Below are 57,671 nucleotides of genomic sequence, written 5' to 3' on the forward strand. Positions count from 1 at the left end.
GCAACGAAGGGCTGGTGCGCCGTCATCTGTTGCGCGGCGCAGCGGCTTCGGCGCGTTTCCTCGGTTTGTACCGGGCAGCGCCGACCCTGGAAGAAGCCGCTGCGCAGACCGACCACGTCCTGGCCGAGCTGGCGCTGCCGATCGACGTGCTGGTGCTGGGCATGGGCGACGATGGCCACTGTGCCTCGTTGTTCCCGCGCAGCCCGAACCTGGCCGACGCGCTGCATCCCGAATGCGAGCGGCGCTGCCTGCCGATGCAGGCGCCGAGCGTTCCGCGCCAGCGCCTGACCATGACCTACCCGCTGCTCGCCTCGGCTCGCCTGCCACTGCTGGCGATCCAGGGCGAGGCCAAATTGAACACCCTGCGAGCGGCGGTGGCCGGCGACGATGCCCTGGGCATGCCGATCCGCGCATTCCTGCGACCCCCACTCGAGATTTACTGGTGCCCGTGAGGCCCGAAGGACAGCCGATATGACCATGGCCGACAAGATCACCCTGATCGACGACCTCTGCGCCCGCGCGCGCATCCTCCCGGTGATCACAATCGCCCGTGAGGAAGACATCCTGCCCCTGGCCGATGCGCTGGCCGCCGGCGGCCTGCGCACCCTGGAAGTGACCCTGCGTTCCGCCCATGGCCTGACCGCGATCCGCCAACTGCGTCGGGAGCGCCCGGACCTGTGCGTCGGCGCCGGTACCGTGCTGGACCTGGATATGTTCGCCGCGGCGGTGGAAGCCGGCGCCCAATTCATCGTCACGCCGGGTTCGACCAAGGAATTGCTCGAAGCGGCGCTGGATAGCCCGGTACCGCTGCTGCCCGGCATTTGCACGCCCTCCGAACTGATGACCGGCTATGCCTTGGGCTATCGCCGGTTCAAGCTGTTTCCGGCGGAAGTCGCCGGTGGCGTCGCCGCGCTCAAGGCATTGTCCGGCCCCTTCGGCGGCGTGCGCTTCTGCCCGACCGGCGGCGTCAGCCTGGATAACCTGAAGAGCTACGTGGCCCAGCCCAACGTGATGTGCGTCGGCGGCACCTGGATGCTCGACAGCGGCTGGATCAAGAACGGCGACTGGGAGCGGGTCACCCGTACCAGTGCCGAGGCGCTGGCGCTGCTGGATTCCTGAGAACCTGTTCGTGATCTGCAGCGCGTCGGCCCTGCTGTGTTGAAAACAGGTCGGGCCGCGCAGGTCGGGCCGCGCAGGCTGGATCGCCAGCCCGGTCGGACTGCTCAGCTCGTAAAGTCGAATGCAAGCCCAGCGCGTCCTCGCCTACGCGGTCCGGTCTGTTTTCGTGGGACCGCCGAGGCCTTGGATGGCTCTAGCTCGCGAGATCGCGAACAGGTTCTGATACCTCGAAACCTGACACAGGTGCTTGTCCCGGTGCGGTTGAGTCACGGCTCCGCATCGGGATTTTTTTGTCTGTCGTTTGCCGCGGTCTCGGCTAGGCTGAAAGCCTGTGCGCTGGCGCGTTGATACGCGTATGATGCGCGCCCTTTCAATCGGAACAGTCACACCGGGAGGTGCCCAGATGACCGAGCACGAAGATACCCCTCATGTCGCCCACGGCGAAAAACTGCAGAAAGTCCTGGCACGCATGGGCCTGGGCTCGCGGCGCGACATCGAAAGCTGGATCGGCGAAGGCCGGGTCAAGGTCAATGGCGCGGTCGCCAGCCTTGGCCAGCGCGTCGATTCTCATGACGCCATCAGCGTCGACGGCCGCCTGCTCAAGCGCGAAGAAGCCACCGAGACGGTGCGCCGCGTCCTCATCTACAACAAGCCGGAAGGCGAAGTCTGCACTCGCGACGATCCGGAAGGCCGGCCGACCGTCTTCGACCGCCTGCCGCGCCTGAAAGCGGGGCGCTGGATCAACATCGGTCGCCTCGACATCAACACCACTGGCCTGCTGCTGTTCACCACCGACGGCGAACTGGCCAACCGCCTGATGCACCCGTCCTACGAGATGGACCGCGAGTACGCTGTGCGTGTGCGTGGCGAAGTCACCGAGGAAATGATCGAGCGCCTGAAGACCGGGGTGATGCTGGAAGACGGTCCCGCTCGCTTCACCGACATCCAGGAAGCGCCCGGTGGCGAAGGCTTCAACCACTGGTTCCACTGCGTGGTGATGGAAGGTCGTAACCGTGAAGTACGTCGCCTCTGGGAATCCCAGGGGTTGGTGGTAAGCCGCCTGAAGCGAGTACGTTTCGGTCCGGTATTCCTCACATCCGAGCTGAGCATGGGCCGCTGGCGCGAGATGGGGCAGGGCGAGATCGACATCCTCAGCGCCGAAGTCGGCCTGAAGCCGGTTCCGCTGCCGGAAATGAAGGGTAAGTTCCGCGAAAAGCTGGAGCGTCTGCAGCGCAAGTCGGCCAAGCCGGTGGTGCCGCGCGGGCGTGCGCCCCGGCGTGAAGACGGCGACAGACCGGCACGCGTGCTACGCGATCCGGAAACCGGCAAGCCGATGCGCACACCACGCCCTGAGGGTAACGAGCGCCCGGCTCCTGCCCCTCGTTCTGAGGGCGGCGAGCGTCCGGCTCGCGCGCCGCGTTCCGAGGGCAGTGATCGCCCGGCCCGTCCACCGCGTCCGCAGGGCGAGCGCCAGACACCTGCGCGGGAGCGCAAGTCGGGCGGAACCCCATTGGCCGAGCGTCCGCGTGACGTGAATAAAAAGCGTCCGGTCAAGCAGGAGCGTCCGACGCCAGAGCTGACCGAGCGCCCGTCCCGCAAACCCAAGTCAGCACCCGCCCCAGCCAAGCGCCGCGGCCCGCCGCCGAGCGAAGGGCAGCGCCCGGGGTTTGGACGCAAGCGTTGATCGGTCCGAAATGAAAAGAGGGGCTCATGCGAGCCCCTCTTTTTGTCCTGCTTTTGAATGAAGTCAGCCAGCCATCGTCAGCCGATTGCGACCGCTGCGCTTGGCGGCATAGAGCGCGTTGTCGGCGCGGCGCAGCAGGCTGTCGACCGATTCGCCGGGCAGCAGGCTGGCGCAACCGAGGCTGATCGACAGTTCGATCGGGTGCCCCTGGACGAGGAACTGCAACTGGAATACAGCCTTGCGCAGACGCTCCCCGATCATTTCCGCCGCCTCGCGGCTGGTGTTCGACAGCAGTACGAGGAATTCCTCGCCACCGAAGCGGAACACCATGTCGACGTTGCGCAGTTGTTCTTTCAGGGTGGTGGCCACGGCTTTCAGCACTTCGTCGCCAGTGCTGTGGCCGTAGGTGTCGTTGATGCGCTTGAAGTGGTCCAGGTCGAGCATCAGTAGCGACAGCGGCTGCAGATGCCGGCGGGCCATGTCCACTTCCCGTTGTAGAACCTGATCCATGGCGATGCGGTTGCCGGTGTCGGTCAGCGGGTCGCGCAGGGCGTTCTGGATCGCCCGGCGATAAAGCAGCGCATTGCGCAGCGGGAACATCAGGCTGGCGAGCAGGGACTCCAGTTGAGCCAGGTCGTGATCGCTGAAGCGCTGGTTGCGACGGAGCGTCAGTTCGCCGAGGTATTCGCTGTCATGGCTGAGGCGGTAACCGGCCGAGTGGCTGGCGCGCTTGCCGAACTCGAGGCGAAGGTCGCTGCCCTGATGCAGATAGGTGAGGGCATCCAGCGGAATCAGCCGCTGTACTTCGCGAAAGAAGAGATCGAGGATGCGCTCGGCTTCCAGGCTGGTCTGCAACTGCAGGCTGAGTTGGCGCTGGAGTTCGGCGAGACTGATCGGCTGGCGAGCGTTCTGGCGCGTATTGGCGAAGCCCATGCGCTGCAGTTTGGCTGCATCGAAATCGATCGTGTTGTTTTGCGGGAGCTGGCCCATGCTGCGGCACCTTGAATGCGCGTGGAGCGACGACGAAGGTTCTAGAGCGAATTCCATGCCATCTCCTCGATACCTTGATTATTTCTTTCTAAATCAATGGGTTGAATAACGATGAGCGACACGGTCGGCCATTTCTTGCCGGTAACCTGACAGAAAGATGGCAATTTGATGCCGTTCGCTATGTCGACGACGCCGGTTTACCGGCGGGGGGGAGGCGGCGACCGCATTGGCCGCCGTGGCAGCCTGTGCGGGAGCCGCACAGGCTGGGGGAGGTTATTGCGCGTCGAAGGTCTGGCCGTTCACGCCGGTACTGTCCGGGCCCATCAGGTACAGATAGACCGGCATAATCTGCTCCGGTTCCGGGTTCTTGATCGGATTCTCGCCAGGGTAGGCTTGGGCGCGCATATCCGTGCGGGTCGCGCCCGGGTTGACGCTATTGGCGCGAACGGCACAAGTGCCTTCCACCTCGTCGGCCAGTACCTGCATCAGCCCCTCGGTGGCGAATTTGGAGACGGCGTAGGCGCCCCAATAGGCGCGTCCCTTGCGGCCGACGCTGCTGGATGTGAAGACCACCGACGCATCGCTGGAAAGCTTCAGCAGCGGCAGCATCACGCTGGTGAGCATGAACATGGCATTCACGTTGACCTGCATGACACGCATGAAGTTGTCGCCCGACAGCTGCTCGAGCGGTGTGCGCGGGCCGATGATGGCAGCATTGTGCAGCAGCCCATCCAGGCGGCCGAATTCACGCTCCACCGTCGCCGCCAGTTCGTCGTACTGGTGCGGCATGGCGGTTTCGAGGTTGAACGGGATGATTGCCGGCTGCGGGTGGCCGGCGGCTTCGATCTCGTCGTAGATGCGCGTCAGATGCTCTTCCGTCTTGCCCAGCAGCAGCACGGTGGCGCCATGGGCGGCGAAGGTCTTCGCCGCGGCGGCGCCAATGCCCCGGCCGGCGCCGGTGACCAGGATCACCCGGTCCTTGAGCAGATCGGGGCGGGCGGAATATTGGAACATCGTTGTCTCCTTCGGAGAGCGGCGAGCGTCACGTCGCCATTATCAAGAAGCAAAAGAATGAGCTTTGCCGTGGCATGCTGTCGGCCCCAGGCTAGCTTGCGGCTGCCGCTTAGCAGCTACACATCGCCTGATCGAGCAGTCGGCGCAGTTCCAGGGGGTGCTCGATCACGGCATCGGCGCCCCAGCTGCGTGGGTTGTCCTCGGGGTGGATATAACCGTAGGTCACTGCCACCGTACGGGTGCCGGCGGCGCGTCCGGATTCGATGTCGCGCAGGTCGTCGCCGACGAACAGCACGCTGGCCGGGTCCAGGCCAAGCTGGCTGCAGGCAAGGAGCAGCGGTTCCGGGTCGGGTTTGCTGTTCTTCACGTGATCGGGGCAGACCAGCACCGCCGAGCGTTCGGCCAGGCCGAGCTGCTGCATTATGGGTCCGGCATAGCGCACCGGTTTATTGGTCACCACGCCCCAGATCAGTTTGGCCCGCTCGATATCTTCCAGCAGTTCGGCCATGCCCTCGAAGAAGCGCGTACGCACGGCGCAGTGATTCTGGTAACGCTCGAGGAACTCCAGGCGCAACACCTCGAACTCGGGCGAGAAGGGATCCACATCGAAGGCGTTGATGACCATGGCCCGGGCGCCGCCGGAGACCACGTCGCGCACCTGGGTTTCGTCCACCGGGGGCAGGGCGCGGGCTTCGCGCATCGCCTGGACCACCGCGACGAAGTCCGGTGCCGTGTCGAGCAGGGTGCCGTCCATGTCGAAAAGAACCGCTCTCAGGCGCATAAGACTGCTCACTCCTCGCGCAGGGTTTGAATCATGTAATTGACGTCGACGTCCGCTTCCAGCTTGTAGTGCTTGGTCAGCGGGTTGTAGGTGAGGCCGATGATGTCCTCCACCTGCAGGCCGGCGGCGCGGCACCAGGCACCCAGTTCGGACGGCCGGATGAACTTGCGGAAGTCATGGGTGCCGCGTGGTAGCAGGCGCAGCACGTATTCGGCGCCGATCACGGCGAACAGGTAGGCCTTGGGGTTGCGGTTGATGGTGGAGAAGAACACTTGTCCGCCGGGCTTGACCAGGCGATGGCAGGCGCGGATCACCGAGGCCGGGTCGGGGACGTGCTCGAGCATTTCCAGGCAGGTGACCACCTCGAACGTGCCGGGCATCTCCTCGGCCAGTGCTTCGGCGGTGATCTGCCGGTATTCCACTTCCACGCCGGACTCGAGCTGGTGCAGCTGTGCGACCGCCAGGGGCGCCTCGCCCATGTCGATACCGGTGACGGTGGCGCCGCGCTTGGCCATGGCTTCGCTGAGGATGCCGCCGCCGCAGCCGACGTCGAGCACCTTCTTGCCGGCGAGCTGGACGCGCTCGTCAATCCAGTTCACACGCAACGGGTTGATGTCGTGCAGCGGCTTGAACTCGCTCTCGCGATCCCACCAGCGATGGGCCAGGGCTTCGAATTTAGCGATTTCGGCGTGGTCGACGTTGCTCATAGTGATTCCTGAAGCTGGGCGTGAGGGCCGGTTCCGAAACGTGCATCTTGCCAGTTTCGTGCCGGCCCGTGAGCGCCACGGGGCGGCTCGGGGTTGAGGCAGTTTGTCGCAGTGCCCCCAGGGGGCGGTTCAATTGTGCCGGGGCGCGGCGATCTTCGCGCCCCAGTCGCGGGCCTTGGCGCCCAGTCGTTCTTCGTCCAGGCGGGTCAGGCGGCCCTGGTCGAGCAACTGCTTGCCGCCGACCCAGACGTGCTTCACGCAGTCGCGACCGCTGGCATAGATCAGTTGCGACACCGGGTCGTAGATCGGCTGCTGGGCCAGCCCGGACAGATCGAAGGCGGCGAGGTCGGCGAACTTGCCGATTTCCAGCGAGCCGGTACAGTCGTCGATGCCCAGGGCGCGAGCACCGTTCAGGGTGGCCATGCGCAGCGCGCGATGGGCATCCAGGGCGGTGGCCGAAGCGGCCACGGCTTTCGCCAGCAGCGCGGCTGTGCGGGTCTCGCCGAGCAGGTCCAGGTCGTTATTGCTCGCCGCGCCGTCGGTGCCGACGGCAACGTTGACGCCGGCCTGCCAGAGCCGCTCGACCGGGCAGAAACCGCTGGCCAGCTTGAGGTTCGATTCGGGGCAGTGGATGACACTGCTGTTGCTTTCCACCAGCAGGGCCAGGTCGTCGTCGTTCACCTGGGTCATGTGCACGGCCTGGAAGCGCGGGCCGAGCAGGCCGAGGCGGGCCAGGCGTGCCAGCGGACGCTCGCCGTTCTGGCCGAGGGCCTGCTGCACCTCGAAGGCGGTCTCCTGCACGTGCATATGGATGTTGGCATCCAACTGGTCGGCCAGCATGCGCACGTTTTCCAGCTTGTCGTCGCTGACCGAGTAGGGCGCGTGCGGGCCGAAGGCCACCTTGATACGGGAGTGGTGCTTGAGGTCGTCGAACAGCGCCACGCCCTTGCGCAGCGCTTCGGCGGCATCGCGAGCGCCGGGCGTCGGAAAATCGAGGACGGGAATGCAGATCTGTGCCCGAATGCCGTTCTTGTGGACCAGCTCGCTGGCGACTTCCGGATAGAAGTACATATCGGAGAAACAGGTGATGCCACCCTTGAGCTGTTCGGCAATGGCCAGCTCGGTGCCGTCGCGGACGAACGCCTCGTCCACCCAGCGGGCTTCGGCCGGCCAGATGTGCTGTTCCAGCCAGGTCATCAATGGCAGGTCGTCGGCCAAGCCGCGGAACAGCGTCATCGCGGCGTGCCCGTGAGCGTTGATCAGGCCGGGAGCGAGCAGCATTCCGGGCAATTCGCGTACATCATTGCAAGCATGCCGGAGCGCCTCGGCGCGGGGGGCAATCAGGGCAATGCGGCCGTCGCGGATGCCCAGTGCATGCTCCTGGAGGACGACGCCGGCGGGTTCGACCGGCACCAGCCAGGTCGGCAGGAGCAGGAGGTCGAGCGGGGCGGCGGGGTCATGCATGGCAGGCGTCCTTGGGCGGTCGTCGAAGATGCCGCAGTATACCCGAGCACCCCGGCGGGCGGCTCGCTATAATCCCCGCTTTTTCGTTTCAGGATACGAGGTGTAGCCATGCGCGAGCGATTGCTGGCAGCGGAGAAGGTCAAGGCCATTGAGTGGCGGGATGGCAGGCTGCATCTGCTGGATCAGCGTCTGTTGCCGTCCGAGGAGCGCTGGCTGGCCTACGACTCCGCCGAGGCCGTGGCCGGGGCGATTCGCAGCATGGCGGTCCGCGGGGCTCCGGCCATTGGCATCAGTGCCGCCTACGGCGTGGTGCTGGGTCTGCGTGCCCGGCTCGCGGAGGGGGGCGATTGGCGTGCTGCGCTGGAGAGCGATTTCGACGTCTTGGCGGCTTCCCGGCCCACGGCGGTCAACCTGTTCTGGGCGCTGAACCGCATGCGCGAACGACTGGAGCGACTCAAGGAAGGCGAAACCCCGTTGGCGGCGCTGGAAGCCGAGGCCGAGGCTATTCACCTGAGCGACCGTGAAGCCAACCTGACCATGGCCCAGCTCGGCGTCGAGCTGATTCGCCGGGTCGGTTCGCGGCCGCAGGCGCTGCTGACCCATTGCAATACCGGTGCCCTGGCGACGGGGGGCTTCGGTACCGCCCTTGGCGTGATCCGGGCGGCGAACCTGGAGGGGCTGGTCGAGCGCGTCTACGCGGACGAAACCCGTCCCTGGTTGCAAGGCTCGCGCCTGACCGCCTGGGAGCTGGCCAACGAAGGCATCCCGGTAAGCCTGAACGTCGATTCGGCCGCGGCTCATATCATGAAGACCAAGGGCATCACCTGGGTCATCGTCGGTGCCGACCGCATCACGGCGAACGGCGACGTGGCCAACAAGATCGGCACCTATCAACTGGCGGTCAACGCCATGCACCACGGCGTGCGCTTCATGGTGGTGGCGCCTAGTTCGACCATCGACATGGCCTTGGAAACCGGCGACGACATCCCGATAGAGGAGCGTGACGGCAGCGAGTTGCTGGAGCTGGGCGGCAAGCGCGTGGCGGCGGATGTCGAGGCGTTCAATCCGGTCTTCGATGTGACGCCGGCCGATCTGATCGATGCCATCGTGACCGAGAAGGGCATAGTGGAGCGCCCGGACGCGGCGAAAATGGCGCAGCTCATGTGTCGCAAGCGCCTCCACTGAGCCGGGCGGCGCGTCCGGCGGGGTAGGTGCGGGACGGCGACTGTGATAAGCTCCGGCAGTTTTCCGGGCGGCCTCGCATGGGCCGTCCGACTGCCCGAATCGTCGGCTTAACTCGTTGATTTGTCGTGAGTCGTTGTGGCCAGGTGCCACAGCGGCGCGCCTCGTGACATTCCAGGATGGATGCTCGGGGTTCATCAGAAAAAGGAACCAGGCTTCTCATGGGCGAACTGGCCAAAGAAATTCTCCCGGTCAATATCGAAGACGAGCTGAAACAGTCCTATCTCGATTACGCGATGAGCGTGATCGTAGGGCGTGCTCTGCCGGATGCGCGCGATGGCTTGAAGCCCGTGCACCGCCGCGTGCTCTACGCGATGAGCGAGCTCGGCAACGACTGGAACAAGCCCTACAAGAAATCCGCCCGTGTGGTCGGTGACGTGATCGGTAAATACCACCCGCATGGCGATACCGCGGTCTACGACACCATCGTGCGTATGGCCCAGCCGTTCTCCCTGCGCTACATGCTGGTGGACGGCCAGGGCAACTTCGGTTCGGTGGACGGCGACAACGCCGCAGCCATGCGATACACCGAAGTGCGCATGGCCAAGTTGGCCCACGAACTGCTGGCCGACCTGGACAAGGAAACCGTCGACTGGGTGCCGAACTACGACGGCACCGAGCAGATTCCGGCGGTCATGCCGACCAAGATTCCCAACCTGCTGGTCAATGGCTCCTCCGGTATCGCCGTGGGCATGGCCACCAACATCCCGCCGCACAACCTGGGCGAAGTGATCGATGGCTGCCTGGCGCTGATCGACAACCCGGAGCTGACGGTCGACGATCTGATGCGCTACATCCCGGGCCCGGACTTCCCCACCGCCGGCATCATCAATGGCCGCGCCGGGATCATCGAGGCCTATCGCACCGGCCGTGGCCGCATCTATATGCGTGCCCGCGCCGAGGTCGAGGACATCGACAAGACCGGCAATCGCCAGCAGATCGTCATCACCGAGCTGCCGTACCAACTGAACAAGGCGCGGCTGATCGAGAAGATCGCCGAGCTGGTGAAAGAGAAGAAGCTGGAAGGCATCACCGAGCTGCGCGACGAGTCCGACAAGGACGGCATGCGCGTGGTCATCGAGCTGCGCCGTGGCGAAGTGGCGGAGGTGGTGCTCAACAACCTCTACGCCCAGACCCAACTGCAGAGCGTGTTCGGTATCAACGTGGTGGCCTTGGTCGACGGTCAGCCGCGCACGCTGAACCTCAAGGACATGCTCGAAGTGTTCGTCCGCCACCGCCGCGAAGTGGTGACCCGGCGGACCGTCTACGAACTGCGTAAAGCGCGCGAACGCGGCCATATCCTCGAAGGCCAGGCCGTCGCCCTGTCGAACATCGATCCGGTGATCGAGCTGATCAAGACCTCTCCGACACCGGCCGAGGCCAAGGAGCGCCTGATCGCCACCGCCTGGGAATCCAGCGCCGTGGAAGCGATGGTGGAGCGTGCCGGCGCCGATGCCTGCCGACCGGAAGACCTCGATCCGCAGTATGGTCTGCGTGACGGCAAGTACTACCTGTCGCCGGAACAGGCCCAGGCGATCCTCGAACTGCGCCTGCATCGCCTGACTGGCCTGGAGCATGAAAAGCTGCTGGCCGAGTACCAGGAAATCCTGGTCCAGATCGGCGAGCTGATCCGCATCCTGACCAACCCCGTGCGCCTGATGGAAGTCATCCGCGAGGAGCTGGAGAAGGTCAAGGCAGAGTTCGGCGATGCACGCCGCACCGAGATCGTCGCCTCCCAGGTCGACTTGACCATCGCCGACCTGATCACTGAAGAAGATCGCGTCGTGACCATTTCGCACGGCGGCTACGCCAAGTCCCAGCCGCTGGCCGCCTACCAGGCGCAGCGCCGCGGCGGCAAGGGCAAGTCGGCCACCGGCGTGAAGGACGAGGACTACATCGAACACCTGCTGGTGGCCAACAGCCATGCGACTCTGCTGCTGTTCTCCAGCAAGGGTAAGGTCTACTGGCTGCGTACCTTCGAGATTCCGGAGGCGTCGCGCACCGCGCGCGGCCGTCCGCTGGTCAATCTGCTGCCGTTGGATGAGGGCGAACGCATCACTGCCATGCTGCAGATCGACCTGGAGGCGCTGCAGCAAAGCTCTGGTGCCGATGAGGACCTGGACGAAGCCGAAGGCGTGGTGATCGAGGGCGAAGCCGTCGAGGTGGTCGAGGCCGAAGAAATCGAAGAAGTCGAGGGCGAAACGCCTGAGCTGGTCGCCGAGCCGACGGGAGCTTACATCTTCATGGCAACCGCCTTCGGTACCGTGAAGAAAACCCCGCTGGTGCAGTTCAGCCGTCCGCGTAGCGCCGGTCTGATCGCGCTGAAGCTGGAAGAGGGTGACACCCTGATCGCTGCCGCCATCACCGACGGTGCCAAGGAAGTCATGCTGTTCTCTGACGCCGGCAAGGTGCTGCGTTTCGCCGAGAGCAAGGTACGCACCATGGGTCGTACCGCTCGTGGCGTGCGTGGCATGCGCCTGGGCAAGGGTCAGCAACTGATCTCTATGCTGATTCCCGAGTCCGGCGCGCAGATTCTCACCGCGTCCGAGCGTGGGTTCGGCAAGCGCACGGGCCTGGGCAAGTTCCCGCGTCGCGGTCGTGGTGGTCAGGGCGTCATCGCCATGGTCACCAGTGAGCGTAACGGCAAGTTGGTCGGCGCAATCCAAGTGCAGGATGGCGAGGAAATCATGCTGATTTCCGACCAGGGCACTCTGGTGCGTACCCGTGTCGACGAGGTGTCCAGCTCCGGTCGCAATACCCAGGGCGTGACCCTGATCAAACTCGCCAGCGACGAAAAACTGGTGGGCCTGGAGCGTGTGCAGGAGCCGTCGGTGGAAGAAGAGGCCGAGGAGATCGAGGCCGCGCTTTCCGATGACGTGCTTGAGAAGGAAATGCCGGTAGCCAGCTCGGAACCCAGCGAGGACGAGCTGTTGGGCGGTGGCGGCGATGTTCCCGCCGACGTCGTCCCGACCGACGACGAAGACTGAAGGGTAGGGGCGCGCCGATCCCGGCGTGCCTCTGTCAGGGGATGCCGATTGATCGGCGGATCGCTCGCCCTGCAAGGTGGGCAGGCAATGAATCGAGAGATAGAGCAGTGAGCAAACGCGCCTATAACTTCTGCGCTGGCCCGGCCGCGCTTCCCGAAGCCGTCCTGCAGCGTGCCCAGGCGGAACTCCTCGACTGGCAGGGCAAGGGCCTGTCGGTCATGGAGATGAGCCACCGTAGCGACGAGTACGTGGCCATCGCCGAGAAGGCCGAGCAAGACCTGCGCGATCTGCTGACCATCCCGTCGAACTACAAGGTGCTCTTTCTCCAGGGTGGCGCCAGCCAGCAGTTCGCCGAGATTCCCCTGAACCTGCTGCCGGAAGACGGCGTAGCCGACTATATCGACACCGGTATCTGGTCGCGCAAGAGCATCGAAGAGGCGCGCCGTTTCGGCAATATCAACGTCGCAGCGAGTGCCAAACCTTACGATTACTTCGCCATCCCTGGCCAGAACGAGTGGCAGCTCAGCAAGGATTCCGCCTACCTGCACTACGCCTCCAACGAAACCATCGGTGGCTTGCAGTTCGACTGGATTCCCGAGGTCGGCGACGTTCCGCTGGTGGTGGATATGTCCTCCGACATCCTGTCCCGTCCGCTGGACGTTTCCCGTTTCGGCCTGATCTACGCCGGTGCGCAGAAGAACATCGGCCCGTCCGGCCTGGTGGTCGTCATCGTTCGCGAAGACCTGCTCGGCCGTGCCCGGTCGATCTGCCCGACCATGCTCAACTACAAGATCGCCGCCGACAACGGTTCGATGTACAACACGCCGGCGACCTTCTCCTGGTATCTCTCCGGCCTTGTCTTCGAGTGGCTGAAGGAGCAGGGCGGCGTCGAGGCGATGGAACAACGCAACCGCGCGAAGAAGGAGTTGCTGTACGGCTTCATCGACCGCAGCGAGCTGTACACCAACCCCATCGCCGCCAATGCCCGCTCCTGGATGAACGTACCGTTCCGTTTGGCCGACGAGCGCCTGGACAAGCCCTTCCTCGCCGGCGCGGACGCCCGTGGCCTGCTGAACCTGAAAGGCCACCGTTCGGTAGGCGGCATGCGTGCCTCCATCTACAACGCCGTGGGCCTCGATGCGGTGGAGGCCCTGGTGGCGTACATGGCGGAGTTCGAGAAGGAGCACGGCTGATGAGCGAGAAAGACCAGCTCAATGCACTGCGTCTGCGCATTGACAGCCTGGACGAGAAAATCCTCGAGCTGATCAGCGAGCGTGCACGCTGCGCCCAGGACGTGGCGCGGGTGAAGATGCAATCGCTGCCCGAAGGCGAGAAGCCGGTGTTCTATCGTCCCGAACGCGAGGCCTGGGTGCTCAAGCACATCATGGAGCGCAACCAGGGGCCGCTGGACAACGAGGAAATGGCGCGGCTGTTCCGCGAAATCATGTCCTCCTGCCTGGCGCTTGAGCAGCCGCTCAAAGTCGCCTACCTCGGCCCGGAAGGCACTTTCTCCCAGGCTGCGGCGCTGAAGCACTTCGGACATGCGGTCATCAGCGTGCCGATGGCGGCGATCGACGAGGTGTTCCGCGAGGTCGCGGCCGGTGCGGTGAACTTCGGCGTGGTGCCGGTGGAGAACTCCACCGAAGGCGCCATCAACCACACCCTGGACAGCTTCCTCGAGCACGACATGGTGATCTGCGGCGAAGTCGAACTGCGGATTCACCACCACCTGCTGGTGGGCGAGACGACCAAGACCGACCGCATTACCCGCATCTACTCCCATGCCCAGTCCCTGGCTCAGTGCCGCAAATGGCTGGACGCGCATTACCCCAATGTCGAGCGGGTGGCGGTGTCGAGCAATGCCGATGCGGCCAAACGGGTGAAGAGCGAGTGGAACTCAGCCGCCATCGCAGGCGACATGGCCGCGAGCCTGTACGGGTTGACCAAGTTGGCCGAGAAGATCGAGGACCGTCCCGACAACTCCACGCGCTTCCTCATTATCGGTAGCCAGGAAGTGCCGCCGACCGGCGACGACAAGACCTCCATCATCGTCTCCATGCGCAACAAGCCGGGGGCGCTGCATGAGTTGCTGGTGCCGTTCCACAACAACGGCATCGATCTGACCCGCATCGAGACCCGCCCCTCCCGCAGCGGCAAGTGGACCTACGTCTTCTTCATCGATTTCGTCGGCCACCACAAGGATCCGCTGATCAAGGACGTGCTGGAAAAGATCAACCAGGAAGCCGTGGCGCTGAAAGTGCTGGGCTCCTATCCCAAAGCGGTACTTTAAAGGCAGCCGCAAGCTACAAGCTTCAAGCCACAAGCGGACCTGTCCCCGGCTTTTTCTTGCAGCTTGCCGCTTGAAGCTCGAGGCTTTGCTATGAGTTGCGACTTTCTGACCCTGGCCCAGCCAGGGGTGCAAAAGCTGTCCCCCTACGTACCGGGCAAGCCGGTGGACGAGTTGGCCCGGGAACTGGATCTGGACCCGGCGAAGATCGTCAAGCTCGCCAGCAACGAGAACCCCTTGGGGCCGAGCCCGAAGGCACTGGAGGCCATCCGTGCCGAACTCGCCGAGCTGACCCGCTACCCCGATGGCAACGGTTTCGAGCTCAAGCGTAAGCTCGCCGGGCGCTGCGGCGTCGCGCCGGCCCAAGTGACGCTGGGCAACGGCTCCAACGATATTCTCGAACTGGTGGCGCGTGCCTATCTGGCGCCCGGCCTCAATGCCGTGTTCAGCGAGCACGCGTTCGCCGTCTACCCGATCGCCACCCAGGCCGTCGGTGCCCAGGGCAAGGTCGTACCGGCCAAGGACTGGGGGCATGATCTCGACGCCATGCTGGCTGCCATCGACGACGATACCCGTGTCGTCTTCGTTGCGAATCCGAACAACCCGACGGGCACCTGGTTCGGCCCGCAGACGCTGGCCGACTTCCTGGCGCGAGTGCCCGAGCGTGTCCTGGTGGTGTTGGACGAGGCCTACATCGAATATGCCGAGGGCGATGAGCTGCCGGACGGGCTGGAGTATCTCTCCCGGCACGCCAACCTGCTGGTCTCCCGGACCTTCTCCAAGGCCTATGGCCTGGCTGCGCTCCGCGTCGGCTATGGCATCTCTTCGGCCGAGATCGCCGACGTGCTGAATCGCGTACGCCAGCCGTTCAATGTCAACAGCCTGGCGTTGGCTGCCGCGTGCGCGGCACTGGATGATGTTGCCTATCTCGCTGAGAGCCGCCGCCTCAACGATGCCGGCATGGCTCAACTGGAGGAAGGCTTTCGTAAGCTGGGGCTGGACTGGATTCCGTCCAAGGGCAACTTCATCGCCGTGAACATGGGGCGGGATGCTGCGCCGTTGTACCAGACGCTGCTCCGCGAAGGGGTGATCGTCCGGCCGGTCGGTGGCTACGGCATGCCCACCTACCTCCGTGTGTCCATTGGCCTGCCCGAAGAGAACCGGCGTTTCCTCGACGCGCTGAGCAAGGTGCTCGACCGTGCCTGATGTCATGCCGCTGCAACAGGCGGCCCCTATTCTCGGCCGCCTGGTGGTGGTGGGGTTGGGCCTGATCGGCGGCTCCTTCGCCAAGGGATTGCGGGAAAAAGGGCTGTTCCACGAAGTGATTGGTGTGGATCTCGATCCGGAATCCAGGCGCCTGGCGGTGGAGCTGGGCGTAGTGGATCGCTGCGAAACGGAGCTGGCTGCCGCCTGTCAGGGCGCGGATGTGATTCAGCTGGCGGTGCCTATTCTGGCCATGGAGAAGCTGCTGGCCCAGTTGGCCGGGCTGGAGCTGGGGAATGCCGTGCTGACGGATGTCGGCAGCGCCAAGGGCAATGTGGTGCGAGCGGCGCAGCAATCCTTCGGCGGCATGCCGGCTCGCTTCGTGCCCGGGCACCCCATTGCGGGCTCCGAACAGAGCGGCGTGGAGGCTGCCAAGAGCGGTCTGTTCCAGCGCCATAAGGTGATTCTCACACCGCTGGCCTCGACCGATACCGATGCGCTGGCCCTGGTGGATCGGCTCTGGCGCGAACTGGGCGCCGATGTCGAGCACATGGAGGTAGGCCATCACGATGCGGTCCTCGCTGCGACCAGTCACTTGCCGCACCTGTTGGCTTTCACGCTGGTGGATTCGCTGGCCAAGCGCAACGAAAACCTGGAGATATTCCGCTATGCGGCGGGCGGTTTCCGGGACTTCACCCGGATTGCCGGTAGCGACCCGGTGATGTGGCACGACATCTTCCTCGCCAACCGCGAGGCGGTGTTGCGGACATTGGACGATTTTCGCGGCGACCTCGATGCCTTGCGTGCGGCGGTCGACGCTGGGGACGGGCATCAATTGCTGGGCGTGTTCACCCGCGCCCGCGTTGCCCGCGAGCATTTCAGTAAAATTTTGGCCCGCAGGGCCTACGTGGATGCCATGAACTCGAATAACGATCTGATCTTCCTCGCCAATCCTGGTGGTCGGCTGTCCGGCCGCATTCGCGTGCCGGGCGACAAGTCCATTTCCCACCGCTCCATCATGCTCGGCTCCCTGGCCGAAGGCACCACCGAGGTGGAAGGTTTCCTCGAGGGCGAGGATGCCCTGGCGACTCTGCAGGCATTCCGCGACATGGGTGTGGTGATCGAAGGCCCGCATCACGGTCGCGTGACCATTCACGGTGTCGGCCTGCACGGCCTGAAGCCGCCGCCCGGCCCGCTGTACCTGGGCAACTCGGGCACTTCCATGCGTTTGCTGTCCGGCCTGTTGGCAGCCCAGCCGTTCGATACCGTGCTGACCGGCGACGCGTCGCTGTCCAAGCGTCCGATGAACCGTGTCGCCAAGCCGCTGCGTGCCATGGGTGCGGTGATCGAGACCGGTCCGGAAGGGCGACCGCCGCTGACCATTCGCGGTGGCCAGCGTCTGACCGGTATGCATTACGACATGCCGATGGCCAGCGCCCAGGTGAAGTCCTGCCTGCTGCTCGCCGGCCTGTATGCCGCGGGCGAGACCTCGGTGACCGAGCCGGCGCCGACCCGCGACCACACCGAACGCATGCTGCGGGGCTTCGGCTACCCGGTGACCGTCGATGGCGCCACCGCACGCGTCGAGTCCGGTCATAAGCTGAGCGCGACTCACATCGAAGTGCCGGCGGACATTTCCTCGGCAGCGTTCTTCCTTGTCGCCGCCAGCATCGCCGAGGGCTCCGAACTGGTGCTCGAGCACGTCGGTATCAACCCGACCCGTATCGGCGTCATCGAGATTCTTCGTCTCATGGGCGGCGATATCACCCTGGAGAATCAGCGTGAGGTCGGTGGCGAGCCTGTCGCCGATATTCGTGTGCGTGCGGCCAGGCTCAAAGGTATCGATATCCCGGAAAGCCTGGTCCCGCTGGCCATCGACGAATTCCCGGTGCTTTTCATCGCGGCCGCCTATGCCGAGGGCCGTACCGTGCTGCGTGGCGCGGAGGAGTTGCGGGTCAAGGAATCCGACCGTATCCAGGTCATGGCCGACGGCTTGCAGACGCTTGGCGTCAAGGCCGAACCAACACCGGACGGCATCGTCATCGAAGGCGGGCCGATTGGCGGGGGCGAAGTACACAGCCACGGCGACCACCGTATCGCCATGTCCTTCAGCGTGGCGTCTCTGCGCGCCAGCGCGCCGATCCGCATCCATGACTGCGCCAACGTCGCCACATCCTTCCCGAACTTCCTTGGCCTGGCGGCCCAGGCAGGCATTCGCGTAAGCGAGGAGGGCAAGTCATGACCGCACGGGTGCCGGTAATCGCCATCGATGGTCCCAGTGGTTCGGGCAAAGGTACGATCGCCGGCCTGCTCGCCAGGAAGCTGGGCTGGAGCCTGCTGGACTCCGGCGCGCTCTATCGTCTGTTGGCCTTCGCCGCGCGTAACCATGGCGTTGACCTCACCAACGAGGAGGCCTTGAAAGTCCTGGCTGCGCATCTCGACGTGCAATTCATTGCGGCGTCGGGCGGTCACGGCCAGCGCATCATCCTCGAAGGCGAAGAAGTGACCGACGTCATTCGCAATGAGCAGGTCGGCGCCGGAGCCTCGCAGGTGGCGTCCCTGCCGGCGGTGCGCGAGGCCCTGCTGCAGCGCCAGCGCGCTTTTCTCGAGGCCCCGGGTCTGGTAGCCGATGGCCGGGACATGGGTACCGTGGTGTTTCCCGATGCACCCTTGAAGATTTTCCTGACCGCCAGTGCAGAAGAACGGGCCCGCCGACGCTATCTGCAGTTGAAGGAAAAGGGGGATGATGTTAGTCTGAGTAGTCTGCTGGAAGAGATTCGGGCGCGCGACGAGCGCGATACTCAGCGAGCGGTCGCCCCGCTCAAACCGGCGTCTGACGCCATACAGCTGGATTCCACGGAGCTCTCCATCGAGCAGGTACTGGAGCGTATCCTGAGCGAAGTCGCCAACCGCGACCTTGCCGGGTGAACCAGGGGCCAAGTGGCCAACAAGGAGGCGTGCGGGAGACCAGTCCAAGTCCCGCAGGCCTCTTTTTACATGAACGAACCCACATTGTCTGGAATGTGGCTTTGGGCGAGATCCTTCGCCCTTGATCACACAGGAACCAACATGAGCGAAAGCTTTGCAGAACTTTTTGAAGAAAGCCTGAAATCCCTCGACATGCAGCCGGGTGCCATCATCACCGGCATCGTGGTCGACATCGACGGTGACTGGGTCACCGTGCATGCCGGCCTCAAGTCCGAGGGCGTCATCCCGGTCGAGCAGTTCTACAACGAACAGGGCGAGCTGACCATCAAGGTGGGTGACGAGGTCCACGTCGCTCTGGACGCGGTTGAAGACGGCTTCGGTGAAACCAAGCTGTCCCGCGAAAAAGCCAAGCGCGCGGAATCCTGGATTGTTCTGGAAGCGGCTTTCTCCGCCGAAGAAGTGGTCAAGGGTGTTATCAACGGCAAGGTCAAGGGCGGCTTCACCGTCGATATCAACGGTATCCGTGCGTTCCTGCCGGGTTCCCTGGTCGACGTCCGTCCGGTGCGCGACACTGCTCACCTGGAAGGCAAAGAGCTCGAGTTCAAGGTCATCAAGCTCGACCAGAAGCGCAACAACGTCGTCGTTTCCCGCCGCAGCGTGTTGGAAGCCGAGAACAGCGCCGAGCGCGAAGCCCTGCTGGAATCCCTGCAGGAAGGCCAGCAGGTCAAGGGTATCGTCAAGAACCTCACCGACTACGGTGCGTTCGTTGATCTGGGCGGCGTAGACGGCCTGCTGCACATCACCGACATGGCCTGGAAGCGCATCAAGCATCCGTCCGAAATCGTCAATGTTGGCGACGAGATCGACGTCAAGGTCCTGAAGTTCGACCGCGAGCGCAACCGCGTCTCCCTGGGTCTGAAGCAGCTGGGCGAAGATCCGTGGGTCGCCATCAAGGCTCGTTATCCGGAAGGCACCCGCGTCATGGCCCGCGTCACCAACCTCACCGACTACGGCTGCTTCGCCGAGTTGGAAGAGGGTGTGGAAGGCCTGGTGCACGTCTCCGAAATGGACTGGACCAACAAGAATATCCATCCGTCCAAGGTCGTACAGGTCGGCGACGAAGTGGAAGTCATGGTTCTGGACATCGACGAAGAGCGTCGTCGTATTTCCCTGGGCATCAAGCAGTGCAAGTCCAACCCGTGGGAAGACTTCTCCAGCCAGTTCAACAAGGGCGACCGTATCTCCGGCACCATCAAGTCGATCACCGATTTCGGTATCTTCATCGGTCTGGACGGCGGCATCGACGGTCTGGTTCACCTGTCCGACATTTCCTGGAACGAGCCGGGTGAAGAAGCCGTACGTCGCTTCAAGAAGGGCGACGAACTGGAAACCGTCATCCTGTCGGTCGATCCGGAGCGTGAGCGCATTTCCCTGGGCATCAAGCAGCTGGAAGACGATCCGTTCTCCAACTACGCCTCGCTCAACGAGAAAGGCAGCATCGTTCGCGGTACCGTCAAGGAAGTCGACGCCAAGGGCGCTGTGATCGATCTGGGCAACGATATCGAAGGCATCCTGAAAGCTTCCGAAATCAGCCGCGACCGCGTGGAAGACGCGCGTAACGTGCTGAAGGAAGGCGACGAAGTCGAAGCCAAGATCATCAGCATCGACCGTAAGAGCCGCGTGATCAGCCTGTCCGTCAAGTCGAAGGACGTGGATGACGAGAAGGATGCGATCAAGGAACTGCGCAAGCAGGAAACCGAGAGCACCGGTCCGACCACCATCGGTGATCTGATCCGTGCGCAAATGGAGAATCAGGGCTAATCCCCTCGATGCTTCGGAAAAAGGGCGACTTCGGTCGCCCTTTTTCATACCCACCGAAAAAGGCTGAGTCTGCTGTAGCGCAGAACTGCCGTGGCCTTACGCTCCATCCTTCCGACCGCTCGGTTCCCTCCGTTTGCCGCCTCTTGACAATGAGACTGTTCAAACTCTGGCGAGCATGCTAAAACCACCCTACTAGTGATCTAGCCGCTTGAAAAAGAAGGGAAAACCATGACCAAGTCGGAGTTGATCGAACGCATCGTTTCCCATCAGGGGCTGCTGTCATCGAAGGATGTCGAGCTGGCCATCAAGACCATGCTGGAGCAAATGTCCCAGGCATTGGCGACAGGCGATCGCATCGAGATTCGCGGCTTCGGCAGCTTTTCACTGCACTACCGTGCGCCACGGGTGGGTCGCAATCCCAAGACTGGCCAATCGGTGCGGCTCGATGGCAAGTACGTCCCGCATTTCAAGCCGGGCAAGGAATTGCGTGACCGGGTGAACGAGGAGTGAGGTCCGGCAGGGCTTCCTCCTCCGCTGGAAAAAGGATTACACGGTGAAAACCCTCAAGCGTTTCTTGGTTCTGGCTGGCTGCGTCATTCTGGCGGTTGCCGTTCTGGTATTCGTGCTGGAGAACCAGACGCCTGTTGACCTGGTCATTTTTGGATGGCCGATGCCAGCATTGCCGGTTGCCGGCTACATGGCCGCTGCGTTCCTGGTTGGGATGCTGATTGGTCCGCTCATTAGCTGGTTCTTCTATGGCCGTCTTCGGCTGAAAGTCGCATCGCAGCAGCGCGAGTTGGATGCCTGCCGCCGGCGCTTGGCCGATCTCGATAGCGCACAGGCTCCGGCCCGGCTTTGATCGATAGTCTCTTCTGGCTGATCCTTTTCTTCCTCGCACTGGCGCTCGGCTGGGGGTTGGGGCGGTCGGGTTTTTCCTGGCCTTCCCGATCCCGTGGTTCCGTTAGGCCCATCCCTTCCTACCCCTACGTTCCGCTGTTGGACGAACAGTCGGACGAAGCGCTCCAGCGATTCATTCGCGCCCTTGAAATCAATGACAGTACGCTCGATGCGCATTTGGCCGTGGGACGGCTGTTGCGCAAGCGTGGCGAGGTCGACAAAGCCATTCAATTGCATGAGGGGATGCTTGCGAACCGGCAGCTCACTGATGTGCAGGCCGTCCAGGTGCGTCTGGAGCTGGGCCAGGATTTCTTGGCGGCTGGCGTGCTTTCGCGCGCCGAGACGTTATTTCTTGAGTTGGCGGAGGAGAAGGCTGTCAGTCTCTCCGCCCTCAAGGGGCTGTTGCGAATATACGAGCAAGAGCGCGAATGGCCAAAGGGGGTAGAGGTCTGTGAGCGCCTGATTACGGAAGACGATTACTACCGTTCGGTCCTGGCTCATTATTACTGCGAGCTGGCCGAGCAGGACATGCGTCGTGGTCGCCCGAAGGATGCGCTCGGCTATCTGGATCAGGCGCTACAGGCCGATTCGAGCTGTCTGCGCGCTTTTCTATTGCAGGCCAGGTTGTTTTCAAGGGCGGAGCGTCATGCCGACGCTTTTTCGGCGCTGATCCAGGCCTGCAAGCTCCAGCCGGCTGTCGTGGGAAGTGTGGGGAGTGATGTCCTCGAGGCGGCGGAGAGGAATGGTGCAAACCTTGAGGGCGCTCTCCGGGCGGTCATCGGGGAGGGTCGTGGGCTACCCGTAACCGCAGCCGTCCTGGTGCTCGCACGGCAGATCGCCCAGCGCTCTACCTCCGAGGCGCTTCGTTTCGTCCAAGAGCATCTTCGTGCGCATCCTTCCTTGCTCGCGCTAAAAGGCTGGGTGGAGCTCTGCCAGATCTGCGGCGACTCGGAGAAAGCCGCTATGGCGGACATCGAGGGGGCGCTCGATAAGCTTTTGCTCGCAGATGTTCGCTACCGCTGCGAGCGTTGTGGGTTCGCGGGAAAGCTGCTGCATTGGCAGTGCCCCGCCTGCCATGGCTGGGGGGTAGTCAAGCCGTTGTACTGAAGGGAGGGGCTATTCTGGAAGGAGCCTTGAACGAACCGGCGGGCGAGGAGTCATAGCACTTCTTGTAATGGTGAGCTGGACTCGCTGGTGTTCCTGAGTTGATCCCCTGAGAAGGTGACCTGAAAAGAATGTCTGACCGACAGCAGTACTCCCCGCATGAAGATGAAATCGATCTGGCTGAACTGATACGGTCTCTGTGGCAGCAGAAATTGCTCATTGCTGGCGTAGCCTTGGGCGTTACGTTGTTGGCGGCGGCATATGCCTTTCTTGCGACACCTTATTACAAGGTTCAGAGCGTAGTGAGGCCGGTGGACCAGGGCGCACTGGATGCGCTGAACGGTACCGAAATCTATGAACTCACCCCATCCGATGCCTTAGCGAGGGTAGCGGCAGCGCTTTCCTCCTATGAAAATCGACTTAAATACTTTCGCGAGAACCAGGCGCTGTTTGCTCCGTTGGCCGAATCGGGACGCTCGCTGGAGCAGGTTTTCGAAGAATTCAATGCGCAAGCGTTCACCATGCTGCAACCCGATCCGAAGAAGGCGGGCGGTCTGAAAGAATATGTCGGTTTATCGCTCGTCTACCCCAAGGGAGTCGATGGTGTAGCGGTAGTCAATGGGATGGTGATGGCTGCGATACGGGCCGAGCAGCAAGCGGTTGCCGAAGACCTGAAAGCCTTGATTGCCAACCGTCTGGCCAATCTGGAGCAGAAGATCGAGGCCGCCAGGGCCAATTACAACGCCTCCAAAGAGGCTCAGATCGCTACGCTGCTCGAAGAGGACGCGTTGCAGCGCGCCAAATTGCAGGATGAGCTGGAGGCCTTGCGAGGCGAGCTCAAGACGCGTCGCGAGAGTCGTATCAGCGAGCTGGAAGAGGCGATTCGTATTGCTGAGTCGCTCGGCATAGCCAAGCCCACTACACCATCGGCCATGTCCGATGCTCAATCCCGGGGGCAAGTCGTGCGGACCGAGGTCACTAGTCGTGAAATCCCTCTGTACTTCATGGGGACTGAAGCGCTCCAGGCTGAGCGGAAGGCCCTGAGTGAGCGAAGTTCGGATGATTTCGTCGAGCCTCGGATCGCCGAAATCAAGAAAGAGCTGGAGTTGCTGAAGCACAACCGGCAGGTCGAGTTGCTCAAGCAGCGGCAGGATGAAGACCTTTACCTGAAGGACTTGGCTCTCTGGCGAGAGGAGGCTGCCCGATTGAAAGGCATCAAGTTCGACGCATCCGGCTTGCAGCTTGTCAGGGTCGACCAGATGGCCTTGGAGCCTCTTTCCAGGGTTAAGCCGAAGCGGGCTCTGGTCATGGCCTTGGGGATGGTTATCGGCGGCATGCTGGGGCTTTTCGTGGCCCTGTTGCGCAATCTCTTGCGTAGAGGCGAGCCTGGCGTAGCGGTGCCGGCTTAGTGGCTGGTCGGCATGGATTGAATGCTTGGTGCTGAGTTTCCAATCTGCAGCAAGCGCCAACTACCAGTGTAAAAGTGTGATGGAGGAACTGGAATTTTTTTCGAAATGAATGGATGGGCAGACTGTCAAGTCTTGTATTGTCATTCCTGGCTGGCAAAATGCCCCCGTTTCGAGAGGGTATGGCTTCAGCTCTCTCCGTCTGATTGGCTGACGACAGCAGGATTCACCTAGGATCGTCGTCTACCCTGTCAGGGTTGTTGTTGACGCTATCCAAAGATGGACCTTCCTGTGAATACGATTTCTGCCCACCTTCCCGTCCAGCCTGTGCTGAACGACGAAATCGACCTGGCCGAGCTGTTTCGCTCGCTGTGGGCTCAGAAACTGCTGATCGCTGCAATTACCGTGGCCAGCGCTCTGTTGGCAGCAAGCTATGCCTTCTTCATCGCCACCCCTGAATATCAGGTACAGAGCCTGCTGCGCCCGGCCGCCATCAAGGACCTCGATGCGCTGAACGGAACGGAAGTCTATCCGCTCACTCCGGATGAAGCGTTGCGCCGTGTCGGAACCGCTCTGGACTCATACGAAACTCGCCTGGAGTTCTCCCGCGCCCATCCCGAGCTATTCGAGGCGTTGCAAACGCCCCTGCGTTCCCCCGAGCAAGCCTTCGAGAAGTTCAATGACGAAGCCTTCCAGATGCTGCTGCCGGACCCGAAAACGAAGAGTCTGACCCCCTATGTCGGTATCCGGCTTACTTACCCTGAAGATGTTCAGGGCGTGTCGATCGTCAACGGTCTTGTGGAATTCGCCTTGCAGCGGGAGCGCGAGCTGATTGCTGCCGACCTGCAGGCGGTGATCAAGAATCGCCTCGATAAGCTGGAGCGAAAGATAGAGGCGGCCCGCGCCAGCTATGAAACCAGCAAGCAAGCCAAGATCGCGACGTTGCTGGAGGCGGACGAGCTCAAGCGGGCGAAACTCCAGGACGAGCTCAGGGCGCTCCGGCAGCAGCTGAAGACGCGCCGCGATGACCGCATCATGCAGTTGAACGAAGCGATTCGAATCGCCAAGTCCCTGGGCATTGCCAAGCCCACCACACCTTCTGCGCTGGGCGATGAAGGACGATCCGCACAGGGCAATGTGATTCGTACCGAAGTGAACAACCAGCAGATACCGCTTTATTTCATGGGTAGCGAGGCACTGGAAGCCGAGCGGGATGCCCTGCAGCAACGGCGTTCGGACGATTTCACCGAGCCGCGTATCGCCCAGATCGCCAAGGAACTGCGGTTGCTGGAAAACAACCGCGAAGTGGAAATCCTCAAGCAGCGCGAGAACGACGATCTCTTTCTCAAGGACCTGGCCCTCTGGCGCGAGGAGGCGGCGCGTTTGCGTGCTTTGGACGTGGACGTTTCCAAGCTGAAGCTGGTCCATATCGACCAGGCGGCCGTGGAGCCGTCTAAACCGATAAAACCGAAGAAATTACTGATTCTGGCGTTTGGGATCGTATTGGGCGCCATGTTGGGCGTTTTCATTGCGCTCATCAGAAATATCGTGCGTCGCAAGCCCGATACCTTCGCCATCTTGCGATGATTTTCTGATCCATTCCAACGATACCTCTGGACAAGGCTGGCACCCTGGGGCCGCTTTGCCCAGCGGGGTTCATGGGGAACCCTGCCATGTTAAGGGACTGACCCATCATGCAATTTCCTCTCATCGACCACCACGGCGCCACCCAGGGCGTAACCGGCTCCTGCCATCAGTTGCGAATGGACGCGAGCCATAGCCTGTTGATCGACTGCGGCCTGTTCCAAGGCGCGGAAACCTCACCGGAAGGCCGCACGGCAGCCGGCAACCTGGCCATCGATTTTCCGCTGGATACCGTCAAGGCGCTGGTCGCCACCCATGTCCACATCGACCATGTCGGACGGATTCCTTATCTGCTGGCGGCAGGCTTCAAAGGACCGATTCTCTGCAGCGAGCCATCGGCGCGCTTGCTGCCTCTCGTGCTGGAAGATGCCTTCAAGCTCAGCGTCAGCCGCGACCAGGCGAAGGTCGAGCGTTATCTGCAACTGATCGAACAGCGCATCATCGCCTTGCCCTACAAGACATGGTTCACCCTGGTCGATACGGCGGAGCTGCGTTGCCGCGTCAGGCTGCAGAGGGCAGGGCATATCCTTGGTTCGGCTTATGTCGAGATAGACCTGACGTACCCTGGCCAGGGTAGCAAGCGCATCCTCTTCTCCGGAGACCTGGGCGCGCCGCATGCTCCTCTTTTGCCGGCGCCGAAACCACCGTACCGGGCTGACATCCTGATATTGGAAAGTACCTATGGCGATCGTCTGCATGAGGATCGCCGAACCCGGCGCCAGCGCTTGCAGGCGGTGATCGAGCAGGCGCTGGCGGATCGCGGCACGGTGCTTATCCCCGCATTCAGCATCGGTCGTACCCAGGAACTGCTTTACGAGCTGGAGGACATCATCCACCGCCGGGCTCGTCAGCGCGTCGCCACCGCACCCCGCTCTGGAGCCCAGGGAGAATTGGGCGTCGATTGGCCCGAGCTGCCGATCATTCTGGATTCGCCCTTGGCCAGCCGGTTCACGACGGTTTATCGCCAGTTGCAGTCTTTCTGGGACCAAGAAGCGCTACAGCGTGTAAAATGCGGCCGCCGTCCACTTGGGTTTGAGCAGTTGGTCACGGTGGATGAGCATGCCGATCACCTCCAGATGGTGCGGCACCTGGCCGATACGGCGCGACCGGCCATTGTGATCGCCGGCAGCGGTATGTGTTCCAGCGGCCGCATCGTCAATTACCTCAAGGCGATGCTGGGCGATAAGCGCCACAACGTGCTCTTCGTCGGTTACCAGGCCAAAGGCACGCCAGGGCATGCTCTCCAGACCCATGGGCCGAAAGGCGGATATGTGGACTTGGATGGCGAGCGGCATACTATTCGGGCCGGTATCGCCACCATCGGTGGCTATTCGGCTCACGCCGACCGGCACGGATTGCTGAACTTCGTGACCCGCATGCGGGAGTGGCCAGGCGAGATACGCCTGGTCCATGGCGAAGCATCGGCCAAGCGGGCGCTAGCAGAGCTTTTGCGTAGCCGCTACGAACAACGGAACCGCCCGGTGACCATCGTCACCCCGGATTAAGTGGAGTGCCAAGGGCGATCTCAGCGATCGCGGGTGTAGCTTCAGTGGATTGATTGGAAAGTCCCTACCATGGCCCGGTTCATTGGCCAGGGGCAAGGTGATACGGATATGAAGAATGGCACTGCGGACCGCGCGACCAGTCAGTACCGGGACAAGTCCTGGTACCTCGTGCAGTGCAAGCCTCGGCAGGACGAACGTGCCGAGGAACATCTGACCCGTCAGGGGTACGCCTGCTACCGCCCGCATTGTCGGCGGGAGCGGCTGGTGCGCGGCCATCGGCAGGAGGCGACCGAATCGCTGTTCCCCGGCTACCTCTTCATCCACTTGGCTTCGAACGACAACTGGTCTCCCTTGCGCTCGACCCGTGGCGTCAATCGCGTGGTTTCCTTTGGCGGGCGGCCGATCGCCATTGATGACGCTTTGATAGCGCAATTGCAGCATCGCGCGGAACCCGACGTCGAAAAAATGCTCCAACCCGGCGAAGCGGTACGCATCCTGGAGGGCAGTTTCGCCGAACTCGACGCCATTTTCCTGTCCATGGATGGCGATGATCGCGTCGTACTACTCATGAACTTGCTCCATCGCCAGCAGCAGATCAGCCTGCCGCTGGCGAGTATTCGTGTGCATTGAATAAACGACCGTTGCCGGAGTGCGTGGGCGCTCTGGGTGGTTTGTCATTTTCAGGAATCGTTCTCAGGAAGGCGACGCTAAATCCTGGGGCGGTAGCGTGCCCAGGTACGGGCTCGAATCTAAACATAAGAGCGAGCTTTGCTCGCGATTGATAACGGTAGGCAAAGGCTATCCCCGATCAGCGATGAACAAAACCGGAAACGTACTCAAGAGCCCATGCCAGCCCACACCCTGACACGCCTGTTCAACCTCGCACTGCGCGGTGTGACGTTGGCCAGCAAGTTCCTACTGATCTTCTTCCTGGCGCGCTTCCTCGAGCCGGCAGAGCTGGGGCTGTATGGCCTGCTGGCGGCGACCATCGGTTATGCCCTGTATTTGCTGGGGCTGGACTTCTACACCTACACCACCCGGGAATTGCTCAAGCGAGACCGTGGAGAATGGGGCGGACTCCTTAAAGACCAAGGTGCGCTGACGTTAGTTCTCTATGTGCTGTTCGTGCCGTTGCTGTCGCTGGTCTTCGCAACGGGGACGTTGCCTTGGCCGGTGGCGGGCTGGTTCTTCGGTCTGATCGTCCTCGAACACCTGAACCAGGAATTGATGCGGCTGCTGATCGCGATATCCCGTCCCGTGCTGGCGAACGTGGTGTTGTTCCTCCGCCAGGGGGCCTGGGCGGTGGTCGCCACGGCGCTGATGTTCTTCGATCCGGAGACCCGCAACCTGGAGACCGTGTTGCTGGCCTGGACGCTGGGCGGCCTTGCCGCGCTTCTTTTGGCCGCCGGCCGGCTGTGCCAGTTACGCATCGGTGGTTGGCGTAAGCGGGTCGATTGGTCCTGGATTCGCCAGGGCATCAAGGTGGCGGTGCCGATGCTGGTGGCGACGCTGGCGATACGCGGTGTGTTCACCCTGGACCGTTACTGGCTGGAGGCCCTGTCAGGCTTGGAGGTATTGGGCGCCTATGTGCTGTTCATGGGCATCGGCAACGCCATGATGTCTTTCCTCGACGCTGGGGTTTTTGCCTTCCTTTACCCCGGCCTGATCAGCGCGTTCCAGAAGGGAGACGCCGACGCCTTCCGCCAGGGCGTGAAGCGCTTCTTCATCCAGACGACAGTCTTTTCACTGTGTTTCGCCCTGGTAGCGCTGGCCCTGATCGATCCCCTGCTGAACTGGCTGGGCAAGCCGCTCTATCGCGAGCAGCAGGGCATGTTCCCCTGGATCCTGCTGGCTATCTTTCTTTATGCTCTGGGCATGATTCCGCACTATGCGTTGTACGCACAGGGAAGGGATCGGCCGCTGATTCACAGCCATATCGCCAGCTTGGTTGCCTTCATTCCGGCGACCTGGCTCTTTTCAACCCACTGGCCCCACCTTGCCGTTCCGCTCGGCCTGAGTGTCGCCTTTCTTCTGATACTCGTCTGGAAGACAACGGCCTATTTCCGGCTGACTCCAGTGCAGTATCGTCACTGCTGCCCTGAAACACAGGCTTCAACCTGAGGAACCGCTGCATGTTCAACGACAAGTCCATTCTCATCACCGGTGGCACCGGCTCGTTCGGCCACACCTTCGTGCCGATGATCCTGGCTCGCTACAACCCGCGGCGCGTGATCATCTATTCCCGTGACGAGATGAAGCAGTGGGAAATGGCCAAGAAATTCCAGGGCGATACCCGTGTGCGCTTCTTCATCGGTGACGTGCGCGACCGTGAGCGTCTCTACCGTGCCCTGGATGGGGTGGACTACGTGGTCCATGCCGCCGCCACCAAGATCGTACCGACCGCCGAATACAACCCGTTCGAGTGCGTGAAGACCAACGTCATGGGCGCGATGAACCTGATCGATGCCTGCATCGACAAGGGTGTGAAGCGTGTAGTCGCCCTGTCCACCGACAAGGCGAGCAGCCCGGTCAACCTCTACGGTGCCACCAAGCTGGCCTCCGACAAGCTCTTCGTGGCCGGCAACTCCTACGCCGGCGGCCATGACACCCGCTTCGCCGTGGTGCGCTACGGCAACGTCATGGGCTCCCGTGGCTCGGTCATCCCGTTCTTCATGTCCATCAAGGACAAGGGTGTGCTGCCCATTACCGACGAGCGCATGACCCGCTTCATGATCTCCCTGGAAGAGGGCGTCGAGCTGGTCTGGCATGCCTTCGAAGACATGGAAGGCGGCGAAATCTATGTGAAGAAGATTCCCTCCATGAAGGTGACCGATCTGGCCCGAGTCGTCGCACCGGAAGCCCGCCAAGAGATCGTCGGCATTCGCCCCGGCGAAAAACTGCATGAGCAGATGATCAGCGCGGAAGACTCCTACTACACCTACGAATACCCTGAGCACTTCAAGATTCTGCCGGTGATCAACAACTGGTCGTCCTGCGAGAAGCGCATCAAGGACGGCAAGAAAGTGCCGGAAGGCTTCGTCTACGCCAGCGACAACAACACCGAGTGGATGAGCGACGAAGAACTGCAAGCCTGGATCGACAAGAACCGCGAAAAGATCGGGAGCATCTGAGCCATGATTCCCTACGGTCGCCAGGACATCACCCAGGCCGACATCGATGCCGTCGTGGGTGTGCTGCAATCCGACTTCCTGACCCAGGGCCCGATGGTGCCGCGCTTCGAACAAGGCGTGGCCCGGCATGTGGGAGCCGAGCATGCGCTGGCGGTGAACAGCGCCACCTCGGCCCTGCACATCGCCTGCCTGGCGCTGGGGCTCGGGCCGGGCGATCGGCTCTGGACCAGTCCGGTCACCTTCGTCGCCTCCGCCAACTGCGGCCTGTACTGCGGTGCCAAGGTGGACTTCGTGGACATCGACCCGCGTACTTACAACCTGTGCCCGAAGGCGCTGGAGGCGAAACTCCAGCAGGCCGAGCGCGACGGCACGCTGCCCAAGGTGGTGGTACCGGTGCACCTGTGCGGCCAGCCTTGCGACATGCAGGCCATCCATGCCCTGGCGAAGCGCTATGGTTTCCGCATCATCGAAGACGCCTCCCATGCCATCGGGGGTAAATACCAGGGCGAGTTCATCGGTAACTGCCGTTATAGCGACATCACCGTTTTCAGCTTCCACCCGGTGAAGATCATCACCACCGCCGAAGGCGGCATGGTACTGACCAACGATGCTGCGCTGGCCGAACGCATGGCACTGCTGCGTAGCCACGGGATCACCCGTGAACCGTCGAAGATGACCCACGAATCGGACGGCCCCTGGTACTACCAGCAGATCGACCTCGGCTTCAACTACCGGATGACCGAACTGCAGGCCGCGTTGGGCGTGACCCAACTGGAGCGTCTCGACCGCTACGTCGCCCGTCGTCACGAACTGGCCCGGCGCTACGACCAGTTGCTGGCAGGGCTGCCGGTCACCACGCCCTGGCAACACCCGGACAGCTACTCCGGCCTGCACCTCTACGTGATCCGTCTGCAACTGGAGACGCTGCGCAGCAGCCACCGCCAAGTGTTCGAATCGCTGCGCGAGCAGGGCATCGGCGTCAACCTCCACTACATTCCGGTCCATACCCAGCCGTACTACCAGCGCATGGGCTTTCAGGCCGGTGACTTCCCCGAGGCCGAACGTTACTACCGCGAAGCCATCAGCCTGCCCATGTTCCAGACCATGACGGAACAGCAGCAGGATAAAGTGGTAGGGATATTGCGCGAGGTGCTATGTTGAAAAGCGTAGCTGTCCTTCAAGCGCGGACCTCTTCGTCGCGCCTTCCGGGGAAAGTGCTGTTACCTATCAATGGGGTGCCGGTTGCGATATTGGCAGCTAAGCGAGCAGCAAATACCGGCCGTGACGTGATTATCGCCACCTCCGACGAGTGGAGCGACGACGAGCTTGCCAAGGTTGCTCAGGCTCATGGTGTGAGATGTTTCAGAGGAAGTCTGAACAATACGCTCAGCCGTGTCGTTGGGGCTCTTGCTGAATACGATGATGGCACCGTTGTTTTTCGCTTGACGGGAGATAACGTCTTTCCAGATGGAGTGTTATTGGACGAAATAGAAAGGGATTTCCTGTCCAAGGGCATAGACTACATGTTCTGCAATGGGGCTTCTTCGGGGCTTCCTTATGGAATGAGTGCAGAGGTGACCTACTTGCGGTGTTTGCGAGAGGCCCTTGCAAACACCGACGATCCTTTCGATACGGAACATGTAACCCCATATATTGCAAGAACCTATGGTCGTGTAGCCTTTGATAAGTATGTTGCGATGGCGAAGGGGCATTACCGTTGCACAATCGACTGTTTGGATGACTACCTAGTCGTTCAGGGCGTTTTTGCTGGCGTTGAAGATGCTTTTTCTATATCGGCGTTTGATTTGATGCTGCGCTTGGATGGGCAGCCTTATCAGCCGATTGTAAAAAAGCCAGCGGCCAAATTGGTACTAGGCACTGCTCAACTGGGGTTGAATTATGGTGTTGCTAACACCATAGGGCGCCCTAGCCAGGAGGTGAGTCGCGAAATCGTTAAGACAGCTATCTCTAATGGTGTCTCTTTCATAGATACCGCGCGTGCATATGGAGAGGCTGAGAAAGTTGTTGGCCAGTCTTTACAGGCCGGCTGGCAGGGTCGGGCAGGGATCATTACGAAACTCTCCCCTCTGTCGGATTGCCCAGCAAATGCATCGGCCAATGTTGTAAACGCCTTTGTGGATGCAAGTGTTCATATGTCACGCGCAAGCCTGTGCTTGCAGAAGCTCGATGTGTTAATGCTTCATCGCGCCAGTCACTTTGATGAGTGGGGTGGTGCGGCTTGGCGTAGGTTGCTTGAGCTTAAAGAGCTTGGTTTTATAGCTGAGTTAGGCGTATCCGTACAATCACCGGCTGAGCTAATTATGGCTCTTGAGCATGAAGATGTTTCCTATATTCAATTACCACTGAATATTCTCGACTGGCGTTGGAAGGATTCAGTTCCCCGGATTTTGAAAGCTAAATTATCGAGGCAGTTAAGTATTCATGTAAGGAGTGCTTATCTTCAAGGCGTTATTCTCAGCCAAGAGGCTGAGGTGTGGCGAGTTGCAAACATTGAAAATGCTTCTGCTTATATTGAATGGTTGGCAGATACGGCGAGGAAGTTTGATCGCCGCAGTATTCAGGATTTGTGTATTGGATATCTTGCCTCTCTTGATTGGATTGATGGAATTGTTGTTGGCGTCGAGTCGGTCGATCAAGTGCGGTCAAATGTCGAACTGTTCAGTTTCGATAGTTTGACTGTTGATCAGGTTCGAATCGTTGACGAGACTCGGCCATTATTATCAGAGCGTAGTTTGAATCCGGCTCTATGGAGAAAATAATGAATCAAGGTGCGGATATTTTTTCCCTTAAAGGAAAGGTCGCCTTGATAACCGGGGCTACAGGGTACCTTGGTTCGGCTATGGCCTTCGTCTTGGCTGAGGCAGGGGCAACGGTGTTGGTGAATTCTCGCTCTACTATTCGTAGCAACGAGTTAGTAGAAGAGATTCGCCGCTCCGGCTTCAAGGCCGATCCAGCGGTATTTGATGTGTCTGATGAAACTGCCGTCAAAGGCTTCTTTGAGAAAAATCCAGACCTCAGCCTGGATGTTTTGATTAATAACGCCTATGTAGGCGGAGCCGGTAGCATCGAACTTTCTGATTCATCCTCTTACATCAAAAGCTACGAAGTTACGCTGGTTGCGGCGCATAACATGCTGCGCTACTCCCTTCCGTGTTTACGGAGGGCGGTCAAAAATTCCGGTGATGTAAGCGTAATTAACATAGCATCAATGTATGCATTGGTGAGTCCGGATCAGGGTATCTATGATTCTGCTCAATCCGTGAACCCGCCATTTTATGGTGCAGCCAAGGCAGGTTTGGTCCAATGGTCGCGCTATGCCGCATGCGAATTTGGCCATGAAGGCATCCGTGTAAATAGCATTTCTCCCGGGCCGTTCCCGTCCGAAAAGGTGCAAGTAGAAAACCCGCCTTTCATCGAGTCGTTGTCCAAAAAGGTACCGCTTGGTCGTGTAGGACGCTCGGATGAAATCAAAGGGCCTGTCTTGTTTTTGGCCTCATCAGCGTCTTCATTCGTTAACGGATCAAATCTCACCGTTGATGGCGGCTGGACATCTTGGTGAATAGGGCGATGCACATGGCGATACGTGCGGACGCTTCGTTGCAGATGGGCAGCGGCCACGTCATGCGATGCCTGACCCTGGCCGACGCCTTGAAGCAGAAAGGCGTGGAATGCCACTTCCTTTGCCGGGAGCATCCTGGCCACCTCATCGAACTGGTCCGCGGCAAGGGCTATGTCGTTCATGTCCTGCCTTGCGAACCGGAGAGCCCGATAGACCGCGACGGTCCGGCTCACGCTGCCTGGCTGGGTGCCACCCAGGAGCAGGATGCGCTGGCCTGCCGGCCCATCCTGCAGGCGCTCCAGCCAGACTGGCTGATCGTCGATCACTATGCCCTGGACATTCGTTGGGAAGAGCGCCTGCGCCCCTTCTACCGACGGTTGATGGTCATCGATGATCTGGCTGATCGGGCCCACCAATGCGACTTGTTGCTCGATCAGAACCTGGGGCGAAAGCCAGTGGATTACGCCGGGCGGGTTCCAGAGGCGTGCACTGTGCTCGTGGGGCCGCAGTACGCCTTGTTGCGACCGGAGTTCGCGGCGTTGCGAGAGTACAGTCTTGAACGTCGTAAGCATCCCAAACTACAGAAACTGCTCATCACCATGGGCGGCGTGGACCAGCCCAACGCCACAGGCAAAGTCTTGGACGCTTTGAAACACAGCGTCTTGCCGGACGATCTTCGGATCGATGTCGTAATGGGAGCCAAGGCTCCCTGGTTGGAGGAAGTCAGGCAGATTGCCAGGGATATGCCCTGGCCGACCGATGTGCTGGTCAATGTCGTCGATATGGCCCAACGCATGGCGGACTGCGATCTGGCTATTGGTGCGGCGGGAGGAACCTCATGGGAGCGATGCTGCCTGGGCGTGCCGACAATCATCGTGGTCCTTGCCAATAACCAGCGCTCAGGAGCCCAGGCGCTACAGGATGCGCATGCTGCGTGCCTGCTTGGAGACACCCCGGAAATTTCCCGACTTTCTGCCACACTCATGCGGCTTGAACAGCGAAACGAGCTGGAAACAATGTCGGTCATGTCCGCGCGGATAACCGATGGCCTGGGGGCTAGCCGCGTCGCCGATTCACTGACGGGATTGCCTGGATGAAAAAAACACAGGTTCGCCCTATGGTCGAAGCAGACTTGGAAAGGGTACTCGCATGGCGAAACCATGCGGACGTTCGCCGATACATGTACACCCAGCATGAAATTGGTTTCGATGAGCATCGAAGCTGGTTCGAGCGAAGCGTATCCAACCCTGCAAGGCATCTTCTGGTTTTCGAACTGGAGGGTACGCCTACCGGCTTCATCCACTTCAATCGGTTGAGCGACGGTGGCATCGCCGACTGGGGATTCTATGCCGCGCCCGACGCGCCCAAAGGCAGCGGGCACCTGCTGGGTGGCGCAGCACTGGATCATGCCTTCGTGAACCTAGGATTTCACAAGATTTGCGGCCAGGCGCTGGCTTACAACGAACGCTCCATCAACTTCCATCGCCGGTTGGGATTTCAGCAGGAGGGCATCCTGCGTGACCAACATTTCGATGGAGAACGCTATCACGCCGTGGTGTGCTTCGGCCTGCTCAAGCACGAATGGCAGCCGCTTCAAGAAGGATAAGCAACATGTCGAACCATCCCAGCATTTCCATCGCCGGGCGCCGTATCGCCATCGACGAGCCGCCCTACGTCATTGCCGAGCTGTCCGCGAACCATAACGGCAAGCTCGAGACGGCCATGAGCATCATTCGGGAAGCCAAGGCGGCGGGCGCCGACGCAGTCAAACTGCAAACCTACCGGCCGGACACCATCACCCTCGATTGCAACTCGGAAGACTTTCAGATTCATGGTGGCCTTTGGGATGGCCGCACACTCTACGAATTGTATGAAGAAGCGCATATGCCGTGGGAATGGCACAAACCGCTGTTCGACTACGCGCGCGAGCTTGGCATCACTATTTTCAGTTCGCCGTTCGACAGCACTGCGGTCGATCTCCTCGAAGATCTGAACGCACCGGCCTACAAGATCGCTTCCTTCGAAGCCGTGGACTTGCCCCTGATCAAATACGTGGCCAGCACCGGCAAGCCCATGATCATTTCCACCGGCATGGCCGATGCCGAGGAAATTCAGGAAGCCATCGAGGCGGCACGTGAAGGCGGCTGCAAGGAGCTGGCGATCCTCCATTGCGTCAGTGGCTATCCGGCTCCAGCCGAGGATTACAACCTGCGCACCATCCCGGACATGATCCAGCGCTTCGGTCTGGTAACGGGCCTATCCGACCACACTCTGGACAACACCACAGCCATAACCAGCGTGGCGCTGGGCGCTTCCATCATCGAGAAGCACTTCACGTTGGATCGTAGTGGCGGCGGACCCGACGACAGCTTCTCCTTGGAACCGAAAGAGCTGGAAGCCCTGTGCCGAGATAGCAAGACGGCTTGGGCCGCCTTGGGGCGAGTTGACTATGGGAGGAAGTCCAGTGAGCAGGGGAATGTTCAGTTTCGGCGGTCTTTGTATTTCGTGAAAAACCTGAAGGCCGGGGATGTAATTACTGCGGATGCGGTTCGTAGTGTGAGACCGGGCTTTGGCTTGGCACCAAAAGATCTTAATGAAATATTAGGAAGACAGCTTATTTCTGATGTGTCTACTAACTCTCCGGTTGCTTGGAAGTTTATTAGTAAGGATTAAGCCAGATAATGCGGCATATAATAATAGGTTTTACTCCTTTTCATGCTTTTTTTGCTGAGAGATTGATTGGTCACTTAGAGGGTGAGGTTTTTTGTTTGTTCACTAAAGGCTGGCCTGCTAGTAAGAAGGGCTACTCGCGATTAGGTGTCTTCATTAGAAGAAATCTTCTTCTGCAAAGCGTCAGCTATCTGCTCTCTTTTATCTATTTTACTTTTTGGGTTAGATGGTGTTTATGGTCGGGGCGTGAGTTGCATATCTATATTCCGCATCCATCAAATATTTTTACCAATTTTTTATTTTTTTCAAAGCATGTTTCTTCGGTAAATATATATGAAGATGGTCTTTTGAATTACTATGATGCGGACTCGTCAAGAGGGGGGGTTGGGTTTTTCCTAAAGTTATTTGCTTGGTTGTGTGGTGTCCCGTTTAAAAAATATGAGGGGCATCTTGCTGGTTATGATGCGAGAAAAGTTCGGTCAATATATGTTTCCAGAGCGGACGGCGTGGTTGGAAGAGAAAAAGTTGATCATGTTATTCAGCTACGGCCCGTTAGTTTGCCGATAGATTTTGTGAAAGGGCGAGTATTGTTTTTGGATCAAGATGTGAGAGCCTTTCTCTCGGTAGGTTGCAAGGAGTCTCTTGTTTTGAAAATGTTTGAGGTGTATCCGCCTGAACGATATCAATATTTTTACAAAGGGCATCATGATTATCAGAACTTGATAGGGGGGATGGTCAGATTAGAAGGCAAGGATGCTTTGCTACCGGCGGAAGTGGTTGTTCCTGAGTTGAAACCCGAAGTGGTTGTCAGTTTTTTTAGTTCGGCATTGTTGAATATTGTAAATGCATTCCCAAATATACACTGCGTGGCGTTGGCCGCTGAGAGTGTGTCTATTTCGAGAGACGGTGTTCCTGGATCGCTGGCAGATATATTTAATAGCAGTGGCGTATGTTGTTTTCCTAAGAGTGGCGCCTAATGTCAAGAAATATTGTTGTGGGGGGCTGTTTTAATTTATATACGAAGCTTTTGCTGGCGATTTTGGTTCTTGGTCTTTTTGCCTTTTTGGGTTTTTCGGGGTGGGGCGGTGGAAGGGCGAACTATGATGGAAGCGTTATTTTTTTTTCCTCTCTGCTATGGTTTGTTTTTTTGCTCGTAGTTGGTGCTATTTCCGAGCGGCTGTTTTGGCAATTTGCGCCATTTGCTATTTTCTTTACTCCGAACGCGGTTAATGATTTTTGGCCATCCTCGCCTATGGCTGCGGGTGAGGCTAGTCCATATTTTTCATATTTTACTCATATAGATATTTACCTTCTTATGGGGGTGCTTGCTTATTGCGATTTCCAGCAGAGGCGGCCGAAGAGAGAAGTTTTTATGTTTTTCACTTTTCTGTTGATTTTTCTGGTTGTTTTTTTGGGAGCGATTTGGCGTGGAGAATTTTGGCACGTACTCCAAGGGAGCTATCAATTACGTTACTTAATTTATCTTTTGCTACTGTTTATATATGCCGATCCCTTTAAGTATGAGGGGGATTTCTCTCTCTCATTGAAGGCTGTTTTGATTTTAATTTTTTTTGAGGCGACTGTATTTAGCTTGGTCAAAAGTGAGCAGCGACTGACGAGCGGAAATTATGGTGTTAATTCTTTGGGGCATTTAATGGCTGCCGGTACGGCTTTTTTAGTTTTGCAGGCGGGCGGGCTCTCTAAGAAAATCGGTAATTATTTTTTGGCCTTAGTGTTGATTTTGGCAGTGCTGGCCACAGCTACGAGATTTTCTTTGGTTGCTCTCTTTTCTGCCTTTTCAATGATCTATATTCTAAAGCGAGGAAAGCTCTCCAGTTTTTTCTTTGGCTTGTCGATTCTGATCGGTATGTTTGTTTTCTTTATTTCGTTCGTGCCGGCCGGGGAAAGTATGTGGGAAGGGATTTTAACGATTGGTCAAAATGTTGACGATCCTTCTGCTATCTCGGTAACCCCTGAATCCAGTTCTATGATCACTAGGCTTAGGTTGTGGTGGGCAACTTTAGAAATGATTGGTGATCATCCGTGGCTTGGGATAGGTCCTGGGGTTTGGGCGTTTCTAAAGGTTAACTATGGGGTTGAGTTTGAGTCAATTTTAGATCCACATCAGGATCTCTTAAGTTATTTGGTGTCTTATGGTGTGGTTTTGGGAGGGGTGTTCTTCATAAGCGTATTCATTCTGCCAATTTTTAAGGTTGGCAAGTTAAGAGGATTATATTCTGGCTCCCTATGGGGATGGGTGGGTATTATTTTGGTGCTTCTGTTTGCAGGGGCAACTAATGCAGTGACGTGGAAGCATCAGATTTCTGCGTTGGCTTACTTTTCATCCCTTATGGTTGTTTTTTGGAACTCTAGGTTTGTAGGATATCGTGTTTAAAAAAATATCTATTTTAGGGATTCGAGGTCTTCCTGCTCAGCATGGTGGATTTGAGACCTTTGCAGAAAAGCTCTCTCTATTTCTCATTGATAAAGGCTGGAAGGTTACTGTTTATTGTCAAGAGAACAGCGTGGGTGAAGTTTTTGAGAGTAATTGGAGGGGGGTGAGGAGAGTGCATATTCCTGTTAGTCGGGAAGGAGCACTAGGTACCGTTATTTTTGATTGGAAAGCGGCTCGCCATGCATTGGCCGAAGAAGGGATTTTCCTGACGCTCGGGTACAACACGGCTGTTTTTAACCTGCTGCAACGCATCAAAGGTCAGATCAATGTCATTAATATGGATGGCATCGAATGGCGCCGAGATAAATGGGGCCCCATCGCCAAAACCTGGTTTTGGCTGAATGAACGGGCAGGTTGCTGGATTGGCAATCATCTGATCGCCGACCATCCGAAGATCAAGGAGCATCTGGCCACTCGGATATCGGCAGACAAGATCACCATGATCCCCTATGGCGGTGATGAGGTCATTGAAGCGGATGCAGGCTTGTTGAGCCGTTACGACATTCAAGCCAATGAGTTTTCGGTCATTATTGCCCGCCCGGAACCTGAGAATTCGTTCCTTGAGATGGTGCGCGCGTTCAGTCGGGAGCAACGAAACCATAAGCTGGTTGTTCTTGGTAATTTCACACCGGAAACCAATGCTTTTCATCGCCAGGTGATGGAGGCTGCCAGCGATGAGGTGGTGTTCCCAGGGGCAATATACGAGGCGCCCGTCGTGCAGGCGCTGCGCTTTCATAGTCGCTTCTATCTTCATGGTCACCGCGTGGGAGGGACCAATCCATCGCTGGTGGAGGCGCTGGGTGCCGGTTGTGCCGTCATTGCCCATGACAATCACTTCAATCGCTGGGTTGCCGGCCCCGAGGCGGCATATTTTCAGAACGAGGCGGCTTGTGCCGAGCTATTCGATAGTCTTCTGTACGACTTGGCATCGGTTGAGCGAATGAAGTCGGCTAGCCGGGCTCGTTTCAAGGAGCGCTTCACCTGGGAGCAGGTACTTCGGGAGTACGAGGACCTGTTGACCCGTTGGTATCCAAAATAATGAGTCAAGAAACGAGCATATCTATGACTTCTCGCATTCTGGTCACCGGCGGCGCCGGCTTCATCGGCTCCGCCGTCGTACGCCATCTGATCGGCAACACGGCATTCGAGGTTGCCAACCTCGACAAACTCACTTATGCCGGCAATCTGGAGTCCTTGGCGACTGTGGCGGATTCGGCGCGCTATCGCTTCTATCACGTGGATATCTGCGATGCGTCTGCGTTGGAAAAGGTATTTGCCGAGTTTCGGCCGACCGCGGTGATGCATCTGGCGGCGGAGTCCCATGTGGACCGTTCCATCGATGGGCCTGCGGATTTCATCGAGACCAATATCGTCGGTACCTACACATTGCTGGAGGTGGCGCGTCGCTATTGGAGCGCCTTGCCGGAGGAGGCGCGTGGTGCATTCCGCTTCCATCACATCTCCACCGATGAGGTGTATGGCGATCTGGAGGGTACGGACGATCTCTTCACCGAGACCACGCCTTATGCGCCCAGCTCCCCTTATTCGGCTTCCAAGGCCAGTTCGGACCATCTGGTTCGCGCTTGGCATCGCACCTATGGCCTGCCGGTGCTGGTGACCAACTGCTCGAACAACTACGGGCCGTACCACTTCCCGGAGAAACTGATCCCTCACATGATCCTCAACGCGATCCATGGCAAGCCGCTGCCGGTATATGGCGACGGCTCGCAGATTCGCGACTGGCTCTATGTGGAGGACCACGCGCGGGCTTTGTGCGAGGTGGTGTGCCGGGGTGTAGTGGGCGAGACCTACAATATCGGCGGGCATAACGAGAAGCGGAATCTACAAGTCGTGGAAACCATCTGCGCGCTTTTGGAAGAGCTGGCACCAGAGAAACCCTCCGGCGTTGCGCAGTACAGCGACTTGATTACCTTCGTCAAAGATCGTCCGGGGCACGACAAGCGCTACGCCATCGACGCGGGCAAGATCGAGCGAGAGCTGGGGTGGAAGCCGCAGGAGACCTTCGAGAGCGGAATCCGCAAAACGGTTCAGTGGTATCTGAGTAATCGCCAGTGGTGGGAAAGGGTGCTGAGTGGTGCTTATCGATTGGAGCGTATTGGCGAACTGTGAACAAGTAGTCCGGCTCTTAGGCTGGCACTTTATTAAGTGTTTCATTGTTTTTATTTGTCAAATAAATTTCAGCACGCTTGCCCGCATCGATCATTGGTTTCTCTAAATGACGATAAATAAAATGGCTGACTAGAATTGTGCAAGGCAGGACGAAGATAAAGAGAAACAGGCATTTTATAACAGGAGAATCATTGCTCAGTAGCGGGTAAAGATAAGTGAGGCTATATTTGCTGATAACGCCGTGCAACAAATAGATCGAATAAGACGTGTCGCCTAAGAATCTAAGAGGCTTGTCAATAAAGTTTGGGAAGGATGGGCGAAGGTAGAGTAAGGAAAAGCAGGCTCCACCGCAGCAGAAGGTAAATACGAGACGCTCGATTCCTGTGACAAGGGTGATCAGGTCGCCTTTCGCGGGATACATGATAAAGATGAAAACACTGAAAATCAGCGCGGCGGCCGCCGCGCGTTGGGTGATTTCTATTTTTCGTCGAGCCCATGCCGCACCAATGCCTAGCGCAAAGAGGAAAAGCTGATTCAATGGGTTGACATAGGTTGCCCATTGTTTGGCAAGCGTGTTTTCTGGGGTCAGGGCAACGAAAGCAAAGTAGGCATACAGTGCGAGGATTAGGCATAGCACGGAAAAAAACAGCCAGCGATAGCGTGCCAGGATAATGAGTATCGGAAAAGTAAAATAAAAGACAACCTCGTTGCCAATAGACCAACCGCCGGTCGGGACATAAGTCGCAGGATCATAGAAGCCAAATATGAGAAAGAAATTGGAGAAATAGGCAAGCCAGTCTGGTGTAAAGGGGGGTAAGGTTATAACCGCTAAAAGAATGATCGATGCTGTCGCCAACCAATATACCGGAGCGATCCGAAAAAATCGCTTGATTGCAAAGATGCCGATGTTTTTGATGGACCAGCGCGTGTCTGCATAGATTTGATAAAGCGCAATGCCACTAATAACATAGAACAGTGAAACGGCATAGATGCCGAGCCGGGCCAAAATGGTATCGCTCGAAGGTACCCCCAGGCTCCAACTGACAAAATGATAAATAAGAACAGAAAGAGCCATCAGGCCACGCAGATAATCGATTGAAAGAATTCGTTGCATTGAGAAGGTGCCTTTTAGCAAGTGATGCATTATGACGGATTGAGTTAGTGATCGAAAACCACCAAACTTCCCTGCCGCAACGATCCCGACGATGGGTATGACACAGAGGGCTCAATGAACTACAAAGGAATCATCCTCGCCGGAGGCTCCGGAACCCGGCTGCACCCCATTACCTTGGGCGTTTCCAAGCAACTGCTGCCGATCTACGACAAGCCGATGATCTACTACCCGCTGTCGGTGCTGATGCTGGCGGGGATTCGCGAGGTGCTGGTGATTTCCACCCCGGACGACCTGCCGGGTTTCCAGCGCATGCTGCGTGATGGCAGCCAGTTCGGCATGAGCATTGAGTATGCCGAGCAGCCGAGCCCGGATGGGTTGGCTCAGGCGTTCATCATCGGTGCGGATTTCATCGGCGATGACAACGTCTGCCTGGTACTGGGCGACAACATCTTCTACGGCCAGCACTTCTCCGAGGCGCTTCAGGAAGCGGTTTCGCGGCAGAGCGGAGCGACGGTGTTCGGCTACCACGTGCAAGACCCGCAGCGCTTCGGCGTGGTGGAGTTCGACGCCCAGGGGTGTGCCGTGAGCATCGAGGAAAAGCCGGCCAAGCCGAAGTCCAACTACGCGGTGACCGGTCTGTACTTCTATGACAACGACGTGGTGGAGATCGCCCGGGCTATCAAGCCCTCCGCCCGTGGCGAACTGGAAATCACCGATGTGAACAATGCCTATCTGAAGCGCGGCGACCTGCATGTGAGCCTGCTGGGGCGTGGCTTCGCCTGGCTGGATACCGGTACCCACGATTCGCTGCTGGAGGCCGGCCAGTTCGTGCAGACCATCGAGCATCGCCAGGGGCTGAAGGTGGCCTGCCTGGAGGAAATCGCCTTCCGCCAGGGTTGGATCGGGGCCGAACAGTTGTTGCGTCAGGCCGATGAATTGAGCAAGACCGGCTATGGCCAGTACCTGCGCCGGGTAGCCGAGGGGTATCAGTGATGAAGGTGATCGAGACGTCCATCGCCGGGGTGAAGATCATCGAGCCGAGAGTGTTCGGCGACGAGCGCGGTTTTTTCCTGGAAACCTTCCAGGCCCGGCGCTATGCCGAGGACGCGGGGATCGACCTGCCGTTCGTGCAGGACAACCACTCCCGCTCGGCGAAAGGCGTGCTGCGCGGACTGCACTTCCAGAAGACCAAGCCACAAGGCAAGTTGGTGCGGGTGGTGCGGGGCGAGGTTTTCGACGTGGCGGTGGATATCCGTCGCGATTCGCCGACCTTCGGTCGCTGGGAGGCGGTGATCCTCTCCGAGGAGAATAAGCGGCAGTTCTGGGTGCCGCCGGGCTTGGCCCATGGCTTCGTCGTGCTCTCCGAGACGGCCGACTTCGAATACAAGTGCACCGATTACTACGATCCCAGCGATGAGGCCTGCCTGATCTGGAACGACTCCTCCGTGGGTATCGAATGGCCACTGGCGGAGCCACAGCTTTCCGCCAAGGACGCCCAGGGGCTGACGCTTCGGGAGCTGTTCGGATGAAGGTCGTGGTGACGGGAGCCAACGGCCAGGTCGGGCGTTCGCTGGTGGAGCGCCTGGAGCGCTTGGACTGGCAATGGGAAGCCCATGGGCGGGATACCCTGGATATCGCCGATGAAGCGGCCGTGGCGGCGTTGCTGGAGCGCTTCCGTCCGGACATGGTGATCAATGCCGCCGCCTATACGGCCGTCGACAAGGCCGAGGCGGAGCCGGATGCGGCACTGCGCGGCAACGTGGAGGGCCCAGCGGTGTTGGCCCGGGCGTGTCATGCGGTGGGCTGCGCATTGGTTCATCTCTCCACCGATTATGTGTTTTCCGGCGAGGCCGAACGGCCGTACATAGAAACCGATCCCACTGCCCCCCAAGGTGTATACGGCCGCACCAAGCTGGAAGGGGAGGCGGCCATCCGCGACGCCTGTCCGGCGCATGTGATCGTGCGTACCGCCTGGGTGTTCAGCGAGCACGGGCACAACTTCATGAAGACCATGCTGCGGCTGGCTGGCGAGCGCGATGAGTTGCGTGTGGTCGATGATCAGCTGGGGTGCCCTACCTATGCCGGCGATATCGCCGATGCTGTGCTGCGCATCGCCGAGCGGCTGGTCGCTGGAGGGGAGGGGTTGTATGGCACCTACCATTTCGCCGGCGACAAGGCGGTGACCTGGTGCGGGTTCGCACGCGCCATCGTTACCCGCGCAGCGGAGGTAGGGTTGATTGCCAAGGCCCCCCGGATCGTGGGAATCGCTACCCATGAATATCCCACGCCGGCAAAGCGCCCCGCCTATTCGGTGCTGGATTCGTCGCGCATTGGCGCGGTGTTTGGCATTGAACCGTCCGATTGGCAGGCGGCGTTGGTGAGGATTCTGGTGGCGTAGGCAGAGGTGTGAAGCTTCGCCAGCAGAGCTGGCTCCTACGAAGAGCGGTGTGCGTGTTGCCGAAGTTGGATAGTTGCCGTTGTAGGAGCGAGCTTGCTCGCGAAATCAAGGCATAAAAAGCTTCGTCAGCAGAGCCCCAGCTATTCGCGAATGAATTAGCTCCCACGGAAGAAACCCAGCGGTCATGCCGAGCATGCCGAACCTATTTATCCGCCATCAGTCGACTCTTCGTTCGGGCCAGGATTTCCTGACGTGGTAGGATGTCGCCCGTTTTTTCAGGAGCTTTTGTAAAGGACATGCAGCCGATCCCTCGTTACCAGCCCACCTTTGCCGAGCGTTATCCCGTCCCGTTGTTCGCGGCCTTGCTCGATATTCTGCTGGTGATCGCCTCAGGCTTTCTGGCTTATTACGTTCGCTTCGGCACGTTCGAGATGCCGGGGCGTTACAACACGGCGACCCTGCTGAGCGCCATCCTGGTGATGTTCTGCCTGATGATGGGAGGTGTGTACGGCTCCCTGCGTGGACTGAGCTTTCGTCGCCAGCTTAGTCTGATCACGGTCGGTTGGTTGGCAGCCGCCGGTATCCTCCTGTCGTTGTCGTTTTTTCTCAAGGTGTCCACTAATTATTCGCGGATCTGGTTCACCACTATGCTGCTGATTGGCGGCGGTTCGAGTGTCCTGCTCCGCCTGACCATCTTCCTGTTGTTGCGTCGCTTGCGTTCGGCTGGACATAACCTGAAGTCGGTGCTGCTGGTTGATTCCGGTGGGCGCTCTGCCGAACTCCTCAACGGTGGCCGACGTCATCTGAGCGAATACGGTTTCCGCATGGCCCACAACCTGCCGTTCGAGCGCGGCGATGCATGGCTGGACGAGCTGGTGGCGACTGTGGAAGCACACGGGGTGCATGAGGTTTGGTTGTGCCTGCGGTTGAACGAAGGTGATGCCATACGTGGCATTCTCTATGCGTTACGCCACCATACCGTCGAAGTGCGCTTCATTCCGGAGTGGGGCGATATTCCTTTGCTTAACCATAAGGTCAGCCACATCGCCGGGCTGTATTCCCTTGATCTCAGTTGCAGCCCCATGGATGGCCCGGCCCGGATCATCAAGCGGCTTGAGGATGTGCTAATCGGCGGGCTGATCAGCGTTATCATCCTGCCGGTCTGCTTGGTGATCGTCATCGCGATCAAGGCAACTTCGCCGGGGCCCGCGGTGTTCAAACAATACCGAACGGGCATCAATGGGAAGAAATTCAAGGTCTACAAGTTTCGTTCGATGGTCGTCCATAAGGAATGCGAAGGTACCGTTACTCAGGCCAAGCGCCAGGATACCAGGGTGACGAAGGTGGGGGCCTTCCTGCGCCGGACCAGCCTCGACGAGTTACCGCAGTTCTTCAACGTGCTGCAGGGCCGCATGTCCATTGTCGGGCCTCGGCCCCATGCGTTAGCTCACAACGAGTATTACAAGGATCTGGTTGAATCCTACATGCAGCGACACAAGGTCAAGCCGGGAATCACCGGCTGGGCTCAGGTCTGCGGCTACCGGGGCGAGACCGACACCATCGAGAAGATGCAGAAGCGGGTCGAGCATGACCTCTGGTACATCGATAACTGGTCGCTCTGGCTGGACTTGAAAATCATCTTCTGGACGATCTTCAAGGGTTTCATCAACAAGAACGCCTACTGATAGGCGCGCCGTTCTTAAAACATGAGTGATTGCTGGGGTAGTAGTTAATGAATGGGATTCGAATCGACCAGCCGAGCGGTATGGTGAGGGTATTGCTGGTCGTGCTGGGCGTTGGGGTATTCGCTCAGTTGTGTGGGTTGTTGTTCAATAATGACGGGAGTCGGTACGCGACCCAGCTCTATCTGGGATTGTTCTTGCCTGCTTTGTTGTTGTTGGTCGGGTTGCGTCTGGCCCCGCCGTTCTGGCGGCAGACCCCGGCCGTGACCTTTTTCATGCTGATTGGGTGGGTTCTCATCTCCACGCTGTTCGATAGTTCTCAGGATGAGTTCGGCCATACATTCAAGATATTGACGCTCATTGCGCTGTATTTATTTGCAGTGGGAAATCTGGTCAGGAATGAGCGGTATTTTCATACACTTTTGCTGGGGGCGGTGACAGTTGCAGTGTTATTCGCCTGGCTGACGCTGTACTACCAGTTCGTTGTGTTGGGGAAATCCATGGAGTACAGCAAGTTCCGTTGGGATCGTCTCCATGAGTTGGGGTGGGCCGGGTTGGCGGATTTAAGACACCCGATTATTGCCGGGCTCTACTACGGCGTGTTCGCGATAATGCTCAGCTATTTATTTGTTCACTTCAAATTGTCCATTTGGCAAATCGCGCTGATCGTCGTCGCTATGTTCGGTTTGTCGGCCTACATTTTGTATACGGCTTCCCGTGGGGCTTGGTTTTCCCTGGCGGCTGGGGGGGGCATTCTTCTTGTTAGCTTCAATAACCGAAAATCCTGGAGCCTGTTGGTTCTGTCAGGGTTATTGTTGCTAACCGCTATTCTGCTGTTCTGGCCTGAAATCCAAGCGGAAAGACAAGTTGGTCTCAGTAATCGCGAATACATCTGGGCCGAATGGCTTCGTCGCTTCCCTGATTTCTGGTTGCTAGGTGCAGGGTCCGGGGCGGAGTTCAAGTTCCGTTTTCCTAGTGGTTACACGGTCTTTCACAGCCACAGCCTTTACCTGCAACTCTGGTACGAGTACGGCCTTCCGGGGGTCATTCTGTTCGCCCTATTCATCGCTAGTCTGTTCTGGAAGGGCTGGAAATGCAGAGCCCAGCCCATCGCCAAGCTGGGCGTGGCGTTGCTGGTGTTCGCGATGGTGGCGATGGTTTCGGATATCTATGCGATTTTCCTCCGGCCCAATCCGTACTGGGTGGTGTTCTGGTTCCCGGTGGGTATCCTGCTGGGGGTGAGACTCAAGGATGACGAAGTACAGTTGAGTGAATCGCTGGTCACTCGATGACCGGGATAGGGCTGGATTGACTGCAGCGACACCGCTCTTTCAGTAGTGACCTTTCGGTCAATCTTTTAGAAGAACCGCCTGGCTGGCGCCCGGCGGTTTTTTTGTGCCTGCGTTTCTCGCCCGCCTTTCTCTTTGGAGGCGACTTGTGTATTACAGGGGTAGCTTTGCTCCGAAATGATGCGTTGTCTTTTCGGAAATGCGTGCGGAACGAACTCATTATTACAAGAAGAAGGTGGAGGGCAGATGACGGAGCGTTGCTGCCTGGTTACAGGGGCGTCCGGTTTCGTGGGGGCGGCTCTCGTGGAGCGGCTCGGCTCGATGGGGCGCAAGGTATGTGCTTCGGCGCGTTCCGGTGCTGTGAAACCGAGTGGGACATTCGTACCGGGTGATCTCGATGGTGCCTTCGATTGGTCCGGGGCGCTGCAAGGCGTGGACAGCGTGGTCCACTGCGCGGCGCGTGTGCATGTGCTGCATGAGCGAGATGCCGATCCTTTGTCGGCGTTCCGTGCCGTCAATGTCGATGGAACGCTGAACCTGGCTCGGCAGGCCGCCGTTGCGGGGATACGGCGTTTCGTTTTTATCAGTTCGGTAAAGGTGCTCGGTGAGGGCGCCGAGATGCCTTACGACGCAGACACCCGTCCTGCTCCGTTCGATGCTTATGCACTGTCCAAACTCGAGGCCGAACAGGGCCTGCGTGAATTGGTCCGGATTTCCAGCATGGAGCTTGTGATCATCCGGCCTCCGCTGGTCTACGGGCCCGGCGTAAAAGCCAATTTCCTCAACCTGATGCGCTGGCTGCACCGGGGCGTGCCGCTACCCCTTGGGCGCGTCGATAACCGGCGCAGCTTCGTGGCGCTGGATAATCTGATCGATCTCATCCTCCTGTGCCTCGACCATCCGGCGGCGGCGAACCAGACCTTTCTCGTCAGCGACGGGGAGGACCTGTCCACGGCGGACTGGCTGCGGCGGCTGGGCGTTGCGCTGGGGCGGCCGGCGCGTCTGTTGCCGGTCCCGGCTTCCTGGCTGGAGGCGGGCGCCGGCTGGTTGGGCAAAGGCGACGTTGCTCGGCGGCTGTGTGGCTCGTTGCAGGTGGATATTGGCAAGACCCGCGAACTGCTTGGTTGGACGCCTCCGGTTGCTATCGATGAGGCGTTGCGGCGCACGGCCGAGGCTTTTCTCGAAGGGCGGGGCCGATGAGCGCTTTCTGGCTGCTGCCGGTTGTCGCGGGGCTGGCGTTGCTGCTTACCGGGGCCATGCGCCACTACGCGCTGTCGCGTAGCCTGCTGGATATTCCCAATGCCCGCAGTTCGCATTCGCAACCCACGCCGCGGGGTGGTGGGATCGCGATCGTCATCAGCTTCCTGGCGGCCTTGCCCTTGCTGGCGCTGTCCGGCCTGCTGCCGTGGCCGGTGGTCTGGGCCTTGATGGGCGCCGGGGGGCTGGCGGCCGGTGTGGGGTTTCTCGACGATCACAGCCATGTCGCGCCCCGCTGGCGCCTGCTGACCCATTTTGCCGGTGCGCTTTGGCTGTTGGCCTGGCTGCAGGGGCTGCCGCCACTCGCCTTGCTCGGGCGAACCCTGGACCTGGGGCTGCTGGGAGACATGCTGGCGGCGTTCTATCTGGTCTGGTTGCTGAACCTGTACAACTTCATGGATGGCATCGATGGCATTGCCTCGCTGGAGGCCATCTGTGTCTGCCTGGGCGGTGCCGTGCTCTATGCGTTGGTCGGGCAGTCGCTCTTGGCGCTGACGCCCTTGCTGTTGGCCGCGGCGGCCGCCGGTTTTCTTTATTGGAATTTCCCGCCGGCGCGGATTTTTCTCGGGGATAGCGGCAGTGGCTTCCTCGGTATCGTCCTCGGTGGTCTATCGTTGCAAGCAGCCTGGATCGATCCTCGTTTGCTGTGGGGATGGCTGATCCTGTTGGGCGTGTTCCTGATGGACGCCACGCTGACACTGTTTCGCCGTCTGGCCAGGGGGGAAAAGGTCCTCGAGGCCCATCGCAGCCATGCCTACCAGGTGGCGGCCCGTCGGTACGGCGGGCATCTGCCGGTCACCCTGGCGACTGGGGCGCTGACACTGTTCTGGCTGTTGCCGATTGCCGCCTGGGTGGCGCTCGGGCGACTGGACGGTCTGGTTGGGTTGTTGCTGGCCTATGTGCCCCTCGGCCTGCTGGTGCTGCGGGAAACCGGTATGCGTGCCTGGAGTCCGGGAGGCTGACATACCCCGCGACTCCAATAACAAGAACGACAAAGGGAATGGGATGGATCGCTTCGAACTGCGTACATGGCTGTTGAGTTGGCCCAGGGGGTACAAGCGCCTGTTGCAGGTGGCCGTCGACGTCGTGCTGACCTGGCTGGCGCTGTGGCTGGCATTCTGGGTACGTCTGGGTAGCGACCATCTGGTCGATCCGTTCGGCGTGTATGCCTGGCTCTTCCTGGTCTGCCCGCTGATCGCCATTCCGATCTATATCCGGCTCGGCATGTACCGTGCCGTGCTGCGTTACCTGGGCAACGATGCGTTGCTGACCATTTTCCGCGCAGTGACGCTGTCATCCCTGGTGCTGGCGCTGGTGGTCTATTGGCACCGGGATGTACCTGCGGTGGTGCCGCGATCGCTGATCTTCAATTTCTGGTGGCTTAGCCTGCTGATGACCGGTGGCCTTCGGTTGTTGATGCGGCATTACTTCATGGGCGATTGGTTCAACGTACGCCAGGCCATGCACTTCGCTCCGCCGAAGAACGATGGCCTGCCGAAGGCCGCTATCTACGGTGCCGGCACCGCGGGTAACCAACTGGTGGCGGCATTGCGGATGGGGCGGACGATCCGGCCGGTGGCGTTCATCGACGATGATGCCAGCCTCAATAACCGCACCATCGCCGGGCTCAAGGTGTACCGGCCGAAGTACCTTGCGCGGCTGATCGAAGAGACCGGTGCCCAGCAGGTTCTCCTGGCGATGCCGTCGGTGACGCGAGCCCGCCGCCGGGAAATCCTGCAATTGCTCGAAGGCTTTCCCCTGCATATTCGTACTGTGCCCGGCCTCATGGATCTGGCGAGCGGCCGGGTGAGGGTGGACGACATCCGGGAAGTGGACATCGCCGACCTGCTCGGGCGCGACCCGGTTCCGCCTCGCCAGGATCTGTTCGAGCGCTGCATCCGCGGCAAGGTGGTGCTGGTGACCGGTGCCGGCGGTTCGATCGGCGCGGAACTGTGCCGGCAATTGCTGGGCAGCGGGCCGCAGACCTTGCTGCTGTTCGATCACAGCGAGTTCAACCTCTACAGCATCCATGCCGAGCTGGAGGAGCGGGTCGTCCGTGAATCGCTGCCCCTGCGCTTGGTTCCACTGCTGGGCTCCGTGCGCGATGGTCGCCAGATGCATGAGTTGATGCGGACCTGGTCGGTGGACACCGTCTACCATGCGGCTGCCTACAAGCACGTGCCGATGGTCGAGTACAACATTGCCGAGGGCGTGCTGAACAATGTGCTTGGCACGCTCAATGCGGCCCAGGCCGCGATCATGTCCGGCGTCGGGCACTTCGTGCTGGTCTCCACCGACAAGGCCGTTCGACCGACCAACGTGATGGGCAGCACCAAGCGGCTGGCAGAAATGCTCCTCCAGGCATTGAGCCGGGAACCGGCACCGCTGTTGTTCGGCGATGCCGATGGCGTGCATCGGGTCAATCAGACGCACTTCAGTATGGTGCGGTTCGGCAATGTGCTGGGATCGTCGGGCTCGGTGATTCCCCGCTTCCGCGAGCAGATTCGTGGGGGAGGGCCGGTGACCGTGACGCACCCGCACATCACTCGCTATTTCATGACCATTACCGAGGCCGCCCAACTGGTCATCCAGGCAGGGGCGATGGGGCATGACGGCGATGTGTTCGTCCTGGACATGGGGCAGCCGGTGAAGATCCACGAGCTGGCCGAGCGCATGATCCATCTCTCCGGGCTCAGCGTTCGCTCGGAGCGCAACCCGCATGGGGATATCGCCATTGAATTCACTGGGTTGCGCCCCGGGGAAAAACTCTACGAAGAACTGCTGATCGGCGGCGACACCAGCCCTACGGAACACCCGATGATCCTCCGCGCCAAAGAGGAATACCTGGCCTGGGAACCACTGAAAAACCTGCTCCAAACCCTGTTTGACAACGTCGAACGAGGCGACATGGCCAGGGTCCGGCAGCTGCTGCGTGAAGCAGTTAGCGGTTATGTGCCGGAAGGTGACATAGTTGACTGGAGCCACCAGAGACGCGTCTGGAATCTGGAATGACGGGGTTGATTTGCTCCGACGAAGGGATAAGTTTGGGCGCGTGGCCGGAGTTGGCCACGTATCTCACCCGTTGAAAAAGGAGCTTTCTCGATGCGTAAATCGCATTTCTCTTCCCTTCTGTTCGCCCTCCTGACCAGTGTTTCCGTAGCGGTTACCGCAGCGGAGGCCCCCAAGACTTCTCCCGTCGCTCCGGTTGCCGCGCAGGCCTCCGCGGAGGTGGGCAAGGTCAATCTCAATTCCGCCGATGCGGCCACGCTGCAGCGTGAGTTGAATGGCGTGGGTGAGGTCAAGGCGAGGGCAATCGTGGACTATCGCGATGCCAACGGCCCGTTCGCTTCGGTGGATGAGCTGCTGGAGGTGAAAGGGATCGGGGCGGCAACGCTGGAAAAGAATCGCGACAAGTTGACCGTTCAATAAGTCGCGAGCGATGCGTGAAACACAGGCCGATTTCGATCGGCCTGTTTTGTTTCTAGCGGTTTTTCCGGGCTATCAGCTCTCCTGGGGCGCTGCGCGGTTGCGGCCTCCTTGTTTGGCCTGGTAAAGCGCTTGGTCTGCCTGGAGCAGCAGGGTCTCCTTGGTCAGGTCTGCCTGAGGGATCATGGCGGCGGTGCCGATGCTGACGGTCACATGCCCCAGCGGCGATTGGCAATGGGGCAGGGTTTCTGCCGCGAGGCGTTCGCAAAGATGTTGGGCGAAGAGCAATGCTTGCTCCTTGTCGGTTGCCGGGGAAATGATGACGAACTCTTCGCCGCCGTAACGGGCGACCAGATCGCCGGCGCGCCGCGAGTGGGATGCGAGAATCTGGGCGACATGCTTGAGGCAGGCATCGCCGGCCGGGTGACCGTAGTGGTCGTTGTAGGCCTTGAACCAATCCACATCGATCATCAGCAAGGCGAGGGGGCTGCTTTTGCGCTGGGCGCGTCGCCACTCCCGTTCCAGTACGTCGTCGAAAAGACGGCGGTTGGCGATACCGGTCAATTCGTCGGTCGTGCTCATCGCTTGCAATCGGCGGTTGGCGTCTTCGAGTTCGGCGGTGCGTTCTCTGACCTTGGATTCCAGCACCTGACGCGCTTCGTGGACACGTTCGGCCATGCCGGCGAACTCCCGCGCCAGATCGCCGATTTCATCCTCCGACCGGGTCGGTAATTGGCCAATCTCCACCCGGTTGTTGGATGCACCCACCTTGCGCATGGCGTCCGTCAACCGTTTCAGCGGCGCCGCCACTTGTTCCAGCAGGATGGAGCGGATGATGAAAATCTCCACGAGCAGCGTGACCAGCCCCAGCGCGATGACGATGGCCAGGTTCTGCAGGATGGCGGGGCGAGCCAGTCGATAAGGGTAATGGACGGACATCACCCAGGGCGTTTCCGGAATGATGCCCAGGGCGACGATCTCGTCGGTCGTTTCCACCAGACTTGCCTTGCCCGGCTGGGTGGATCGGCTGGCCTTGAGTACGGGCATGAGCGCGTCGAGCTTGAGGGAGGCAATCGACGCAGAGCCTTCGCTGTCCTTGATGGCGTCGGTGTATTTCGGGTGATAGATGAGTGTGCCGTCCGCGTCCGCCTGGAAGATCGTGCTGTAGGTTCCCTGGATCATCGGTTGAGCGGTACGCTGCATCAACTCGTCGAGCAGGACGTCGACGCACGCCAGGATCTCGTGCTTGCCGGCCGCGTTCGGCTTGTCCGGCGTCGCGATCGTCGTCATCCACGCATTGTTCGAATAATCGAAGTACATGCGGGTGAACAGCGTGGCGTCGGAGTCTGTGGCAAATCCCCGGGCATAGAATTCGTAGGTCTCCAACTTGAGTGCATCGGGCCCCGAATAAGTGAAAACCTTGGCGATGTCGGCATCCTGGTAGATGGGGAAGCCTTTTTCCGGCACGACGCCATAAACGTTGAACAGCCGGCCTTTCATGCTGGAGCCGAACTTGTAGGAAAGCAGGTACGAGAGCGTGAAGCGCGCCTTGATATCGTCGTCGGGCGGGATGTCGGGGGCATAGGTCGCCGACATGTTCGGAAAGCGCCTCCCATCGGCCAGCGGCTCGCCTTCGAACAAGCCGGGGCGCTGGGTATAGGAGCCATCTTCATGCCGCAGGAATATGTGGTCGAAATCCGCGGCCAGCTTACGGTTCAGTTGTGGGTCGGAGCGGGCCTGCCGAAACTCTTCCAGGAAGTTTCTTTGCAGGTCTCTGATTTCCCGAAAGGGCAGCGACTCGCGTTGAAGTGTCTGTTCCGTCGATAACAGCAATTGCTGGCGCGCCGACTCCACGATGGAGTGGTAATTGACGAAATAGGAGATAGCGCCCGCACCGAGGGCGACCAGGGAAATACGCAGGAAGGCTGCACGCAGACTTCTGCCGACAAGCGATTTGTTGTTCTTCTCGATAAGCAAGGCCATCCCCTGGACTGCATGGAGTCGGGTGGATGAAATCGGTGCAAACGATTCTCGGCTTACTGCCTGGAACGCGATCGAACTTCCCTATTCAGGTAATCGACATGCGCCGCAATAGAGGTTCGATGGAGATATAAACCCACGCGTCACGTCGGGCAATTTTTTTCAATGCCGGGAGCGTCTATCTGCGACTCATTCGAGGGTTTCTAGCCGCGGTGAAAGAGAGGGAAGAAAGGAAAGGGCGGGGCCGATGTGCTCGACCCCGCCTTGCCCGAGGGCTCGTCAGCCGGCCACCAGTACGCGGATGGCTTCCAGGCGCAGGGCAGCCTTGTCCAGCATGGCCAGGCCCTCTTCGCGCTGTTTGCTCAGGGCTTCCAGTTCGCTGTCGCGCACGCTCGGGTTGACGGCTTTGAGTGCGGTCAGGCGCGCCAATTCCTCATCCAGTTCCGCCTTCAGGCGACGCTGGGCTTCGGCGACGCGCTCGGCATGGCGCGGGGCGATCTTGGCTTCGGCGGCGTTGATCTGTGCTGCCAGCACATCGCGCTGGGCCTGGACGAACTTGTTGGCGCTGGCACGCGGCACGCTTTCCAACTGGTCGTTCAGGGTGTCGAAGGAGACCTTCGCCGCCAGGTCGTTGCCGTTGGCGTCCAGCAGGCAGCGCAGGGCGGCCGGCGGCAGGTAGCGACCCAGTTGCAGGTTGCGCGGCGCCACCACTTCGCTGACGTACAGCAGCTCCAGCAACACGGTGCCGGGCTTGAGCGCCTTGTTCTTGATCAGCGCCACCGCGGTGTTGCCCATGGAACCGGCCAGCACCAGGTCCATGCCGCCTTGCACCATGGGGTGCTCCCAGGTCAGGAACTGCATGTCCTCGCGGGCCAGGGCCTGGTTGCGGTCGTAGGTGATGGTCACTGCTTCGTCGTCGCCCAGCGGGAAGCTGGCGTCCAGCATTTTTTCGCTGGGGCGCAGGACCAGGGCGTTCTCCGAGTGGTCTTCGCTATCGATGCCGAAGGCGTCGAACAGCTCTTCCATGTAGATCGGCAGGGCGAACTGGTCGTCCTGCTCATGGATCGCCTCGACCAGTTGCTCGCCTTCGCCGGCGCCGCCGGAGTTGAGTTCGAGCAGGCGGTCGCGGCCGGCGTGCAGTTCGCCTTCGAGACGCAGGCGTTCGGCACGGGCTTCGTCCAGCAGCGCCTGCCACTCGCCGTCATCGCCGCCTTCCAGCAACGGCAGCAGGCGCGAGCCGAACTGGTGCTGCAGGGCATTACCGGTAGGGCAGGTGGCGAGGAAGGCGTTCAGGGCGTGGTGGTACCACTGGAACAGGCGCTCCTGCGGGCTGGTTTCCAGATACGGCACGTGCAATTGGATGCGATGCTTCTGGCCGATCCGGTCGAGACGGCCGATACGCTGTTCCAGCAGGTCCGGGTGGGCCGGCAGGTCGAACAGCACCAGATGATGGGCGAACTGGAAGTTGCGGCCCTCGCTGCCGATTTCCGAGCAGATCAGCACCTGGGCGCCGAATTCCTCGTCGGCGAAATAGGCGGCGGCGCGGTCGCGCTCCAGGATGCCCATGCCTTCGTGGAACACGGTGGCGGGGATGCCGGAGCGCACGCGCAGGGCATCTTCCAGGTCAAGGGCTGTTTCGGCGTGGGCGCAGATCACCAGCACTTTGAACTTGCGCAGCATCTTCAGGGTGTCGATAAGCCAGTCGACGCGCGGGTCGAAGCGCCACCAGCGTTCGTCTTCGCCGCCTTCCTGCTGGGCCTGGAAGCTGACTTCCGGGTACAGCTCGGCGTGCTCGCCCAGCGGCAGTTCCATGTACTCGGCCGGGCAGGGCAGCGGGTAGGGATGCAGCTCGCGTTCCGGGAAACCCTGCACGGCGGCACGGGTGTTGCGGAACAGCAGGCGGCCGGTGCCATGGCGGTCCAGCAGTTCGCGGATCAACCGGGCGCTAGCGTCGATGTCGCCGTCGCTGACCGCCGCGAGCAGGGCCTCGCCTTCGGCGCCGAGGAAGCCGTGGATCACTTCATGGGCTTCCGGTGACAGACGGCCCTGGTCTAGCAGTTCCTGTACCGCCTCGGCCACCGGACGGTAGTGGGCGCTTTCGGCGCGGAAGGCTTCCAGGTCGTGGAAACGGTGCGGGTCGAGCAGGCGCAGGCGGGCGAAGTGGCTGTCCTGGCCGAGCTGCTCGGGGGTAGCGGTGAGCAGCAGCACGCCGGGAATGACTTCGGCGAGCTGTTCCACCAGGGCGTATTCGGTGCTGACCTGATCAGGGTGCCAGACCAAGTGGTGCGCCTCGTCTACTACCAGCAGGTCCCAGCCGGCGGCGAAGGCGGCATCCTGGGCGCGTTCGTCGCTCTTCAGCCACTCCAGGGAGACCAGGGCCAGTTGGGCGTCTTCGAAGGGGTTGCTGGCATCGCTTTCGGCGAAACGCTCGGCGTCGAACAGCGCGACCTGCAGGTTGAAGCGCCGGCGCATCTCCACCAGCCACTGGTGTTGCAGGTTCTCCGGAACCAGGATCAGCACCCGGCTGGCGCGGCCGGAGAGCAGTTGCCGATGGATGATCAGGCCGGCTTCGATGGTTTTGCCGAGGCCCACTTCGTCGGCCAGCAGGACGCGCGGTGCGATGCGATCGGCCACTTCGCGGGCGATGTGCAACTGGTGGGCGATCGGCTGGGCGCGGGCGCCGCCGAGGCCCCACAGCGAGGATTGTTGCAGGCGGCTCTGGTGCTCCAGGGTGTGGTAACGCAGGGCGAACCAGCTCAGCGGGTCGATCTGTCCGGCGAACAGGCGGTCGCTGGCCAGACGGAACTGGATGAAATTGGACAGTTGGGTTTCCGGCAGGGTGCGTGCCTGGTTCTGGCCGTCGAGGCCGTGGTAGACCAGCAGTCCGTCGACGTCCTCGACTTCGCGCACGGTCATCTTCCAGCCTTCGAAATGGGTGATCTCGTCGCCCGGCGCGAAGCGCACTCGGGTGAGCGGGGCGTTGCGCAGGGCATATTGGCGGGTATCGCCGGTAGCCGGGTAGAGCACCGTGAGCAGCCGGCCGTCTTGCGCCAGGATGGTTCCGAGCCCCAGTTCCGCCTCGCTGTCGCTGATCCAGCGTTGCCCCGGTTGATACTGCTGCGCCATGCCTCTCTCCGTCATCAAAGAATCGCCTGCAAAAAAGCCGGCTATGGTAACGGAACCGGCCGCCGAGGGCCAAAGCCCCGGTACGGACGGCGATGTGATGTGCCGCAAAGTGTAGCGAGCCTGCATTAAAGACGCTGGAATCCCGGTCGATAGTGTGGATGTCACCGCTTGTTGCAGACAGGCGTTTCGCGGAAGAAGGCTGATAGGAGTAGAGTCGGACGTGCAGCCGGACCCGAAGGTTTCAGCGGCCTGCCGCAGGAGGACCCATGCTGCCCCCTATTCCCCACATGCTGATGCCGGTAACGGCCCAGCAGGACCCGATCAAGCCCCGGCCGGACATTCCGCCGGTGACGCCCCCCCAGGAGAGCGCCAACGAAGCGGCCATCAGCCTGGACAAGCGCCATCCGCAGGATGCCATCGAGCTGCTGCGCGAAGAGCAGCGCCGCCGCCAGCGCCGGGGCTACACGCCCGAGGAGCTGGCCGAGGGCGAGGTGGCCAAGGCTGACGAACCGCTGATCGAAGAGCTGCCGCGCCAGGGACTATGGGTCGACGTCGAGGTATGACCTCCGCTCGCTGAAGTCCTACGATGCTCGATTGCCAATGAATACCCCGAGTCTGTTTACCGACTCCCTCATCGAATTGCCGGATGC

Annotated in this window: 49 protein-coding genes (2 of these 49 running past the window's edge); 41 read left to right on the forward strand and 8 right to left on the reverse strand. The window is 60.0% G+C overall.

Annotated elements, in window-relative coordinates; all coding sequences use genetic code 11:
- The 3 genes from pgl to rluB all read left to right on the forward strand — a co-directional run.
- Nucleotides 1-452 carry the 3' portion of a 6-phosphogluconolactonase gene (pgl, locus tag BZL41_RS21340; protein ID WP_095601129.1) on the forward strand. It extends 265 nt beyond the left edge of the window, so the window shows 452 of its 717 coding nt (coding positions 266-717); its start codon lies beyond the left edge, outside the window; its stop codon occupies nucleotides 450-452.
- Nucleotides 453-471: 19 nt separating this feature from the next.
- Nucleotides 472-1,119: a bifunctional 4-hydroxy-2-oxoglutarate aldolase/2-dehydro-3-deoxy-phosphogluconate aldolase gene (locus tag BZL41_RS21345; protein WP_256578215.1), complete on the forward strand. Its 648-nt coding sequence runs from the start codon at nucleotides 472-474 to the stop codon at nucleotides 1,117-1,119.
- 403 nt (nucleotides 1,120-1,522) lie between these two features.
- Nucleotides 1,523-2,803 carry a 23S rRNA pseudouridine(2605) synthase RluB gene (gene rluB, locus BZL41_RS21350; RefSeq protein WP_095601130.1) on the forward strand — a complete coding sequence of 427 codons (1,281 nt, stop codon included), beginning with the start codon at nucleotides 1,523-1,525 and terminating at the stop codon, nucleotides 2,801-2,803.
- Nucleotides 2,804-2,866: 63 nt separating this feature from the next.
- Here the strand turns inward: rluB and BZL41_RS21355 are convergent, their stop codons facing one another.
- The 5 genes from BZL41_RS21355 to BZL41_RS21375 form a co-directional block, all read right to left on the reverse strand.
- Nucleotides 2,867-3,793, reverse strand: a complete 927-nt coding sequence (locus BZL41_RS21355; RefSeq protein ID WP_095601131.1) for a GGDEF domain-containing protein — start codon at nucleotides 3,791-3,793, stop codon at nucleotides 2,867-2,869.
- 273 nt (nucleotides 3,794-4,066) lie between these two features.
- On the reverse strand, nucleotides 4,067-4,807 hold the full coding sequence (locus BZL41_RS21360; RefSeq protein WP_095601132.1) for a YciK family oxidoreductase: 741 nt from the start codon (nucleotides 4,805-4,807) through the stop codon (nucleotides 4,067-4,069).
- 109 nt (nucleotides 4,808-4,916) lie between these two features.
- Nucleotides 4,917-5,588, reverse strand: coding sequence for an N-acetylmuramic acid 6-phosphate phosphatase MupP (gene mupP, locus BZL41_RS21365; RefSeq protein WP_095601133.1), 672 nt, complete (start codon nucleotides 5,586-5,588; stop codon nucleotides 4,917-4,919).
- Nucleotides 5,589-5,596: 8 nt separating this feature from the next.
- Nucleotides 5,597-6,295, reverse strand: a complete 699-nt coding sequence (ubiG, locus tag BZL41_RS21370; RefSeq protein ID WP_095601134.1) for a bifunctional 2-polyprenyl-6-hydroxyphenol methylase/3-demethylubiquinol 3-O-methyltransferase UbiG — start codon at nucleotides 6,293-6,295, stop codon at nucleotides 5,597-5,599.
- 129 nt (nucleotides 6,296-6,424) lie between these two features.
- Nucleotides 6,425-7,759: a TRZ/ATZ family hydrolase gene (locus BZL41_RS21375; RefSeq protein ID WP_095601135.1), complete on the reverse strand. Its 1,335-nt coding sequence runs from the start codon at nucleotides 7,757-7,759 to the stop codon at nucleotides 6,425-6,427.
- A 108-nt stretch (nucleotides 7,760-7,867) separates the two neighbouring features.
- Here BZL41_RS21375 and mtnA point away from each other — a divergent pair, with 108 nt between their 5' ends.
- The 27 genes from mtnA (at nucleotide 7,868) to rfbB (ending at nucleotide 40,749) form a co-directional block, all read left to right on the forward strand.
- The gene (gene mtnA / locus BZL41_RS21380; protein ID WP_095601136.1) at nucleotides 7,868-8,944 is read left to right on the forward strand and encodes an S-methyl-5-thioribose-1-phosphate isomerase; all 1,077 of its coding nucleotides are present in this window, start codon (nucleotides 7,868-7,870) and stop codon (nucleotides 8,942-8,944) included.
- A 218-nt stretch (nucleotides 8,945-9,162) separates the two neighbouring features.
- The gene (gyrA, locus tag BZL41_RS21385) at nucleotides 9,163-11,988 is read left to right on the forward strand and encodes a DNA gyrase subunit A (protein ID WP_095601137.1); all 2,826 of its coding nucleotides are present in this window, start codon (nucleotides 9,163-9,165) and stop codon (nucleotides 11,986-11,988) included.
- 107 nt (nucleotides 11,989-12,095) lie between these two features.
- Complete coding sequence (gene serC, locus BZL41_RS21390) at nucleotides 12,096-13,181, forward strand: 3-phosphoserine/phosphohydroxythreonine transaminase (RefSeq protein WP_095601138.1); 1,086 nt, start codon at nucleotides 12,096-12,098, stop codon at nucleotides 13,179-13,181.
- Complete coding sequence (gene pheA / locus BZL41_RS21395) at nucleotides 13,181-14,278, forward strand: prephenate dehydratase (protein WP_084334330.1); 1,098 nt, start codon at nucleotides 13,181-13,183, stop codon at nucleotides 14,276-14,278. Before serC ends, pheA begins: the two co-directional genes overlap by 1 nt.
- Before the next feature lie 90 nt (nucleotides 14,279-14,368).
- Nucleotides 14,369-15,481: a histidinol-phosphate transaminase gene (gene hisC / locus BZL41_RS21400; RefSeq protein WP_095601139.1), complete on the forward strand. Its 1,113-nt coding sequence runs from the start codon at nucleotides 14,369-14,371 to the stop codon at nucleotides 15,479-15,481.
- Nucleotides 15,474-17,720, forward strand: a complete 2,247-nt coding sequence (locus tag BZL41_RS21405; protein ID WP_095601140.1) for a bifunctional prephenate dehydrogenase/3-phosphoshikimate 1-carboxyvinyltransferase — start codon at nucleotides 15,474-15,476, stop codon at nucleotides 17,718-17,720. The genes hisC and BZL41_RS21405 overlap by 8 nt, the downstream gene beginning before the upstream one ends.
- A complete protein-coding gene (cmk, locus tag BZL41_RS21410) occupies nucleotides 17,717-18,406 on the forward strand; it encodes a (d)CMP kinase (RefSeq protein WP_095601141.1) in 690 nt (229 codons plus the stop codon). Before BZL41_RS21405 ends, cmk begins: the two co-directional genes overlap by 4 nt.
- Nucleotides 18,407-18,547: 141 nt before the next feature.
- Nucleotides 18,548-20,227: a 30S ribosomal protein S1 gene (gene rpsA, locus BZL41_RS21415; protein ID WP_095601142.1), complete on the forward strand. Its 1,680-nt coding sequence runs from the start codon at nucleotides 18,548-18,550 to the stop codon at nucleotides 20,225-20,227.
- Between the two features lie 228 nt (nucleotides 20,228-20,455).
- Complete coding sequence (gene ihfB, locus BZL41_RS21420) at nucleotides 20,456-20,737, forward strand: integration host factor subunit beta (RefSeq protein WP_084334321.1); 282 nt, start codon at nucleotides 20,456-20,458, stop codon at nucleotides 20,735-20,737.
- Nucleotides 20,738-20,780: 43 nt separating this feature from the next.
- The gene (locus BZL41_RS21425) at nucleotides 20,781-21,086 is read left to right on the forward strand and encodes a lipopolysaccharide assembly protein LapA domain-containing protein (protein ID WP_095601143.1); all 306 of its coding nucleotides are present in this window, start codon (nucleotides 20,781-20,783) and stop codon (nucleotides 21,084-21,086) included.
- Nucleotides 21,087-21,223: 137 nt separating this feature from the next.
- Nucleotides 21,224-22,231 (forward strand): tetratricopeptide repeat protein, encoded by a 1,008-nt coding sequence (locus tag BZL41_RS21430; protein ID WP_168191048.1) that lies wholly within the window; start codon nucleotides 21,224-21,226, stop codon nucleotides 22,229-22,231.
- Between the two features lie 128 nt (nucleotides 22,232-22,359).
- Nucleotides 22,360-23,637, forward strand: coding sequence for a Wzz/FepE/Etk N-terminal domain-containing protein (locus BZL41_RS21435; RefSeq protein ID WP_095601145.1), 1,278 nt, complete (start codon nucleotides 22,360-22,362; stop codon nucleotides 23,635-23,637).
- Between the two features lie 288 nt (nucleotides 23,638-23,925).
- Entirely contained in the window at nucleotides 23,926-25,221 is a 1,296-nt protein-coding gene (locus BZL41_RS21440; protein WP_256578216.1) for a Wzz/FepE/Etk N-terminal domain-containing protein, read from the forward strand.
- Between the two features lie 107 nt (nucleotides 25,222-25,328).
- Entirely contained in the window at nucleotides 25,329-26,783 is a 1,455-nt protein-coding gene (locus BZL41_RS21445; protein ID WP_095601147.1) for an MBL fold metallo-hydrolase RNA specificity domain-containing protein, read from the forward strand.
- Nucleotides 26,784-26,891: 108 nt separating this feature from the next.
- Nucleotides 26,892-27,413, forward strand: a complete 522-nt coding sequence (gene rfaH / locus BZL41_RS21450; protein ID WP_174706195.1) for a transcription/translation regulatory transformer protein RfaH — start codon at nucleotides 26,892-26,894, stop codon at nucleotides 27,411-27,413.
- 216 nt (nucleotides 27,414-27,629) lie between these two features.
- Nucleotides 27,630-28,904: a lipopolysaccharide biosynthesis protein gene (locus BZL41_RS21455; RefSeq protein WP_095601148.1), complete on the forward strand. Its 1,275-nt coding sequence runs from the start codon at nucleotides 27,630-27,632 to the stop codon at nucleotides 28,902-28,904.
- Nucleotides 28,905-28,915: 11 nt separating this feature from the next.
- Nucleotides 28,916-29,914 (forward strand): UDP-N-acetylglucosamine 4,6-dehydratase (inverting), encoded by a 999-nt coding sequence (gene pseB / locus BZL41_RS21460; RefSeq protein WP_095601149.1) that lies wholly within the window; start codon nucleotides 28,916-28,918, stop codon nucleotides 29,912-29,914.
- Between the two features lie 3 nt (nucleotides 29,915-29,917).
- On the forward strand, nucleotides 29,918-31,075 hold the full coding sequence (gene pseC / locus BZL41_RS21465) for a UDP-4-amino-4,6-dideoxy-N-acetyl-beta-L-altrosamine transaminase (RefSeq protein WP_095601150.1): 1,158 nt from the start codon (nucleotides 29,918-29,920) through the stop codon (nucleotides 31,073-31,075).
- Nucleotides 31,069-32,694 (forward strand): aldo/keto reductase, encoded by a 1,626-nt coding sequence (locus BZL41_RS21470; protein ID WP_095601151.1) that lies wholly within the window; start codon nucleotides 31,069-31,071, stop codon nucleotides 32,692-32,694. The genes pseC and BZL41_RS21470 overlap by 7 nt, the downstream gene beginning before the upstream one ends.
- Nucleotides 32,694-33,494: an SDR family NAD(P)-dependent oxidoreductase gene (locus tag BZL41_RS21475; RefSeq protein WP_095601152.1), complete on the forward strand. Its 801-nt coding sequence runs from the start codon at nucleotides 32,694-32,696 to the stop codon at nucleotides 33,492-33,494. Before BZL41_RS21470 ends, BZL41_RS21475 begins: the two co-directional genes overlap by 1 nt.
- Before the next feature lie 8 nt (nucleotides 33,495-33,502).
- Nucleotides 33,503-34,591 carry a UDP-2,4-diacetamido-2,4,6-trideoxy-beta-L-altropyranose hydrolase gene (gene pseG / locus BZL41_RS21480; protein WP_095601153.1) on the forward strand — a complete coding sequence of 363 codons (1,089 nt, stop codon included), beginning with the start codon at nucleotides 33,503-33,505 and terminating at the stop codon, nucleotides 34,589-34,591.
- Entirely contained in the window at nucleotides 34,588-35,100 is a 513-nt protein-coding gene (gene pseH / locus BZL41_RS21485) for a UDP-4-amino-4,6-dideoxy-N-acetyl-beta-L-altrosamine N-acetyltransferase (RefSeq protein ID WP_256578217.1), read from the forward strand. Before pseG ends, pseH begins: the two co-directional genes overlap by 4 nt.
- 5 nt (nucleotides 35,101-35,105) lie before the next feature.
- A complete protein-coding gene (pseI, locus tag BZL41_RS21490) occupies nucleotides 35,106-36,167 on the forward strand; it encodes a pseudaminic acid synthase (RefSeq protein ID WP_095601155.1) in 1,062 nt (353 codons plus the stop codon).
- A gap of 8 nt (nucleotides 36,168-36,175) precedes the next feature.
- On the forward strand, nucleotides 36,176-37,141 hold the full coding sequence (locus BZL41_RS28200; RefSeq protein WP_143518139.1) for a hypothetical protein: 966 nt from the start codon (nucleotides 36,176-36,178) through the stop codon (nucleotides 37,139-37,141).
- Nucleotides 37,141-38,559 carry an O-antigen ligase gene (locus tag BZL41_RS21495; protein WP_095601156.1) on the forward strand — a complete coding sequence of 473 codons (1,419 nt, stop codon included), beginning with the start codon at nucleotides 37,141-37,143 and terminating at the stop codon, nucleotides 38,557-38,559. The genes BZL41_RS28200 and BZL41_RS21495 overlap by 1 nt, the downstream gene beginning before the upstream one ends.
- Nucleotides 38,552-39,658 (forward strand): DUF1972 domain-containing protein, encoded by a 1,107-nt coding sequence (locus BZL41_RS21500; protein WP_095601157.1) that lies wholly within the window; start codon nucleotides 38,552-38,554, stop codon nucleotides 39,656-39,658. Before BZL41_RS21495 ends, BZL41_RS21500 begins: the two co-directional genes overlap by 8 nt.
- A 23-nt stretch (nucleotides 39,659-39,681) precedes the next feature.
- Nucleotides 39,682-40,749 carry a dTDP-glucose 4,6-dehydratase gene (rfbB, locus tag BZL41_RS21505; protein ID WP_095601158.1) on the forward strand — a complete coding sequence of 356 codons (1,068 nt, stop codon included), beginning with the start codon at nucleotides 39,682-39,684 and terminating at the stop codon, nucleotides 40,747-40,749.
- Between the two features lie 16 nt (nucleotides 40,750-40,765).
- Here rfbB and BZL41_RS21510 read toward each other — a convergent pair whose 3' ends face one another.
- Entirely contained in the window at nucleotides 40,766-41,863 is a 1,098-nt protein-coding gene (locus BZL41_RS21510; RefSeq protein ID WP_168191049.1) for an acyltransferase, read from the reverse strand.
- Nucleotides 41,864-41,977: 114 nt separating this feature from the next.
- On the opposite strand from BZL41_RS21510, the gene rfbA reads away from it, so the two are divergent.
- The 9 genes from rfbA to BZL41_RS21555 all read left to right on the forward strand — a co-directional run bounded on the left by rfbA (nucleotide 41,978) and on the right by BZL41_RS21555 (nucleotide 51,918).
- Nucleotides 41,978-42,856 (forward strand): glucose-1-phosphate thymidylyltransferase RfbA, encoded by an 879-nt coding sequence (gene rfbA, locus BZL41_RS21515; protein ID WP_095601160.1) that lies wholly within the window; start codon nucleotides 41,978-41,980, stop codon nucleotides 42,854-42,856.
- Complete coding sequence (rfbC, locus tag BZL41_RS21520; protein WP_095601161.1) at nucleotides 42,856-43,392, forward strand: dTDP-4-dehydrorhamnose 3,5-epimerase; 537 nt, start codon at nucleotides 42,856-42,858, stop codon at nucleotides 43,390-43,392. The genes rfbA and rfbC overlap by 1 nt, the downstream gene beginning before the upstream one ends.
- The gene (gene rfbD / locus BZL41_RS21525) at nucleotides 43,389-44,261 is read left to right on the forward strand and encodes a dTDP-4-dehydrorhamnose reductase (RefSeq protein WP_095601162.1); all 873 of its coding nucleotides are present in this window, start codon (nucleotides 43,389-43,391) and stop codon (nucleotides 44,259-44,261) included. Before rfbC ends, rfbD begins: the two co-directional genes overlap by 4 nt.
- A 296-nt stretch (nucleotides 44,262-44,557) precedes the next feature.
- Complete coding sequence (locus BZL41_RS21530; RefSeq protein WP_095601163.1) at nucleotides 44,558-45,946, forward strand: undecaprenyl-phosphate glucose phosphotransferase; 1,389 nt, start codon at nucleotides 44,558-44,560, stop codon at nucleotides 45,944-45,946.
- 101 nt (nucleotides 45,947-46,047) lie between these two features.
- Nucleotides 46,048-47,235: an O-antigen ligase gene (locus BZL41_RS21535; RefSeq protein ID WP_256578219.1), complete on the forward strand. Its 1,188-nt coding sequence runs from the start codon at nucleotides 46,048-46,050 to the stop codon at nucleotides 47,233-47,235.
- Between the two features lie 243 nt (nucleotides 47,236-47,478).
- Nucleotides 47,479-48,432: an SDR family oxidoreductase gene (locus tag BZL41_RS21540; protein WP_095601165.1), complete on the forward strand. Its 954-nt coding sequence runs from the start codon at nucleotides 47,479-47,481 to the stop codon at nucleotides 48,430-48,432.
- On the forward strand, nucleotides 48,429-49,451 hold the full coding sequence (locus BZL41_RS21545) for a glycosyltransferase family 4 protein (protein WP_095601166.1): 1,023 nt from the start codon (nucleotides 48,429-48,431) through the stop codon (nucleotides 49,449-49,451). The genes BZL41_RS21540 and BZL41_RS21545 overlap by 4 nt, the downstream gene beginning before the upstream one ends.
- Before the next feature lie 43 nt (nucleotides 49,452-49,494).
- Nucleotides 49,495-51,501, forward strand: coding sequence for a nucleoside-diphosphate sugar epimerase/dehydratase (locus tag BZL41_RS21550; RefSeq protein WP_095601167.1), 2,007 nt, complete (start codon nucleotides 49,495-49,497; stop codon nucleotides 51,499-51,501).
- Nucleotides 51,502-51,591: 90 nt separating this feature from the next.
- A complete protein-coding gene (locus BZL41_RS21555; protein WP_084334279.1) occupies nucleotides 51,592-51,918 on the forward strand; it encodes a ComEA family DNA-binding protein in 327 nt (108 codons plus the stop codon).
- 72 nt (nucleotides 51,919-51,990) lie between these two features.
- On the opposite strand, the gene BZL41_RS21560 is transcribed toward BZL41_RS21555, so the two are convergent.
- Both BZL41_RS21560 and rapA read right to left on the reverse strand, forming a co-directional pair.
- Nucleotides 51,991-53,898, reverse strand: coding sequence for a GGDEF domain-containing protein (locus BZL41_RS21560; protein ID WP_095601168.1), 1,908 nt, complete (start codon nucleotides 53,896-53,898; stop codon nucleotides 51,991-51,993).
- A 276-nt stretch (nucleotides 53,899-54,174) separates the two neighbouring features.
- Nucleotides 54,175-57,021 (reverse strand): RNA polymerase-associated protein RapA, encoded by a 2,847-nt coding sequence (gene rapA, locus BZL41_RS21565; protein ID WP_095601169.1) that lies wholly within the window; start codon nucleotides 57,019-57,021, stop codon nucleotides 54,175-54,177.
- Nucleotides 57,022-57,287: 266 nt separating this feature from the next.
- Between rapA and BZL41_RS21570 the strand changes: the two genes are divergently transcribed.
- Nucleotides 57,288-57,584, forward strand: a complete 297-nt coding sequence (locus BZL41_RS21570) for an aspartate-semialdehyde dehydrogenase (protein WP_095601170.1) — start codon at nucleotides 57,288-57,290, stop codon at nucleotides 57,582-57,584.
- Nucleotides 57,585-57,621: 37 nt separating this feature from the next.
- Nucleotides 57,622-57,671 carry the 5' portion of an alpha-ketoglutarate-dependent dioxygenase AlkB gene (locus BZL41_RS21575; RefSeq protein ID WP_095601171.1) on the forward strand. Its footprint extends 562 nt past the window's final position, so the window shows 50 of its 612 coding nt (coding positions 1-50); its start codon is at nucleotides 57,622-57,624; its stop codon lies off the right edge, out of view.

The sequence above is a fragment of the Pseudomonas sp. PIC25 genome (assembly GCF_002286785.1).
In the GTDB taxonomy this organism is placed as follows: Bacteria; Pseudomonadota; Gammaproteobacteria; order Pseudomonadales; family Pseudomonadaceae; genus Pseudomonas_M.

Excerpts from the sequence above, each read along its gene's own strand:
- rfaH (WP_174706195.1), top strand. The coding sequence starts at position 26,892 with ATGAAGAATGGCACTGCGGACCGCGCGACCAGTCAGTACCGGGACAAG.
- pseH (WP_256578217.1), top strand. The coding sequence starts at position 34,588 with ATGAAAAAAACACAGGTTCGCCCTATGGTCGAAGCAGACTTGGAAAGG.
- ubiG (WP_095601134.1), bottom strand. The coding sequence starts at position 6,295 with ATGAGCAACGTCGACCACGCCGAAATCGCTAAATTCGAAGCCCTGGCC.
- BZL41_RS21375 (WP_095601135.1), bottom strand. The coding sequence starts at position 7,759 with ATGCATGACCCCGCCGCCCCGCTCGACCTCCTGCTCCTGCCGACCTGG.
- BZL41_RS21355 (WP_095601131.1), bottom strand. The coding sequence starts at position 3,793 with ATGGGCCAGCTCCCGCAAAACAACACGATCGATTTCGATGCAGCCAAA.
- BZL41_RS21555 (WP_084334279.1), top strand. The coding sequence starts at position 51,592 with ATGCGTAAATCGCATTTCTCTTCCCTTCTGTTCGCCCTCCTGACCAGT.
- BZL41_RS21530 (WP_095601163.1), top strand. The coding sequence starts at position 44,558 with ATGCAGCCGATCCCTCGTTACCAGCCCACCTTTGCCGAGCGTTATCCC.
- pseC (WP_095601150.1), top strand. The coding sequence starts at position 29,918 with ATGATTCCCTACGGTCGCCAGGACATCACCCAGGCCGACATCGATGCC.
- BZL41_RS28200 (WP_143518139.1), top strand. The coding sequence starts at position 36,176 with ATGCGGCATATAATAATAGGTTTTACTCCTTTTCATGCTTTTTTTGCT.
- BZL41_RS21475 (WP_095601152.1), top strand. The coding sequence starts at position 32,694 with ATGAATCAAGGTGCGGATATTTTTTCCCTTAAAGGAAAGGTCGCCTTG.
- BZL41_RS21550 (WP_095601167.1), top strand. The coding sequence starts at position 49,495 with ATGGATCGCTTCGAACTGCGTACATGGCTGTTGAGTTGGCCCAGGGGG.
- BZL41_RS21540 (WP_095601165.1), top strand. The coding sequence starts at position 47,479 with ATGACGGAGCGTTGCTGCCTGGTTACAGGGGCGTCCGGTTTCGTGGGG.
- rluB (WP_095601130.1), top strand. The coding sequence starts at position 1,523 with ATGACCGAGCACGAAGATACCCCTCATGTCGCCCACGGCGAAAAACTG.
- BZL41_RS21435 (WP_095601145.1), top strand. The coding sequence starts at position 22,360 with ATGTCTGACCGACAGCAGTACTCCCCGCATGAAGATGAAATCGATCTG.
- BZL41_RS21360 (WP_095601132.1), bottom strand. The coding sequence starts at position 4,807 with ATGTTCCAATATTCCGCCCGCCCCGATCTGCTCAAGGACCGGGTGATC.
- rfbA (WP_095601160.1), top strand. The coding sequence starts at position 41,978 with ATGAACTACAAAGGAATCATCCTCGCCGGAGGCTCCGGAACCCGGCTG.
- BZL41_RS21560 (WP_095601168.1), bottom strand. The coding sequence starts at position 53,898 with ATGGCCTTGCTTATCGAGAAGAACAACAAATCGCTTGTCGGCAGAAGT.
- BZL41_RS21510 (WP_168191049.1), bottom strand. The coding sequence starts at position 41,863 with ATGCAACGAATTCTTTCAATCGATTATCTGCGTGGCCTGATGGCTCTT.
- mtnA (WP_095601136.1), top strand. The coding sequence starts at position 7,868 with ATGCGCGAGCGATTGCTGGCAGCGGAGAAGGTCAAGGCCATTGAGTGG.
- rfbB (WP_095601158.1), top strand. The coding sequence starts at position 39,682 with ATGACTTCTCGCATTCTGGTCACCGGCGGCGCCGGCTTCATCGGCTCC.
- BZL41_RS21570 (WP_095601170.1), top strand. The coding sequence starts at position 57,288 with ATGCTGCCCCCTATTCCCCACATGCTGATGCCGGTAACGGCCCAGCAG.
- hisC (WP_095601139.1), top strand. The coding sequence starts at position 14,369 with ATGAGTTGCGACTTTCTGACCCTGGCCCAGCCAGGGGTGCAAAAGCTG.
- rapA (WP_095601169.1), bottom strand. The coding sequence starts at position 57,021 with ATGGCGCAGCAGTATCAACCGGGGCAACGCTGGATCAGCGACAGCGAG.
- rfbC (WP_095601161.1), top strand. The coding sequence starts at position 42,856 with ATGAAGGTGATCGAGACGTCCATCGCCGGGGTGAAGATCATCGAGCCG.
- cmk (WP_095601141.1), top strand. The coding sequence starts at position 17,717 with ATGACCGCACGGGTGCCGGTAATCGCCATCGATGGTCCCAGTGGTTCG.
- rpsA (WP_095601142.1), top strand. The coding sequence starts at position 18,548 with ATGAGCGAAAGCTTTGCAGAACTTTTTGAAGAAAGCCTGAAATCCCTC.
- pheA (WP_084334330.1), top strand. The coding sequence starts at position 13,181 with ATGAGCGAGAAAGACCAGCTCAATGCACTGCGTCTGCGCATTGACAGC.
- pseG (WP_095601153.1), top strand. The coding sequence starts at position 33,503 with ATGCACATGGCGATACGTGCGGACGCTTCGTTGCAGATGGGCAGCGGC.
- gyrA (WP_095601137.1), top strand. The coding sequence starts at position 9,163 with ATGGGCGAACTGGCCAAAGAAATTCTCCCGGTCAATATCGAAGACGAG.
- BZL41_RS21345 (WP_256578215.1), top strand. The coding sequence starts at position 472 with ATGACCATGGCCGACAAGATCACCCTGATCGACGACCTCTGCGCCCGC.
- BZL41_RS21545 (WP_095601166.1), top strand. The coding sequence starts at position 48,429 with ATGAGCGCTTTCTGGCTGCTGCCGGTTGTCGCGGGGCTGGCGTTGCTG.
- BZL41_RS21495 (WP_095601156.1), top strand. The coding sequence starts at position 37,141 with ATGTCAAGAAATATTGTTGTGGGGGGCTGTTTTAATTTATATACGAAG.
- ihfB (WP_084334321.1), top strand. The coding sequence starts at position 20,456 with ATGACCAAGTCGGAGTTGATCGAACGCATCGTTTCCCATCAGGGGCTG.
- BZL41_RS21455 (WP_095601148.1), top strand. The coding sequence starts at position 27,630 with ATGCCAGCCCACACCCTGACACGCCTGTTCAACCTCGCACTGCGCGGT.
- BZL41_RS21470 (WP_095601151.1), top strand. The coding sequence starts at position 31,069 with ATGTTGAAAAGCGTAGCTGTCCTTCAAGCGCGGACCTCTTCGTCGCGC.
- BZL41_RS21445 (WP_095601147.1), top strand. The coding sequence starts at position 25,329 with ATGCAATTTCCTCTCATCGACCACCACGGCGCCACCCAGGGCGTAACC.
- rfbD (WP_095601162.1), top strand. The coding sequence starts at position 43,389 with ATGAAGGTCGTGGTGACGGGAGCCAACGGCCAGGTCGGGCGTTCGCTG.
- pseB (WP_095601149.1), top strand. The coding sequence starts at position 28,916 with ATGTTCAACGACAAGTCCATTCTCATCACCGGTGGCACCGGCTCGTTC.
- pseI (WP_095601155.1), top strand. The coding sequence starts at position 35,106 with ATGTCGAACCATCCCAGCATTTCCATCGCCGGGCGCCGTATCGCCATC.
- mupP (WP_095601133.1), bottom strand. The coding sequence starts at position 5,588 with ATGCGCCTGAGAGCGGTTCTTTTCGACATGGACGGCACCCTGCTCGAC.